The organism is Nocardiopsis sp. NPDC006139, from assembly GCF_040614155.1.
Taxonomy (GTDB): Bacteria; Actinomycetota; Actinomycetes; order Streptosporangiales; family Streptosporangiaceae; genus Nocardiopsis; species Nocardiopsis changdeensis.
In genome coordinates, this window is record NZ_JBEXTT010000003.1 from 225494 (window position 1) to 283164 (window position 57671).

General features: G+C 74.2%; 44 protein-coding genes and 1 pseudogene (2 of these 45 running past the window's edge). 30 read left to right on the forward strand and 15 right to left on the reverse strand.

The window, feature by feature from the left end; all coding sequences use genetic code 11:
- The 7 genes from ABZ249_RS05420 to ABZ249_RS05450 all read left to right on the forward strand — a co-directional run.
- Positions 1-306 carry the 3' end of a hypothetical protein gene (locus ABZ249_RS05420; protein ID WP_355257627.1) on the forward strand. 831 nt of this gene lie to the left of the window's left edge, so only the last 306 of its 1137 coding nucleotides appear in the window; the start codon falls outside the window, past its left edge; it ends in the stop codon at positions 304-306.
- Positions 299-1897: a hypothetical protein gene (locus ABZ249_RS05425; RefSeq protein ID WP_355257630.1), complete on the forward strand. Its 1599-nt coding sequence runs from the start codon at positions 299-301 to the stop codon at positions 1895-1897. The genes ABZ249_RS05420 and ABZ249_RS05425 overlap by 8 nt, the downstream gene beginning before the upstream one ends.
- The gene (locus ABZ249_RS05430; protein WP_355257633.1) at positions 1888-3675 is read left to right on the forward strand and encodes a TOMM precursor leader peptide-binding protein; all 1788 of its coding nucleotides are present in this window, start codon (positions 1888-1890) and stop codon (positions 3673-3675) included. The genes ABZ249_RS05425 and ABZ249_RS05430 overlap by 10 nt, the downstream gene beginning before the upstream one ends.
- The gene (locus ABZ249_RS05435; protein ID WP_355257636.1) at positions 3672-5096 is read left to right on the forward strand and encodes a hypothetical protein; all 1425 of its coding nucleotides are present in this window, start codon (positions 3672-3674) and stop codon (positions 5094-5096) included. The genes ABZ249_RS05430 and ABZ249_RS05435 overlap by 4 nt, the downstream gene beginning before the upstream one ends.
- Before the next feature lie 42 nt (positions 5097-5138).
- Positions 5139-6890 (forward strand): thiopeptide-type bacteriocin biosynthesis protein, encoded by a 1752-nt coding sequence (locus tag ABZ249_RS05440; RefSeq protein WP_355257639.1) that lies wholly within the window; start codon positions 5139-5141, stop codon positions 6888-6890.
- Positions 6891-7100: 210 nt separating this feature from the next.
- Positions 7101-8918: an acyl-CoA dehydrogenase gene (locus ABZ249_RS05445; RefSeq protein WP_355257642.1), complete on the forward strand. Its 1818-nt coding sequence runs from the start codon at positions 7101-7103 to the stop codon at positions 8916-8918.
- 94 nt (positions 8919-9012) lie between these two features.
- Positions 9013-9624, forward strand: coding sequence for a hypothetical protein (locus ABZ249_RS05450; protein WP_355257644.1), 612 nt, complete (start codon positions 9013-9015; stop codon positions 9622-9624).
- Between the two features lie 233 nt (positions 9625-9857).
- On the opposite strand, the gene ABZ249_RS05455 is transcribed toward ABZ249_RS05450, so the two are convergent.
- The 3 genes from ABZ249_RS05455 to ABZ249_RS05465 form a co-directional block, all read right to left on the reverse strand.
- Positions 9858-10217 (reverse strand): VOC family protein, encoded by a 360-nt coding sequence (locus tag ABZ249_RS05455; protein WP_220564343.1) that lies wholly within the window; start codon positions 10215-10217, stop codon positions 9858-9860.
- A 65-nt stretch (positions 10218-10282) separates the two neighbouring features.
- On the reverse strand, positions 10283-11065 hold the full coding sequence (locus ABZ249_RS05460) for a GNAT family N-acetyltransferase (protein ID WP_355257647.1): 783 nt from the start codon (positions 11063-11065) through the stop codon (positions 10283-10285).
- A gap of 64 nt (positions 11066-11129) precedes the next feature.
- The gene (locus tag ABZ249_RS05465) at positions 11130-12404 is read right to left on the reverse strand and encodes an MFS transporter (protein WP_355257650.1); all 1275 of its coding nucleotides are present in this window, start codon (positions 12402-12404) and stop codon (positions 11130-11132) included.
- A 596-nt stretch (positions 12405-13000) separates the two neighbouring features.
- On the opposite strand from ABZ249_RS05465, the gene ABZ249_RS05470 reads away from it, so the two are divergent.
- The 6 genes from ABZ249_RS05470 (at position 13001) to ABZ249_RS05495 (ending at position 23038) form a co-directional block, all read left to right on the forward strand.
- Positions 13001-13363, forward strand: a complete 363-nt coding sequence (locus tag ABZ249_RS05470) for a hypothetical protein (RefSeq protein ID WP_220564341.1) — start codon at positions 13001-13003, stop codon at positions 13361-13363.
- Positions 13364-13930: 567 nt separating this feature from the next.
- On the forward strand, positions 13931-15988 hold the full coding sequence (locus ABZ249_RS05475) for a serine/threonine-protein kinase (protein ID WP_355257654.1): 2058 nt from the start codon (positions 13931-13933) through the stop codon (positions 15986-15988).
- Between the two features lie 112 nt (positions 15989-16100).
- Complete coding sequence (locus ABZ249_RS05480; RefSeq protein WP_355257657.1) at positions 16101-18230, forward strand: serine/threonine-protein kinase; 2130 nt, start codon at positions 16101-16103, stop codon at positions 18228-18230.
- A gap of 10 nt (positions 18231-18240) precedes the next feature.
- A complete protein-coding gene (locus ABZ249_RS05485) occupies positions 18241-20298 on the forward strand; it encodes a serine/threonine-protein kinase (RefSeq protein ID WP_355257660.1) in 2058 nt (685 codons plus the stop codon).
- Between the two features lie 47 nt (positions 20299-20345).
- The gene (locus ABZ249_RS05490; RefSeq protein WP_355257663.1) at positions 20346-22361 is read left to right on the forward strand and encodes an acyl-ACP thioesterase; all 2016 of its coding nucleotides are present in this window, start codon (positions 20346-20348) and stop codon (positions 22359-22361) included.
- Positions 22362-22519: 158 nt separating this feature from the next.
- Entirely contained in the window at positions 22520-23038 is a 519-nt protein-coding gene (locus ABZ249_RS05495; protein ID WP_355257666.1) for a hypothetical protein, read from the forward strand.
- On the opposite strand, the gene eccD is transcribed toward ABZ249_RS05495, so the two are convergent.
- A complete protein-coding gene (gene eccD, locus ABZ249_RS05500) occupies positions 23035-24369 on the reverse strand; it encodes a type VII secretion integral membrane protein EccD (protein WP_355257942.1) in 1335 nt (444 codons plus the stop codon). The two genes, ABZ249_RS05495 and eccD, sit on opposite strands and share 4 nt — an antisense overlap.
- 288 nt (positions 24370-24657) lie before the next feature.
- Between eccD and eccCa the strand changes: the two genes are divergently transcribed.
- Positions 24658-28611: a type VII secretion protein EccCa gene (gene eccCa / locus ABZ249_RS05505; RefSeq protein ID WP_355257945.1), complete on the forward strand. Its 3954-nt coding sequence runs from the start codon at positions 24658-24660 to the stop codon at positions 28609-28611.
- A 333-nt stretch (positions 28612-28944) separates the two neighbouring features.
- Here eccCa and ABZ249_RS05510 read toward each other — a convergent pair whose 3' ends face one another.
- Entirely contained in the window at positions 28945-29985 is a 1041-nt protein-coding gene (locus ABZ249_RS05510; RefSeq protein ID WP_355257669.1) for a PQQ-binding-like beta-propeller repeat protein, read from the reverse strand.
- 275 nt (positions 29986-30260) lie between these two features.
- Complete coding sequence (locus tag ABZ249_RS05515) at positions 30261-30839, reverse strand: hypothetical protein (protein WP_355257672.1); 579 nt, start codon at positions 30837-30839, stop codon at positions 30261-30263.
- A gap of 755 nt (positions 30840-31594) precedes the next feature.
- Between ABZ249_RS05515 and ABZ249_RS05520 the strand changes: the two genes are divergently transcribed.
- The 6 genes and pseudogenes from ABZ249_RS05520 to ABZ249_RS05545 all read left to right on the forward strand — a co-directional run bounded on the left by ABZ249_RS05520 (position 31595) and on the right by ABZ249_RS05545 (position 36809).
- On the forward strand, positions 31595-32719 hold the full coding sequence (locus ABZ249_RS05520; RefSeq protein WP_355257675.1) for a hypothetical protein: 1125 nt from the start codon (positions 31595-31597) through the stop codon (positions 32717-32719).
- Positions 32720-32941: 222 nt separating this feature from the next.
- The gene (locus tag ABZ249_RS05525) at positions 32942-33190 is read left to right on the forward strand and encodes a hypothetical protein (protein WP_255646960.1); all 249 of its coding nucleotides are present in this window, start codon (positions 32942-32944) and stop codon (positions 33188-33190) included.
- A gap of 36 nt (positions 33191-33226) precedes the next feature.
- Positions 33227-33523 (forward strand): WXG100 family type VII secretion target, encoded by a 297-nt coding sequence (locus tag ABZ249_RS05530; protein ID WP_220564331.1) that lies wholly within the window; start codon positions 33227-33229, stop codon positions 33521-33523.
- A 14-nt stretch (positions 33524-33537) separates the two neighbouring features.
- Complete coding sequence (locus ABZ249_RS05535) at positions 33538-33849, forward strand: hypothetical protein (protein ID WP_220564330.1); 312 nt, start codon at positions 33538-33540, stop codon at positions 33847-33849.
- Between the two features lie 41 nt (positions 33850-33890).
- A pseudogene (locus ABZ249_RS05540) lies at positions 33891-34577 on the forward strand (protein kinase); the annotation flags it as partial.
- Between the two features lie 1500 nt (positions 34578-36077).
- The gene (locus tag ABZ249_RS05545; RefSeq protein ID WP_355257961.1) at positions 36078-36809 is read left to right on the forward strand and encodes a hypothetical protein; all 732 of its coding nucleotides are present in this window, start codon (positions 36078-36080) and stop codon (positions 36807-36809) included.
- A 64-nt stretch (positions 36810-36873) separates the two neighbouring features.
- On the opposite strand, the gene ABZ249_RS05550 is transcribed toward ABZ249_RS05545, so the two are convergent.
- Positions 36874-38211 (reverse strand): PQQ-binding-like beta-propeller repeat protein, encoded by a 1338-nt coding sequence (locus ABZ249_RS05550; RefSeq protein WP_355257680.1) that lies wholly within the window; start codon positions 38209-38211, stop codon positions 36874-36876.
- Between the two features lie 120 nt (positions 38212-38331).
- Here ABZ249_RS05550 and ABZ249_RS05555 point away from each other — a divergent pair, with 120 nt between their 5' ends.
- The 4 genes from ABZ249_RS05555 to ABZ249_RS05570 all read left to right on the forward strand — a co-directional run bounded on the left by ABZ249_RS05555 (position 38332) and on the right by ABZ249_RS05570 (position 43119).
- Positions 38332-39261, forward strand: coding sequence for an AEC family transporter (locus ABZ249_RS05555; RefSeq protein ID WP_355257683.1), 930 nt, complete (start codon positions 38332-38334; stop codon positions 39259-39261).
- A 120-nt stretch (positions 39262-39381) separates the two neighbouring features.
- On the forward strand, positions 39382-39936 hold the full coding sequence (locus tag ABZ249_RS05560) for an RNA polymerase sigma factor (protein ID WP_220564327.1): 555 nt from the start codon (positions 39382-39384) through the stop codon (positions 39934-39936).
- Positions 39924-41000, forward strand: a complete 1077-nt coding sequence (locus tag ABZ249_RS05565; protein WP_355257686.1) for a CU044_5270 family protein — start codon at positions 39924-39926, stop codon at positions 40998-41000. The genes ABZ249_RS05560 and ABZ249_RS05565 overlap by 13 nt, the downstream gene beginning before the upstream one ends.
- A 223-nt stretch (positions 41001-41223) precedes the next feature.
- A complete protein-coding gene (locus tag ABZ249_RS05570; protein WP_355257689.1) occupies positions 41224-43119 on the forward strand; it encodes a serine hydrolase domain-containing protein in 1896 nt (631 codons plus the stop codon).
- A 267-nt stretch (positions 43120-43386) separates the two neighbouring features.
- On the opposite strand, the gene ABZ249_RS05575 is transcribed toward ABZ249_RS05570, so the two are convergent.
- From ABZ249_RS05575 to ABZ249_RS05600, 6 genes are all read right to left on the reverse strand, one after another.
- A complete protein-coding gene (locus tag ABZ249_RS05575; protein ID WP_355257692.1) occupies positions 43387-44532 on the reverse strand; it encodes a DUF6596 domain-containing protein in 1146 nt (381 codons plus the stop codon).
- 7 nt (positions 44533-44539) lie between these two features.
- A complete protein-coding gene (locus ABZ249_RS05580; protein ID WP_220564323.1) occupies positions 44540-44947 on the reverse strand; it encodes a YciI family protein in 408 nt (135 codons plus the stop codon).
- A gap of 241 nt (positions 44948-45188) precedes the next feature.
- On the reverse strand, positions 45189-46583 hold the full coding sequence (locus ABZ249_RS05585; RefSeq protein WP_355257696.1) for a dihydrolipoamide acetyltransferase family protein: 1395 nt from the start codon (positions 46581-46583) through the stop codon (positions 45189-45191).
- Positions 46584-46597: 14 nt separating this feature from the next.
- Positions 46598-47575, reverse strand: coding sequence for an alpha-ketoacid dehydrogenase subunit beta (locus ABZ249_RS05590; RefSeq protein WP_355257699.1), 978 nt, complete (start codon positions 47573-47575; stop codon positions 46598-46600).
- Between the two features lie 3 nt (positions 47576-47578).
- Positions 47579-48685 carry a pyruvate dehydrogenase (acetyl-transferring) E1 component subunit alpha gene (gene pdhA, locus ABZ249_RS05595; protein ID WP_220564320.1) on the reverse strand — a complete coding sequence of 369 codons (1107 nt, stop codon included), beginning with the start codon at positions 48683-48685 and terminating at the stop codon, positions 47579-47581.
- Positions 48686-49095: 410 nt separating this feature from the next.
- Complete coding sequence (locus ABZ249_RS05600) at positions 49096-49701, reverse strand: sigma-70 family RNA polymerase sigma factor (protein WP_220565453.1); 606 nt, start codon at positions 49699-49701, stop codon at positions 49096-49098.
- Positions 49702-50077: 376 nt separating this feature from the next.
- Between ABZ249_RS05600 and purS the strand changes: the two genes are divergently transcribed.
- The 6 genes from purS (at position 50078) to ABZ249_RS05630 (ending at position 55337) form a co-directional block, all read left to right on the forward strand.
- Complete coding sequence (purS, locus tag ABZ249_RS05605) at positions 50078-50323, forward strand: phosphoribosylformylglycinamidine synthase subunit PurS (protein ID WP_220564319.1); 246 nt, start codon at positions 50078-50080, stop codon at positions 50321-50323.
- Between the two features lie 222 nt (positions 50324-50545).
- Positions 50546-51040, forward strand: a complete 495-nt coding sequence (locus tag ABZ249_RS05610) for an ATP-binding protein (RefSeq protein ID WP_355257703.1) — start codon at positions 50546-50548, stop codon at positions 51038-51040.
- A gap of 287 nt (positions 51041-51327) precedes the next feature.
- Positions 51328-52023: a phosphoribosylformylglycinamidine synthase subunit PurQ gene (purQ, locus tag ABZ249_RS05615; RefSeq protein WP_355257706.1), complete on the forward strand. Its 696-nt coding sequence runs from the start codon at positions 51328-51330 to the stop codon at positions 52021-52023.
- Between the two features lie 46 nt (positions 52024-52069).
- Positions 52070-52588, forward strand: a complete 519-nt coding sequence (locus tag ABZ249_RS05620; protein ID WP_355257709.1) for a hypothetical protein — start codon at positions 52070-52072, stop codon at positions 52586-52588.
- A 78-nt stretch (positions 52589-52666) separates the two neighbouring features.
- On the forward strand, positions 52667-54961 hold the full coding sequence (gene purL, locus ABZ249_RS05625) for a phosphoribosylformylglycinamidine synthase subunit PurL (RefSeq protein WP_355257712.1): 2295 nt from the start codon (positions 52667-52669) through the stop codon (positions 54959-54961).
- A gap of 121 nt (positions 54962-55082) precedes the next feature.
- Positions 55083-55337: a hypothetical protein gene (locus tag ABZ249_RS05630; protein ID WP_255646957.1), complete on the forward strand. Its 255-nt coding sequence runs from the start codon at positions 55083-55085 to the stop codon at positions 55335-55337.
- Here ABZ249_RS05630 and ABZ249_RS05635 read toward each other — a convergent pair whose 3' ends face one another.
- Positions 55338-57239: an endonuclease/exonuclease/phosphatase family protein gene (locus ABZ249_RS05635; RefSeq protein ID WP_355257715.1), complete on the reverse strand. Its 1902-nt coding sequence runs from the start codon at positions 57237-57239 to the stop codon at positions 55338-55340.
- 163 nt (positions 57240-57402) lie between these two features.
- Positions 57403-57671, reverse strand: the 3' portion of a protein-coding gene (locus ABZ249_RS05640; protein WP_355257717.1) for an ABC transporter substrate-binding protein. It continues 691 nt past the right edge of the window; only the last 269 of its 960 coding nucleotides appear in the window; its start codon lies beyond the right edge, outside the window; its stop codon occupies positions 57403-57405.

Below are 57671 nucleotides of genomic sequence, written 5' to 3' on the forward strand. Positions count from 1 at the left end.
CGGTGGAGCGGGTCGGACGAGCGGTCCTACAGCGACTTCCACCGGGAGTTCCGCAAGCTGGACTTCACGCGGCTGGGGGACGGGTACGGGTTCGCGGCGTTCCGGTTCCTCATCAACTGCTTCTTCGACCTGCTGCCGCTGATGGGGGTGACCCCGATCCAGCGGTACTCGATCGCGTACCTGTTCACCGAGGCCGCCCAGGAGGTGGTGGGCGAGACCTGGGAGGAGACGGTGCGCCGGGTGGTGGAGCACCAACAGGGCGACCCGGGGCTGAAGCCGACCCTGCCGTGGAGGGGCGGTGCCTGAGCCGATGCTGCGGTTGAAGAGGGCCGTGCGGGCCCGGTCGCTGGCCGCCGAGGGGGTCGCCGTCAGCATGGGCGCGACCGCGGTGGTGCTGCGCGGCGCCCCGGCGGACGCGGTTTGGCGGGCGCTGGAGCCGGTGCTGCGCTCGGGGTTCACCCGGGAGGCGCTGGTCGGCGGGTTCCCCGAGAAGGGGCGGCCGGTGCTGACCGGCGTCCTCGACCAGCTGGAGGAGCACGGGTTCCTGCGCGAGGCCGAGGAGGAGCATGAGCTGGAGGGGACGGAGCAGGCCGTCTACCCGCACCTGGAGGCGCTGACCTCGCGGCCGTTCGCGGCGCTGCGGGCGCTGGGAGGCACGGCGGTGCGGGTGCGCGCGGAGTCGGTCCCGGTGGAGGCCGCGGTGCGCCGCGCCCTGGGCCGGGCGGGGTTCCGCGACGTGTCCGCCGACACCGGGCCGCCGGAACCGGGGGTGCTGGCCGCCGTCCGGTCCGCGGTGCCGGGGCACCCGGAGGCCCTGCACGTGATCGTCGCCGAACGCGGGGTGTGGGCGGCGGGGCCGCGCGACGCCCCGGCCTCCCCGGAGGCGCTCGCCGCGCTGCGCGCCTGGGCCGCGGCGCTGGACGAGCCCGCGGGGGCCGACCCGGGCGCACCGGGCTCGGAGGCGGCGCGCACGCTGGTGGCGGCGCAGCTGGCGCTGGCCGTGGTGGCGCACGTGGCCCGGGTGACGGAGGGCGCGGCGGGGGCGGCGAGCCCGGAGTTCCTGGTGACCACCGACGAACTGGTCTCCGAGCCCCACCGGCTGCCGCTGCTGCCGCCGCTGGACGCCGGGCGCACCGAGGACTTCCCGGCGGCGCCGGAGCCCGCGCCGCCGACCACCGACCGGCTGGACGCGCTCGCGCCCCTGTGGGACCGGGTGTTCGGCCCGGTGGGCGAGCCCGCGCCGGGCGACCTGCCCCAGCTCCCGGTGGGACTGGCCCGCACCGGGCGCCGGGGGGCGAGCGGCTGCGGCACCACCACCGCCCAGGCCCGGCTGGACGCGCTGATCGGCTCGCTGCACGCGGTGGCCTGGGGGTCCGCCCCCGGGGACGCGGGCCGCGGCCTGGGGTCGACGCGCGCCGAGGCGGTCGGCGACGCGGTCGGCGACCTGGTGCTGCGCGCGGGAGTGCCGTGGAAGGAGGTCGACCCGCCGGGTCCGATGTCCGCGGCCGCCCGCCGCCTGTGGGCGGCGCTCACGCTGCGGGCGGGTGTGGCCGCGACCGTCCGCTTCCACGAACTGGAGGGCGCCGGGCTGTGGCGGGCCGAGGTCCGCGCCGCCGGCACCGCCGCCCCGGACGCGCCCGCCGAGCCCGCGGTGCTCGCCTCCGGTGCGGCGGCCGACCCGGACGCGGCGCTGCGCGAGGCGCTGCTCCGCGCCGTCGCCGCCGTCCAGGGCGAGGACCTGCCCGGCCTGGCGGCCCACGCCGCCCGCACCCCCGACGCGGCCGCCTCCCTGGCCGCCTGGGCCGCCCACAGCGGCCGCGTCCAGGTGGCCGCCCCCGGCGGCGCGGCCCCCTGGGCCGCCCACGGCGTGCACTCGGCGGTGGCCGTATGGACGTGACCACCGAAATCCCCTCACCGGCGGGGGCGACCCTGGCGGAGCCCCTCACCCTGGCGGCCGGGGACGGGGTGCTGCACCTGGGGATGAGCGGCGGACTGGCCGTCGTCGGGCCGTGGGTCGGCGACGGGACCGGGTGCTCCCGGTGCGCGGGGCTGTGGCGGCGCGACCTGGAGGGCGACTCCTGCCCCGAGGGCGGCGAGCCCGAACTCCTCCCCCTGTGGGAGGACGCCTGGGCCGCCCTGGTCCGGTCGGCGGCCGCCGACCCCGGCGCCCTGCGGCGGGCGCTGTGGGCGCTGGACTGCCGCACCGGCGAGGTCACCCGGCACACCTTCGTCCCCCACCCGCGGTGCGCCCGCTGCTTCCCGGGCGGGGAGGGCCTGGGCGTGCCCGGCGGACTGGACCTCGACGCCCCGCGCCCGGTCCCCGGGCACGCGCTGAGGGTGCGGCGGATGGACCGCGAGGCGCTGCGCGAGCGGCTGCTGGACTTCCGCTTCGGCCCCGCCGCCCACCTGTACCGGGACGAGGAGTCCCCGCTGTCCCTGGTCACCTGCGAGACCGTCGCCCCCGGCCACACCCGGCGCGAGGGCGGCTACGGCCGCTCCACCCGGTTCACCGACAGCGAGGTCCCCGCGCTGCTGGAGGGCGTCGAGCGCGTCACCGGCGGCCACCGCCACACCGGCGCGCCCCGCGTGTGGGGCTCCTACGCCGCGCTGGCCGGGGACGCCGTCGACCCCGCCCGGCTCGGGCTCCACGAACCCGAGTGGTACGGCCACCCCGCCTTCGACCCGGTCCCCTACACCCCCCACACCCCCACCCACTGGGTCTGGGGGTGGTCCACCCGGGAGCGCCGCCCGGTGCTGGTCCCCGAGCACGTGGCGTTCTGGCACGCGGGCACCGCCGACACCCGCTTCCTGTACGAGTCGTCCAACGGCTGCGCCGTCGGCGGCGACCTCGCCGAGGCCGTCCTGTACGGGCTGTACGAGGTGATCGAGCGCGATGCCTTCCTGCTGGCCTGGTACTCGCGGACCCGGCTGCGCGAGGTCGACACCGCGGACCACCCCGGCCTGGTGCACCTGCTGGACCTGCTCGCCGAGCGGGGCCTGCGGCTGCGGGTCCTGGACGCCACCTCCGACCTGGGGGTGCCCACCGCGCTCGCGACGGTGACCGCCCCCGAGGAGGCGGTGCGCTCCGGGCTGGCGCCCGCGATGAGCCTGGCCACCGGCACCCATGCCGACCCGCACCGGGCGCTGATGGCGGCGGTGGAGGAGACCGCCACCAACGCGCTCATGTACCCCAAGTGGGTGCGCATGCGGGAGTCGGTGAGCGTGGAGCGGTGCCGCCCGATGCTGGACGACTTCACCCTGGTCAGGACTTTGGAGGACCACACCGGCATGCACGGGCTGTGGGAGGCCCGTCCGCACTGGGAGTTCCTGGAGCACCCGTCCGGGACGGTGCCGGCGGAGGAGTTCGCGGCCCGCGGGCCGTCCTCGTTCGCCGGGGCCGACCTGGGCGCGGTGCTGCGCGAACACCTGGCGGCGCTGCACGGCCTGGGCCTGGACGTGGTCGTCGTGGACCAGAGCAGCGCCCCGTACACGGAGGCCGCCGGGGTGCGGTCGGTCAAGGTGATCGTGCCGGGGGCGCTGCCGATGACGTTCGGCCACACCCACCGCAGGACGCGCGGCCTGGAACGGCTGGCCCGGGCGTCCGACCTGTTCGAGGGAGGTGTCCCGTGGGAGCGACCCGGCGAGGTGTACCCGGTCCCGCACCCGTTCCCGTGACGGCCGCGCAGGAGGCGCGGGCGCTGGCGGCGTTCCACGCGCAGTCGCACGACAAGGACGTGGAACCGGTGCGGACCCTGTTCTTCGGCCGGACGCTGGGCGATCCGGCGCTGCGGACGGCGGCCGGTGCGCCGCTGCCGGAGCCGACGCGGGGAGCGCTGGCCGCGCTGCGCGCGGCGGACGCCGCGGGGCCCGCGATCGGGGGCGGCTGGTCCCCGGGGGCGCGCCTGGCGGCGGCCTGCGCGGAGGCGGTGCGGGTGCGCCGGGTCTCCCCGGCCGACCGCTACCCGGTGCACCGCGCCTACCCGTCGCCGCGCGGGCTGTTCGGCGCCGACGTCTTCCTGCTGCCCGCCGAGGGCGGGGGCTGGTGCCTGCGGATGGACCCGCGCACCTGCGCACTGCACCCCTGGGCCGGGTCCCCGGTGCCCGACGACCTGGAGGCCGCCCTGGCCGGGGCGCGGGTCGCGGTGGCGGTGGACCACCGCCGTTACCCGCCCGAGTACGGACGGCTGCGGCCGTCGCTGGCGCTGCTGGAGGGCGGCCACCTGGCCGCGACCCTGGGCCTGGCGCTGACCCGGGCCGGGCTGGCCCCCCGCACCCTGTTCGCCCCCGCGGGGGTCCCGGTGCCCGAGGGCTTCGCCCCCTGCGCCCTGCTCACCACCGAGCCCGGTGCGGAGGCCGGAGGAACGGCCGGCGCCGACGACGCGGCGGCCGAACCGGCGGGTGCCACCGGAGCGGTGGAGGTCGGCGCCGGGGCCCTCGCCCGGGCCGCGGCGGTGGCGGCGCGCGCCGCGGCGGGGACGGGCCTGCGGGACTGGCTCGACGCGCGGACCAGCGGGGTGTCCACCGCCAACCTGGTCACCAGCGCGTACGTGTCCCCCGGGGACGGTGCCGGCGTCACCGCGGCCCTGGCGGCGGCACTGGCCGCCGCGGTCCCGGCCGCCCCCGCGGACACCCTGCGGCTGGACCGGGTCGTGCTCGCCGGGGACCGGGTCGACGACCGGGTCGCCGCCGAGCTGTACCCCGGCGGCGGCACCGGACCCGACCGCCCGGTGCCGCGCACCGGGGACACCAACGCCTCCTCCTCGCTGGGGTACACCCTGTCCGCGGACTTCGGGCCGTGGGCGCGGGCGTTCGGCGACCGCGCCCAGACCGCCCTGCACCCCCTGCTCGGCTGGATCGCCCAGTGGGGCTGCCTGGCCGCCGCGGGGAGCGGGCTGTGCGCCCGGCCCATGCGCAACTACACGGAGTCCGAATGGGCGGCCGTGCTCGGGCTGGGACCCGACACGACCCCCGCCTACCAGCTGTGGGTGCGCGCCGAGCGCGGCGCCTACCTGGACCTGCCCGTGGACGCCGTCCTGCCCGACCCGTCGCCCTCCACCACCCCCAACGGAAGCGCTACGCGCGCCCTCCTGCTCTGACCCGGCCCCCTCCCCCGTTCGCCGCGAGCCCGAAGGACCCCGATGAGCCGCACCTGGTCCGCCGTGTACGTCCACCTCCACCGCAGCCGCGAGGACATCGACGCGTTCCTGCTCGAACACCTGGCCCCGGCCGCCGACGCCCTGGTCTCGGACGGGGGCGCCAAGGCGTGGTTCTTCATCCGCTACTGGGCGGGCGGCCCGCACCTGCGGGTGCGGTTCCTGGACGCCGACCCCGACACCGTGCGCGGGTTCGCCGCCCGGATGCGAACGGCGGCCGCCCGCACCTCCGCCGCGGCCCTGGACCTGGCCCCGGACACCTACTACCGGGGGCTGCCGCAGGCCGACCACTCCGACTGGCACGCCGACGGCGAGGTCGCCGACGCGGTCTACGAGCCGGAGACCGAGCGCTACGGAGGCCCGGACGCGCTGGAGGTGTGCGAGGACTTCTTCTGCGCGAGCACCGCCGTCGCCCTGGCGGTGCTGCGGGCCGCGCCCCGGGCCGGGCAGCGGCAGGCGGTCGCCGCCGACATGGTGTCGCTGGCGTTCGGGGTGCTGGGGCTGGGCGACGTGGAGGCGGTGCGCCAGGCCCGCGGCTACCACGCCGCCTGGGACTTCTCGGCGGAGGTGGCGCGGGGCGGCGACACCCCCCGGCTGGAGGCGGAGCGGCTGTTCCACTCCGCCCCGGCCAAGTGGCTGCAACGGCGTTCGGTGCTGGAGCGGCTGGTGTCGCAGGAGGGCGGCAGCACCCACCACCTGTGGACGCGGGCGCTCGGGGAGACCGTGGACCGGCTGCGGGCGCTGCACGCCGGGCGGCCGCTGGCCAACGACCTCACCCGGATCGTGTGGTCGCTGCTGCACATGCACCACAACCGGCTGGGGCTGGACATCGACGACGAACGGCGGATCGTCTGGCTGGTGTCGCTGGCGTACCCGCGCTGGGAGGCGGCCCCGGACTACTTCGCGGACGGGGCGGCCGCCCCGGACCGGGTCTACGCGGAGGCCTCCAAGTACCGGGCCGAGGGCATCGCCACGGCGCAGCTGCCCCGGCCGGTCCCGCCCCCGGCAGAGCCGGCGGAGGCCCGCCCGTCGTCCGCCACCCCCGACGGACGGCCCGCGGCCGACGACCCCTTCCCCTGGGCGCCCGTCACGGAGCTGCCTCCCCCGCCGCCGCTCACCGCCCCGCTGAGCGAGGTGCTGGCCCGCAGGTCCAGCGCGCACGGCGCCTACGGGCCCGGGCCGACCCTGGCGGAGCTGTCGTCACTGCTGGGGCACGCCGCCGGGATCAGCGCCGAACGCGCCGGGGAGCCGGGGCGGCACCGGCCGCCGCGCAACCACCCCAGCCCGGGCGGGGCGTACGCGACCGAGGTGTGGGCGGTGGTGCGGGACGTGGCTGGCCTGGAGCCGGGCACCTACCGCTACCGGCCGCAGGGGCACGCGCTGGTGCGGGCGGACGGGCCGGTGCCGGTGGAGCGGCTGACGGCGCTGTCCCCCTTCCTGCGCCCGTCGGCGGACGGGATGCCCGGCATGGTGACGGCGAGCGCGGGCGCGTTCGTGTTCCTGGTCGGCGATGTCGGCCGGCTGCGGGCGGGGTACGGGCAGCGGGCGCTGCGGCTGCTGTTCCAGGAGGCGGGGCACATCGCGCAGAACGTGACGCTGTGCGCGACCGCCCTGGGGCTGCGCAGCCTGGTGATCTCGGGGTTCGCCGACGACGCGGCGCACACGCTGCTGCACCTGGACGGGATCGACCGGGTGGTGCTGACCCTGGTCCCGGTGGGCGGAGGGGGCGCCGTCTGAGGGCCGCGCGCCGGCGCGGGCGCCCGACCGCTCCCCGGCCGTCCGGTCCGCCCCGTTCCACCAGGCGTTTCGCCACATCCCCCTGTCCGACGGGACACAGCCTCCTCCCCCTACTGGCGCAGAGCGCTACTCGGTAGTAACATTGACTTGTTACTAGTCGGTAGATCCGCGTGTACAGACACCGCGGCCAGGGACACAGCGGAGCTGTCCATGACGCATTACAAGAGCAACCTGCGCGACATCCAGTTCAACCTCTTCGAGCTGTTCAACCGCCAGGACATCCTGGGCCAGGGCCCGTTCGAGGAGCTGGACGAGGAGACCGCGCGGACGATCCTGGACGAGGTCAACCGCCTCGCGACCGGCGTCGTCGCCGAGTCGTTCGAGGACGCGGACCGCAACCCCCCGGTCTTCGACCCCAAGACCAACACCGTCCGGATCCCCGAGAGCCTGAAGAAGTCGTACCAGGCCTACATGGACGCCGGCTGGTACAACCTCGACCTCCCGCAGGAGCTCGACGGCCTCGGCGCGCCCCGTTCCCTCGTGTGGGCCGCGGCCGAGCTGATCCTGGGCGCCAACCCGTCCATCCACATGTACTCCGCCGGTCCGGGCTTCGCGAGCATCCTCTACTCCGAGGGCAACGAGAAGCAGAAGGAGTTCGCCCGGCTCGCCATCGAGCGCGGCTGGGGCGCCACCATGGTGCTGACCGAGCCCGACGCGGGCTCCGACGTCGGCGCCGGCCGCACCAAGGCCACCGACCAGGGCGACGGCACCTGGCACATCGAGGGTGTGAAGCGCTTCATCACCTCGGCCGAGCAGGACATGACCGAGAACATCTTCCACCTGGTGCTGGCGCGCCCCGAGGGCGCGGGCCCCGGCACCAAGGGCCTCTCGCTCTTCCTCGTCCCCAAGTACCTGGTCAACGAGGACGGCTCCCTCGGTGAGCGCAACGGCGCCTACGTGACCAACGTCGAGCACAAGATGGGCCTGAAGGCCTCCACCACCTGCGAGCTGACCTTCGGCGACAAGCACCCCGCCATCGGCTACCTCGTCGGCGACAAGCACGACGGCATCCGCCAGATGTTCCTCATCATCGAGTACGCGCGCATGATGGTCGGGACGAAGGCGATCGCCACCCTGTCCACCGGCTACCTCAACGCCCTGGAGTACGCCAAGGAGCGCGTGCAGGGCAACGACCTCGCCGGCGCCAAGGACTCCCCGAAGGTCACCATCACCCACCACCCGGACGTGCGCCGCAGCCTCATGACGCAGAAGTCCTACGTGGAGGCCATGCGCGCCCTGGTCACGCTGACGGCCACGCAGCAGGACGCCATCCAGATCGCCAAGGCCAAGGGCGAGGACCACTCCGCGCTGGAGGCCATGAACGACCTCCTGCTCCCGATCGTCAAGGGTGTCGGCTCCGAGCGCTCCTACGCGCTGCTGGCCGAGTCGCTGCAGACCCTGGGCGGCTCCGGCTTCCTGCAGGAGTACCCGATCGAGCAGTACATCCGCGACGCCAAGATCGACACCCTCTACGAGGGCACCACCGCCATCCAGGCCCAGGACTTCTTCTTCCGCAAGATCCTGAAGAACGGCGGCCAGGCGCTGGGCACCCTCGCGGGCGAGATCAAGGCCTTCGCCAACAGCGAAGCGGGCAACGGGCAGCTCAAGGAGGAGCGCAAGCTGCTCCTCGAGGCGACCGAGAACGTCGAGAAGATCGTCGAGGTCATGGTCGGCCACGCGATGGGCGCCGCCGAGAACCCGCGCGAGCTGTACAAGGTGGGCCTCAACTCGGTCCGCCTGCTCATGGCCTTCGGCGACGTGGTCCTGGGCTGGCTGCTGCTGCGCCAGGCCGAGGTCGCGCTGAACAAGATCGACGGCGCCCAGGGCGACGACAAGGACTTCTACACCGGCAAGATCGCCGCCGCGCGCTTCTTCGCCGACCAGTTCCTGCCGCGCATCGCCGCCGAGCGCCGCATCGCGGAGAACGTCACCAACGACCTCATGGAGGTCCCCGAGTCCGCCTTCTAGGTCCGGACCCGGAACCGAAACCGCCACCGCGAAGGGGGCGGGGCCGCACGGCCCCGCCCCCTTCCGCGTCGTCGGTACCCGCTAGAGTCCCGGCATGCACCGACCGAGCCTGCCCGAGGACCTCCTGCCGGCCGACCGCCTGTGGGCGCGCGCCGTGCTGCTGCACCTGTTCGACGCGGACATCACCTTCGACGGGAGCGAGGTGTCGTGCCCGGACGGGGGCGGGGGCTCCTGGTGGTGGTCTTTGGGCCGCCGGCCGGGCGGGCGCGCGTTCTTCTGGGGCCAGGACGCCGACGGCAGCCACGGACACCTGCGGGACGACCCGGTGGACTTCCTCGCCGGGGGCCCGGAGTGGCTGCCGTGGGACGAGCTGAGGCACGAGGCGGCCGGGATGACCATCGGCTACCTGTACTGGTGGCAGGACGGCGCCTGGGCGCGGGCGCCCTACCCGGACGACCTCGAGGACGACGGGCTGGCCATGTCGGTGCCCTGGGCGGGCGGCGGCCCCGAGGGGGTGCTCGCGCAGACGCCGGTCGAGGGCCGGGAGACCGAGGAGGCCGTCCTGGCCTTCCTCGACCGCCTGGAGCGGGGGACCGCGGACGAGGCGGCCGTGCGGGCGCTGGCCGGGGCCCTGCGGGGCGGGGACGACCCCGCCCTGGACCCCGACCGCGCCCTGGCGTCGCTGCGCGCCGCCGGCCTGGTCTAGGCTGTGCTCTTTTGAACCTCCGCTCCGCTTCGGCCCGCCCGTCGCCCGCCACCGCCCTCAACGGACGGCCTGCGGCCGCAGCCCGGCCACCTTGTTCGGCGCCCCCCGAGGGCGGGAACCTTCGGCCCTACGTCGACATCCTCGTTCCTCGGACGTCTCCTCCGGGCCTCCAGAACCCCGCCGGGCGCCTCACAAACCCCCAGCAGCACAAGCGAACGTTCAAAGAACCGTCCCTAGGACTCGGCCCAGACGCCGAGTTCGTTGCCCGCGGGGTCGGCGAAGTGGAAGCGCCGCCCGCCGGGGAAGGCGTAGGGGCCCGCCAGGATGCGGCCTCCCGCGCGCTCGACCGCCGCGGCCGTGGCGTCCAGGTCGTCGGAGAACAGCAGCACCAGGGGGCCGCCGCCGCGGTGTCCGCTCCCCTGCGGGTTGAGCCCGCCGACCTCCCGGTCGCCGGGCCCCCGGATGCCCGCGTAGTTCGGGCCGTAGTCGTTGAACCCCCACCCGAACGCCTCGGCGTAGAAGCGCTTGGAGGCCTCCAGGTCGTCGGCGGGGAGCTCGATGTAGTCGATGCGGTGGTGCTGTGGTGACGTCATGCGCCCATCCTCCGCCATCCCGCCGACCTTCCCGCGCCCCCGCCACGCCCCGGCGCCGGGCCCTCCTACCGGCCGTCGGCGGCCGGGGGCGTCCAGACGTAGGGGGTCGTGGTGGTGACGGCGGTGAAGCCCAGGCGGCGCAGGATGGGGGCGCTGTCGGGGGAGGCGTCGACCTGGAGGTAGCGGACGCCCATGGCGACCGCCAGGCGGGCGCGCTCGGCGACGGTCGCCCGGTAGATCCCCCGGCCGCGCCACTCCGGGAGCGTGGAGCCGCCCCACAGGCCCGCGTGCCCCTCCTCCGGGCGGGCCTCCAGGCGCGCGGCGCACACGACCTCCTCCCCGGCCTCCGCCACCAGGACGACGGTGCCCCGTGGGTTCGCGGCGAGCTGCGCGGCGAGGTCGTCCGCCACCCAGGACCGGTCGTCCCCCCACACGCGGCCCTGGAAGGCGGCGATGCGCTCCAGGTCGGCCCGCTCCTCCACCCGGCGCAGCACGACCCCCTCGGGCGGCACGGGCTCGGCGGCGACGTCCTCCGCCGGGGCGATCATGACCGTCTCCTCTTCCTCCGGCTCGAACCCCGCGGCGCGCAGCCGGTCGGTCAGGTCGGCGGGCAGGTCGTGGCCGTGGGTCTTCCACTCCACCGCCTGCCCGAGCCCGGCGAAGCGGTCCCGCTGGCGGGCGATGAGCCGGTCCAGGTCGGCCCCGCCCACCCGGAGGTCGGCGGGAGCGGCGACGAACCCCCGGTGGCCGCCGAGGAGCCGCACCAGCGGCCCGTCGTGTTCGGCGGTGACACCGGCGGGCAGGGGGTCGGGCAGGGCGCGCACGTGCGCGTCGTAGAAGGCGAGCATGACGGACATCCTCTCCGCCCCCGGCGTCCCGCGCACGCGCTTTCCCCGCGCGCCCCGGCCGCCCTCAGCGGCGGCGCAGGACGAGGGCGGCGAGCACGCCGCCCGACAGCAGCGTCGTCGCGCAGATCGGCAGGAACGCCAGTCGGAACGCGTCCGGCCCCGGCGGCAGCGCCTGGAGGATCGCCCCGGCCGCCACGGTGCACGCCACCGCCGTGGTGAACCCGCTCATGTTGACCAGTCCGGAGGCGACCCCGGTGCGCCCCGCGGGGATCCCGTCGCGCGCGTAGTCGAAGGAGATGGTGGGCGCCAGCGTCTGCCCGACCGCGCACACCGCCATGACCGCCAGTCCGACCCCCGTGGGCACCCCGCCGGGCCAGGCGACCAGCAGCACGAGGCCCAGGCCGATGACGGAGACCAGGGTGAGGGCCAGCCCTCCGCGCAGCGCCGGCCTGCGGCCGACCAGCGCGCCCACCAGCGGGGCCGTCCACAGCGCCCCGGCGGCCAGCGCGGTGAGGGTGAGGGCGGCGGTGCCCTCGGCCAGCCCCAGCCCGGTGACGAGGAAGGGGTAGCCCCACAGCACCATCATCATCGTGAAGGGCGCCATGATCGCCGCGTGGTGCGCCATGCCGATGCGCGGCCCGCGCGCGGACAGGGCCTCCTTGAGCGCCGCCCACACGGGGATGGGGTCGATGACGGTGGAGTGCCCGGCCGCGCCCTCCGGACGGTCGCGCACGACCGCCAGCACGAGCAGCGCGACCAGCAGGGTGAGCCCGGTGGTGGTGAGGAACGCCGCGACCCAGCCGACCCCGCCCAGCGCCCAGGCCAGGGGCGCGGCGCTGGCGACCTGGCCGGTGCCGCCGACCACGCCCGTCAGCCCGCTGACGAGGGCGTAGCGGGAGCGCGGGAACCACAGCGCGGCCAGGCGGATGACGTTGAGGAAGACCAGGGCGTCGCCCAGTCCGATGAGGAAGCGCCCGGCGATCGCGGCCTCGATGCCCGGGGCCAGCGCGAACAGGCAGGAGCCGCCCGCCATCGCGACCATGCCGATGACTAGGGTGAAGCGGGGGCCGAGGCGGTCCGCGAGCAGACCCGTGGGCACCTGGAGCAGGACGTAGACGAGGAGCTGGAGCATCGGCAGCAGCGAGAGCACCGCGGGCCCGACGTCGAAGCGCGTCTGCGCCTCCAGGGCGGCGACGCCCAGGCCGTTGCGGTGGACCATCGCCAGGAAGTAACCGATCACGGCGACGCCCCAAACCACCCAGGCGCGGGCGCCGCCCGAGGGCTCTGCGGGAACGGCCGTCTCCTTCGTCCTGTCACCGGATGTCTGAGTCTGGGTCACGGGCACTTCTCTCGTAGAGGTCTGACCATTCCAGTCTCCTCCAGTGCGGCGACCCGTCCCCACACCGGGGGTGCGGACGGCCCCGGAACACCGCGCCGTCGGCGGTCGGCCCTCATCCCGGCGAAAGGCACCGCATCCCCCCGGACGGGGCAAAGGCGACCGCTCCAAGGGTCAAGGACATGCAAGCCGGGCAAAGTGACACAGAGCAATGGTCGACCCACCAGGAGTCCCGGAACCGGGTGACTCTCCCGACAGGCGACCCGGGATTACCGATGAGTAATCGTCATCCAGTGCCTCGGAGACTTGTTCGAAAAACATGGCCTGACCTGCATGTCTCATACGACACGTGGTCGAGACCCTTTCGTTAAATGTGACATTGGTCACTCTCAGAACTCTCGACTGCCGGGGGTGAGGTGCTGCTAGCATCCGGAACGCAAAGAATAACTACGAGGTAACGACAACCTCTGAACCTCACCAACTTTGTGGAGGGAAGCCGTCAACGCCCCAGGACGGGACGGCGGACCTCGAACCGCGGCGACGTGGCCGCAACCGCCACACAGGCCATGACCGCGGCAACCGAGACACTGGAGACGACCTTGAGTCACTGGCGACTGAACAACCCCCGGGCCTCCCGGGTGAAGTCGGCACTTGCCAGACGGGTCAAGCACAAGCCCCGCCACGCCTTCTGCGCACAGCGCGCGATCACGGCCCTGCTGGGCGAACTCTCCGCCTCCACCTCCCGCCAGTTCTACTGGTCCGGGACCTCGGACATGGCCGTCATGTCGGTGAAGCACGACGTCAACGTGTGGTGCCGCGACGGCCGTTTCTTCTGGAACGACCTCTTCCAGGGCGGCACCATGTCGCACCCGGCCAGCGACCCGGTCGGCGCCGCCGAGAAGCTCAACCCGGTCGCCCTCCCCCCTGAGCCGTCGTACCGCTCCCAGCCGGTCGCCGCCTGACCGCCGCCCCGCACCCGGGCCCGCGCCCGGCGGACACGGGGTGAGCCACGACAGGGCGCACCGCGTCCCCTAGGACTTCCACGGCCGACCCACCGCACGGTGGGTCGGCCGTCGTGCTGTTCCCCCCGCCCCGGCTCCCGCCCACACGGCCGCCCGTCCGCCCTTTCGGGCCCGGCCTCCCCGGCATGGGCGCACCGCCGCCCCGGCCCGGCCCCCGGACCACCCCGAGGGTCCACCGGCCCCGGGCCCACCTGCCCGGGCCGACGGCGGGCACACCTCCGGCCCGACCCGGCCCCCGAGCCACCCCGAGGGTCCACCGTCCCGGGGTCCGCGGCGTCGCGATACCGGGGCGGTCCACTCATTCAAGGACTTTCTTCTCTTCCGCCCCAGAGCACCCAGGAGATCGGCGACGATCAGCCGCATAGGCGGACGAGGTACGGGAAACAGCATCAAGGGCGACCTTGGTCCCGAATCGTGCCCTAACGACGCCGACAACGGACTAAGGTGTCCCCTACCCCTCTCGCCCCGACCGCGTCCTCACCCACCCCTGGACCCCCCAGAGGACCCATGCGCCCCCTCACCCCCGACGAGCCCGACCGCCTCGGTGGTTTCCGCCTGATCGCCCATCTCGGTTCCGGCGATCTGGGCGCCGTGTACCTGGGCGTCTCCCCCGACGGCCGCCCCGCCGCGGTGCGCGCCGTACGCCGGGACTTCGCCGCTGACCCCGGGTTCCGCACCGGTTTCGCCCGCGACGCCGCCGAGGCCGCCCTCGTGCGCGGCCGCTTCACCCCTCCCCTGCTGGGCCACGACCTGTCCGCGGAACACCCCTGGGTGGCCACCGGCTTCGTCGCCGGCCCCTGCCTGCGCGACCTCGTCCGCGGCGGCGGGCCCCTGCCCGAGCCCTCCCTGCTCCTCCTGGCCCGGGGCCTGGCCGAGGCCCTGGAACGGCTGCACGGCCAGGGGTGCGTCCACCGCGACCTGTCCCCGGCGCACGTGCTCGTGGACGCCGCCGGACCGCGGCTGATCGGCCTGGGCATCGGCCGCGCCCTGGCGGACTCCGCCGCGCTCCGGGAGGCCCGACCGCCCGCCTACACCGCGCCCGAATACCTGGCCGGGCGCACCGTGCTGCCGGCCGGGGACCTGTTCTCGCTGGGCTCGGTCCTGTTGTTCGCCGCTACCGGCCGCGCCCCCTTCGACGCGGGGCCCGTGTCCGGGGCCGACGACCCGGCCGCGGTGGTCCGCCGGGTGCTGCGCGAGCCCCCGGACCTGTCCGGCCTCCCGGACTCGCTGCGAGACCTGGTCGGAGCCTGCCTGGACAAGCTCCCGGAGAACCGGCCGACGGCGGCGCGGCTGCTGGACGAGCTGGGCGGGCCGCTGCCCGAGGAGCCCCCGGAACCCGGCTGGCTGCCGCCCCGGAGCCGCGCGGCGGTCACCCGGGCGGAGGAGTCCTACCGCTCCGTGGCCGCCCCCGTCCTGGGGCCGCTGCCCCGGCCCGGGTTCGACCCCTTCCCCGTGACCGCCGCCCCCGGGCCCCGGCGGCGCGGTCGCGTCCTGCTGCGGCTGTGCGCGGTGCTCGCGGTCCTGCTGCTGATCGGGGTGGCGGGCGTGTACACGCTCTCCGGCCCGCGGGGCGGCTCCGGGCCCGCGGCCTCGTCCTGCCCCCTGCGCGACGGCGTCGCGGAGAGCCTGCCCCCGCCCGAGGACCCGCAGGTGGACTTCTCCGCCGACACCCTGGTGGAGCTGTCGTTCTCCCCGGACGGCGCGACCCTGGCCGTGGCCACCAACGACGGGGTCACCCTGTGGGACTGGCGCTCCTCCCTGGCCGTGGCGCACCTGCCCAACGACCGCGCGCTGCTGCCGCCCGCCCCGGCGGCCTTCAGCCCGGACGGCTGCCTGGTGGCCCAGGCCTCCCGGCAGGGCGCCCTGGTCACCGACCTGGCCACCGGGCGGAACCGGACGGTGGCCGCGGAGCGGCAGGTGCTGGCGGCGGCGTTCAGCCCCGACGGCGGGGAGCTGGCCCTGGCCACGGACGGCGGCCCCGGGCACGGCTACCTGCACCTGTACGACACCGTGTCCTGGGAGGAGACCGGTTCGCTCTCCGGATCGGGCGCCCTGGCCGACGTGCGGTACACACGCGACGGGCGGACCGTCGCGGCCGGGGAGTCCGGCGGCGGGGTCGTCGCCTGGCGCACCTCCGGGGAGCACCGGATCGGCGTCGTGCGGGACCGCAGCGGCGCGGGGGCGGGCGCGTTCGACGTGGTCCCCGGGGACGGGGGGGTACTGGTGCCCCGCGGCGACCGGGTGCTGCTGGTGGACCCGAGCACGGACCGGGAGGTGCGCGAGTTCGTCCCGGACCAGGGCCACGGCGTCCCCGTCGACGTGGTCTACAGCGCCTCCTCGGACCTGGTCATCGCCGCCCTGCTGGGCCCGGGGACCGACGAGGCGGGCATGGCGGTGTGGGACTTCGCGAGCGGCGCGCCGGAGGACACCCAGTGGACGCCGCCCGCGCTGTTCCCCGTCGCGATCTCGCCGGACGGGTCGCGGGTGGCGGGCGTGCGCCAGGAGACCGGTGATATCGCCGTGTACGACATGGAAATGACGCTCATGGGCCTGCTGGCCGGGTGATCACCCGGGGTCCCGGTTCGGGCACTCCTCGAACGGTTCATCACGGGACCGCTACATTGACGGAGGACCCTCTCCGCCCCCGTACCCCGCACCCGTGAGGAACGTGTCCGCCGTGCGACCACTGTCCCCCGACGATCCGCAGCGCATCGGGCCCCACCGCCTGCTCGCCCGCCTGGGCGAGGGCGGCATGGGCAGGGTCTACCTGGCCCGGACCCCGGACGGCCATCTGTCCGCGCTCAAGGTGGTCCGCGAGGAACTGGCCCACGACCTGCTGTTCCGCAAGCGGTTCTCCCGCGAGGTGCGCACCGCGGGCCGGGTGCGCGGGCCGTTCACCCCCGCCGTGGTGGACGCCGACACCGAGACGGACGTGCCGTGGATGGCCACCGAGTACGTCCCGGGGCCGACCCTCAAGGAGGCGGTGCTGTCCGGTGCGCCGTTCCCCCCGGAGTCGCTGCTGGTCCTCACCCTGGGCCTGGCCCGGGCGCTGGGGACCATCCACGAGGCGGGGCTGATGCACCGCGACCTCAAGCCGAGCAACGTACTGCTGTCCCCGCGCGGACCGCAGGTGATCGACTTCGGCATCGCCCGCGCGGTGGAGGGCACGGTGCTGACCCGCACCGGGCAGACCTTCGGCACCCCCGCCTACACCTCGCCCGAGCAGGTGGTGGGCGAGGGCGTCTCCCCCAAGAGCGACGTGTTCTCCCTGGCCGGGACGGTGCTGTTCGCGGCGAGCGGCGAACCGCCCTTCGGCGGGGGCCCGGTCGGCGGGGTGCTGCGGCGCGTGATGACCGGGGTGCCGAACCTGGCGGCCGCCCCCGAGGGGCCGCTGCGCGACATGCTCGCCCGCTGCCTGGCCAAGGACCCGGACGCGCGCCCGGAGGCCGCCGACATCCTCGCCGGGCTGGCGGAGCTGCCGCTGCCCTCCGCCGAGCACGGCTGGCTGCCCTCGCCGGTGACCGAGCAGATCGACCTCCGGAAGGACCGGGCCCGGTCCGTGGAGGAGGCCGAGCGCACCACCGAGGAGATGGCGCCGCCCCCTCCGTCCGTGCCCGGGCCGGAGGCGGTCCTGCCCGGCACCGGGCCCGGGTCCCCGCCCGGGCCCGGCGGCCGGGACCGCACACGCCGCCAGATCACCGCGGTGTCGGCGGCGGCCGCGGCGGCGGTCCTGCTGGGCGGCACCGCGCTGGCCCTGACCCTGCCCGAACGCGGGTCGCCGGCCGGGGGACCGGGGGCGGACCCCTCCGCCACGGCCGCCGCCGAACCGTCGGGGAGCCCGTCCGCCGAACCGTCGGAGGGCGGGGAGTCCCCGCTGGCCGGCTGGATCTACGACATGGTGTTCTCCGAGGACGGGGACACCCTGTACGTCTTCGGGATCTCCGGGGTCTCGGTCTGGGACTGGCGCGGCCAGGAGCTGGTCCGGACCCTGGCCTCCCCCGCCCCCGAGGCCGCGGACCTGCGCCCCGACGGCCTGACCGCCGTCGGCTTCGGCCTCAACGACGAGTACGTCATGCTGTGGGACGCCGAGACCGGCGAGGAGATCACCCGGATCGGCTACGACAACCAGGACCGGGGCTTCTACGACATGCCGGCCTTCACCGCCGACGGGTCCCGGGTGGCCGTGCTGGCCGCCGAGGGCGGGAACCCGGACAACGACCGGCTCATCCAGATCTGGGACGTGGAGACCGGGGACCCCGGCGACCTGGAGATCCCGGTGGACGGGGCGCTCAGCGAACTGGAGTTCGCCGTCGGCGACGCGTACCTGGTGGGCCTCGTCACGGACTGGGGCGACGACCCCTCCGACGTGACCGTCTGGGACGCGGAGACCGGCGAGGTCGTCCACACCCTGCCGGGGGAGCAGGGGGTGCTCGGCTACACGGCCCTGTCACCCGACGGCCGGACCATGGCGGTCCACAACCGGGAGGGGGAGGTCAGGACCGTCGACATCGCCACCGGGGCGGTGCTGCGCACCATGGACCCCCCGTCCGAGGAGCACGACTCCATCACCGGGCTCGGCTACTCCCACGACGGCGGCCTGCTGTACGGCGCCGCCTTCGGGTGGGCCGAGGACCGGGGCAGCGCCTGGGACCCGGCCACAGGGGAGCTGGTGCGCGATACCGACGTGCCGGTGTACGCGCCGCTGGCGGCCCACCCCGACGGGGAGCACCTGGCGGTCGTCGCGGACGGCGGGGGCCGGATCCTGATCCTCGACGGCGAGTACGCCACCGTGGCCGAGCTGACCTGAGGAGCCCGTCATGCGACCACTGACCCTCGGCGACCCGCGCGATGTCGGCCCCTACCGGATCCGGGCGCTGCTCGGGGTGGGCGGCATGGGCCGTGTCTACCTGGGCACCGGCCCCGACGGCACCGTCGCCGCCGTCAAGGCGGTGCGCGCCGAGTACGCCTACGACCCCGACTTCCGAGGCCGGTTCGCACGCGAACTGGACCTGGCCCGCCGCGTGCACGGCCCCTACACCCCCCGGGTGCTGGACGCCGATCCGGCCGGGCAGACGCCGTGGATGGCCACCGAGTACGTCATGGGGCCCTCCCTGCACGACCTGGTGCAGCTCACCGGCCCGCTCACCGAGGAGGCGGTCCGGTTCCTGGGCCGGGGGATCGCCGAGGCGCTGGGCCGGGTGCACGCCGACGGGACGGTGCACCGCGACCTCAAGCCCGGCAACGTGATGGTGTCCGCGTCCGGCCCGCAGGTGATCGACTTCGGCATCGCGGGCGCGCTGGGGGACGCCCACGGCGAGGACGGCCGGATCATCGGCACCCCCGGGTACATGGCGCCGGAGAACGTGCGGAACGAGCCCGGCGGGACCGTGTCCGACGTGTTCGCGCTGGGCGGCGTACTGGTCTACGCCCTCACCGGCAGCGGCCCCTTCGGCGAGGGCCACCCGTCGGCGGTGCTGTACCGGATCACCCACCACGACCCGGTGCTGACCGGGGTGCCCGACTCCCTGCGGCCGCTGGTCACCGCCTGCCTGGAGAAGGACCCGGCCCTGCGGCCCACCACGGGCGAGGTCCTGGAGGTGCTGGGCGGCCCGGCCCCGCCCGCGGCCTCCGCCGCGGACTGGCTGCCGCCGCCCGCCGCGGCGCTCCTGGAGGCCACGGCCCGCGAGTACCGGGAGGCCGTGGAGTCGTCCGTGTACGCCCACCCGCTGGACAGGAGCGCGCTGGAGCGGTCCCGGCGGCGCCGCCGGCTCCTGGCCGCGGGCGCGGCCGCCACCGCGCTGGCCCTGGCCGGCGGGGTCGGCACCTGGGCCGCCGTGTCGTCCCCTGGCGGGGAGGACGGGGGGCCCGAGGAGCGCCCCGGCTCCCGCGAGCGGTGCGACCTGGCCGAGCACATCGCCCCCGAGTACGCCGACGCCGCCCGGGAGCACCCCCGGGCCCCCGGTTCGCAGATGCTCACCCCGGTGTTCTCCCCCGACGGCGACGTCATGGTGGCCGGGGGCGACAGCGGCATCGCCCTGTGGGACTGGCGGGAGAAGACCGAGCTGGGCCTCATCGGCATCGAGACGGACGGCTTCGGGGCCGTCCCGGTGGTGTCCCCCGACGGCTGCCGCATCGCCTACGCCGACTCCGACGGGGTCCACGTCATCACGGTCGAGACCGGGGAGCACCGGGTCCTCCAGGAGGGCACCGACGCCGAGACGGTGGCGTTCGCCGCCGACGGCGGGTCCCTGCTGTACTCGGACTGGGGGTCGGACGCCGCCGTGATCGAGCTGGACCTGGAGACCGGCGAGGCCACCGGCCTCTACAAGGGGCCGGGCCCCGCCGACGAGATACGGACGACCCCCGACGGCGGACACGTCGTCGGCGTGGACCACAACGGGGTGCTGATCCTGTGGGAGGCCGGCACCCGCGAGGAGGTCCTGCGCCTGGAGGGGGTGCGGTCCACGCTGGGCTCCAACATCGCGTTCTCCGGATCGGAGATGTTCCACGTCACCCAGGACGGGCGGATCGTCCGCACCTCCCTGCCCGACGGGGAGCGGCTCGGGGAGTTCACCGCGGAGGTCCCCGAGGGCGGCTCTCTGGAAGAGGTCGCCGTGAACCCGACGGCCGACCGGGTGTACGCCAACTACAAGGGGTCGGACTTCTTCATCACCGAGGACGACCTGCCGCTGTTCGGGACCAAGGTGTGGGAGCTGTCCACCGGGCGGGAGATCACCGAGGACGGCGACGAGGGGTTCATCGAGTGGCTCACCGTGCACCCCGACGACGAGGTGCTCGCCGCCGTCCCCATCGGCAACGCGCCCGTCTGGGTGATCGACCCCGCCCGCATGAGGCTGATCGACCGCATCGGCTGATCCCCGCCGGCCGCCCCGCCCCGCTCCCGGAGACCCTCTGAAGGACCATGCAGCCCCTGCACCCGCACGACCCGCCCTCCGTCGGCCCCTACCGGCTCCACTCCCGGCTGGGCGAGGACGCCTACGCGCGCGTCTACCTGGCCTCCGCCCCGGGCGGGCCGCCCGCGGCCGTGCGCGTGGTGCGCTCCGAACACGCCACCGACGCCCGGTTCCGCGCGGCGTTCGGCGAGCTGGTGGAGGCCGGGTACCGGCTGGAGAGCGACCGTGTGTGCACGGTGCTGGCCGCCGACCTGCGCGGCGCGGTGCCGTGGGCGGCGGTGGAGCACCCCTACGGCATGGGGCTCCCCGACCTGGTGGCCGAGGTCGGGCCGCTGTCCACGGACGCTCTGCACGCGCTCGCCCTGCACCTGGCGCTGGCGCTCGACGACGTGCACGCGGCGGGCCGGGCGCACGGGTCGCTGTGGCCGGCCGGGGTGCTGGTCACCACCGAACGGGCCCTGCTGGCCGACCCCGGCCTGGAGTGGGCGGTCGCCGGTGTGGACCTGCGGGCGCCGCACCCCTCCTTCGCCGCCCCCGAGGGCGGGACCGGCCCGGGCACCGACGTGTTCTCATGGGCGGCCACGGTGTCGTACGCCGCGAGCGGCCTGGAGGGCCCCGCCGGGCTGCCCCGGGTACCGCTGCAACTGCGCGGCCTGGTGGAGGCGTGCCTGCGCAACAGCCCGGTGCTGCGGCCCGGCACCGCCGACCTGGTGCGGATGCTCGGCGGGCCGCGCGCGGCCGACCCCTGGCCGCGGGAGGTGCTGGCGGCGGTGCGCGCCCGGGCCGGGGAGCAGCGGGCGCTGGTCGAGGCCGCCGGGGACGCCCCTGCCGCCACGGACCCGCGGCCGCGCCCCCGCCCGCGGCGGGCCGTCGCGCTGGCGGCCGGCGCGGTGGCGCTGGCCGCCGTCGCGTCCGCCGGCGTGTGGGCCTGGCGGGACGCGGGCCGGGAGGAGGAGCCCGCGGCCCCGGTGATGTCCGAGGGCTCCCCCTGTTCGGAGGGGGTCGCCTACCCCGCCCCGGAGGACCGGCTGTCCGGGGAGCGGGCCCCGGCCTGGGCGCTGTCCTTCGACCCCTCCGGGGAGCTGCTGGCGGTGCTCACCACCGAGGGGCTGAGCATCTGGGACTGGGACACCCGGGAGGAGGTGGCCCGGCTGGCCGGGGTGTCCGGGCCGACGGCCCCGGTGTTCTCCCCGACGGGCTGCCTGGTGGCGGCCGGGGTGGAGCGCGAACTCGACGGCGTGGACACGCCGGTGACCATGGCGACCTCGTTCGACCTGCCGTCCGGGACGACCGTCGAGCACCTGGGCCCGCAGCGCGGCCCCAGCGGCCCCGACGGGGTGTGGGTGGACGAGCCGGAGTCGGTCCGGGAGGTCGGGTTCAGCCCCGACGGCTCGCTGATGACGGTCTTCGTCGACGCCCGCATGCAGGAGCCCCACGTGGGCCTGGTGGACACCGCCACCGGGGAGCCGGTGGGTCAGGCGGTCGAGGACTCCGTCATCACGGCGTCCATGCCCGACTCGGAGCGGATCATCACGGCCGACGCCTCGCAGCTGACGGTGTGGGACGTGCGCAGCGGCGAGGAGCTGCACACCGTCCGGGACCTGACCGAGCCGGACTTCCTCGTGGTCCCCGGCACCGACGAGGTGGTGTTCGTCTCCGGGGACCGGCTGGTGTGGTGGGACTACGCGCGGCGCCGCGAGGTGCGGTCGTTCACGATGGGCGGGTTCGCCGACGCCGGGACGAGGGCCGAGCTGGGGCACCTGGGGTTCTCCCCCGACGGGGAGCGGCTCTACGCGGACTGGTACGTCTTCACCGGGGCGGAGGGGGACCAGACCGCCGAGCACACCTCGTACGTGTGGGACGTCCGCAGCGGCGAGGACCTGCTGGCCGGCGCCGAGGACCCGCTCCGGTTCCGGCGCGCGGCGGAGCACCCGGACGGGGAGGCCCTGGTGGTCATCACCCCCGAGGACCGGGTGGTCCCGGTGGACCCGGACACCTTCGAGCCCGGCGAGCCGCTCTTCTGACCGGGGCCGGCGGGCCGGCGACGGGGGTCCGGGCGTGGCGGGCCGGGCGCGGCGGCTCCGGTTGGCCGGAACGCGCCAGGGGCCGGGGATTCCGCCCGGCGCGGCGATGGGCGTTATAGCGTGAAAGACCGCTTTCACTCCCGGGGGGACGAACGAACATGTCGGAATCCGCAGCGGCGCGCCGTGCCGCACGCCACCCGGCCGTGGCCGCCCTGTCCGGCCTGATCGAGCGCACCGGCGGCTCGGCGCGCGTCGAGACCGTGTTCGGCGCGCCGGTCTCCGACGGGGCGACGACGGTCGTCCCGGTGGCCCGGGTGGCGTCGCTGACGCTCATGGGCGGCGGCTCGGGGCGGTTCCTGGCCACCGGGGGCGACGGTGCGGGCGGGGTCGGCGCCGTACGGGCGCGCCCGGCCGGGTTCCTGGTGCTGGACGGCTCCGGCGCCCGCTACGAGGGGATCCGGCAGCCGGTGACGGCGCTGGTCCTGCCGCTGGCGGTGATCGGCGCGGTGGTGGCCACCCGCATCGTCGGGGTGTCCCTGCGCGAGGTGCGGCGGCGCCGCCGGATCGCCGCCCTCACCGAGGGCGCCGCCGCGGGGGCGGCCGCCCGGGAGCACGGGGAGGAGCCTCCGGCCCGGGACCGGTCCGAAGCGGCGGCACCGCCCCGGGTCACGGACTAGCCGGTCATGCGGGCGACCAGGCCGAACAGCCCCATCGCCCAGGCGAAGACCCCGGACATCGCGATGACCACCAGGATCTCCGTCCAGTTCAGGAGGCGGCGCAGCGACGCGCGCGGCACGTCGGTCAGACGCACCCAGCTCAGCGAGGCCAGGATCACGCCCGCGAGCAGCGCGGCCCCCGGCAGCCAGGCGGCGAGGAACCCGTACTCCCCGGCCACCGCGAACCCGGTCGCGCCGAACCCGACCAGGCCGGCCAGGCGCAGCGGCAGCACGTGCCGGATCCGGTCGAACAGGCGCGAGCGCAGCACCAGCAGCGTCGACAGCAGACCGCACAGCAGCAGGTCCGGCAGCCCTTCGGCGAGCACCCCCAGCAGGACCACGACCGCGCCCCCCGACACCGCCGCGCCCGTCACGATGCCCAGCAGCAGCCGGTCGCTGTTGGTGAAGGTGTCCTCGAACCGCTCGGTGGCGACCTGCCCCGAACGGCCCACCTCGTAGTCGAGTCCCGACAGCCCGCCCATCACCATCGCCACCCGCGGCAGCACGCCCACGCACAGCGCCAGCAGGATCCCCATCGACCGCGCCCCGTACACGGGCGACACGAAGATGCCCACCACGACCAGCACCGCGGCCGCCAGCGCCACGACGCCCAGTCCGGCGATGTAGGGCAGGCCCGTCTCGTGCAGCGCCCAGCCCACCGCCGCCACCAGCAGCGCGCCGACCAGCGCGAACGCCAGTGTCACCAGGGGCTCGGAGCGGGTGACCAGCCCGGCGGCGGTCGCCGCCGCCACCCCGCCCCACACGCAGGAGGCGGCGAGCAGCACGTGCGCGACGGCGGGCAGCGGCCGCCGGGCGGCCATCACCATCGCGCCGATCGCGAACAGGGTGCCCAGCACCGCCACGGCCAGGTGCCAGGGCGACGGGTACAGGCGCATCGCCGGCCCGAGCACCGCCAGCGGCCCGATCACGGCGGCCAGCAGGCCGAACGCGAAGGTCGTGGTGGGGTTCCAGATCCGCGCCGTCGCGTCGATCCGGTCCTCGACCGCCCCGCGCACGTCGTCCACGTGCGCGGGTCTCCCCAGAGCGGTGCGCCGTTCCAGCAGCAGCACGTCGCCGTCGTGCACCCCCGCCCCCTCCAGGGGCTCGTCCGGGTGGACGGGGGCGCCGTCAACGGTGGTGAGCGTCCAGGCCGCGGGTTCCAGTGACCCGTCGTCGGGGGCGCAGACCTCGACGATGCGCGGCATCAGCGCGGCCACGGGCACCGTCCCGGGCAGGGCCAGATCCGCCCAGCGTTCCGGACCGGTGACGGTCACCCGGCAGTATCCACTCACACCCATCGTTCCTTCGTCGTCTCGGCTCGGACGCCTTGTGCGGCGTCATGACCGGTCGGGGGCTGGACTGAAGTGAAATTAGGCGATTCGCGGCGTTCGCGAGATCATGCCTAGCGTAGTCACCCAGACACCAGCCCCCTGTAGGTGGACGGAAGAGAGGTGCCCGTGGCGACGAGGACGGTCCCCCGGCCTGCCCGCAGCGTTCCCCCCGCCCCCGGGACGTCCCCGCTGGTCATCGCAGCCCCTCCGCAGATGCCCGAGAACGCGCCCGCGTCGAGTTCCGGTGCCATGATCATCATGCCGATCATCACCGGTTCGGGGTCGCTGCTGATGTCGATCACCATGGGTCACCGCCCGCTGATGGCCGTCGCCGGGGTCATGATCATGCTCGCCAGCGTGGTCGTGGGCATCATCATGTTCGTCGCCCAGCACAACGGCCCCCGCAAGCGCATCCGCGAGCAGCGCGAACGCTACCTCGACTACCTGGACCAGCTGCGCGAGATCGTCCGGGACGTCGCCTCGACCCAGCGGGCCGACAACGCGTTCCGCCACCCCGCCCCCGACCTGCTCACCGAGCCGGCGCGGTCGCGCGCCCGGCGCTGGGAGCGGCGCGCCACCGACCCCGACTTCCTCGACGCGCGCCTGGGCACGGGCACCCGGCCGCTGGCCCGGCGGCTCAAGCTGAAGGTCGACACCTCCTCCCCGCTCATCGTCTACGACCCCGTCTGCCAGGGCGCCGCCGACCAGCTCATCGACCTCTACGCGGACGTGCCCGAGATGCCGCTGGTGCTGCCGCTGCGCGAGTACGGCGTGGTCTCGGTGATCGGCGACCGGGCCGCCGGGCGCTCCCTGGTCCGGGCGCTCCTCGCCCAGCTCGCGGTGTTCCACTCCCCGCACGACCTGCGGGTGGGCGTGGTCCGCGACCAGCGGCTGCGCGACCGGTGGGAGTGGCTCAAGTGGCTGCCGCACAACACGTTCGAGGACGCCAAGGACGGGCCCATGCCCGCCCGGTTCGTCGCCGGGAACACGGTGCAGGCCGCCGAACTCCTCGCCGACGAGATCGAACGCCGCACCGTGGACCTGCAACGGCGGCGCGGACGCCCGCCGGGCCCGGGCACGCAGCGGCTGGTGGTGGTCCTCGACGGAGAGCACCAGTCCACCCTGTCCGGGCTGGCCGCCGAACCCCCGGTGGCCTCCCTGGCCGACCTGGGCATCCACGTCATCGCCCTGGTCTCCGACAAGCGCGAGGAGCCCGAGGCGGTCGACCTGCGCCTGCGCATCGACGCCGACGGGGTCCTGACCCAGGACGGCGACGGGCTCGCCACCGAGGACGGGGACCCCCTCCACCCGCCCCTGGAGGGCAGGGCGGACCGGGCCGGCGTCGCCCACCTCACCACCCTGTCCCGCCTCCTGGCGCCCTACGGCATCGCCGCCTCCGACGGCGACGACGCCATGCACTCCACCGTCGGCCTGCCCGAGATCCTCGGCGTGCCCGACGTCGCCCACCTCGACACCCGCCGCACCTGGGCGCGCCGCAGCACCGGCGACTACCTGCGGGTGCCCATCGGGATCGGGCCCGGCGGCAACACGGTGCTGCTGGACCTGAAGGAGGCGGCGTTCGGCGGCATGGGCCCGCACGGGCTGGTGGTCGGTGCCACCGGCTCCGGCAAGTCCGAGATGCTGCGGACCATGGTGGCGTCGCTGGTCATCAACCATTCGCCGGAGAACCTGGCACTGCTGCTGGTGGACTTCAAGGGCGGCGCGACCTTCGCCGACACCGACCGGCTGCCGCACAGCTCCGGGCTCATCACCAACCTGGCCGACGACGACTCGCTGGTGGCCCGGTTCCGCGAGGCCACCTTCGGCGAGCTGGTGCGCCGCCAGCAGATCCTCAAGGACGCCGGGAACCTGCCCAACCTGCACGCCTACGAGGCGGCCAGGGAGGGCGACCCCTCGCTGGAGCCGCTGCCGCACCTGCTCATCATCATCGACGAGTTCTCCGAGCTGCTCACCGCCCACCCGGACTTCGCCGAGCTGTTCGTGGCGATCGGACGCATCGGCCGGTCGATCGGCGTGCACCTGCTGCTGGCCACCCAGCGCCTGGAGTCCGGGAAGATCAAGGGGCTGGAGTCGCACCTGTCCTACCGGATCGGCCTGCGCACGTTCTCCGAGGCGGAGAGCCGCGAGGCGATCGGGGTGGGCGACGCCTACCACCTGCCGCCCGAGCCCGGCTCCGGGTACCTGAAGGTGGACACCTCGGTGTTCGAGCGGTTCAAGGCCGCCATGGTGTCGGGGCCCTACGAGCCGCCCGCGCAGGAGGAGAAGGACGAGCACGAGCCGGTGCTGCCGCTGCTGTCCTACAACGGCCTGGACAAGGTCACCGGCGCCGGGTCCCTGGTGGACTCCCTGATCGGCTCGCTCAAGGGCCGCCAGGAGGCGCCCAAGGCGGAGAAGCGGACCATCCTCCAGGTCATCGTGGACCGGCTGGTCGCCTCCGGGGCGGCGCCGGTGCGGCCGGTGTGGCTGCCGCCGCTGCCCGAGCTGCTCACCCTCGACACCGTGCTCGCCGCACTGGGCGAGGGCGGCGAGAACGGTGAGGACGGCGTGGAAGGCGCGGACGGCGGGAGCAGGGTCCCGGCGGGGCCGGGCACCGAGCCGCCGGCCGAGGAGATGCGCGCCGTGTTCGGGCTCACCGACATCCCGCGCGAGCAGCGCACCGTGCCCGCGGAGCTGGACTTCACCGGCGGCGAGGGCAACGTGGTGATCCTGGGCGGGCCCCAGTCCGGCAAGTCGACGATGCTGCGCACCCTGGTCGCCTCCCTCGCCTGGCGGTACCCGCCGGGCCGGGTCGTCGTGTACGCCATCGACTTCGGCGGCGGCGGGCTCCAGTCGCTCGACGGGCTGCCGCACGTGGCGGGCGTGGCCGGTCGCGCCGACCCCGAGAAGGTGCAGCGGGTGCTGGTGGACGTGCGCGCCCAGCTCGACCGGCGCCAGCGGGCGTTCCGCAAGTACAAGCTGGACTCCCCCGCGGCGCTGCGCCGGGCGCGCGCCGAGGGGAAGGTGCCCGAGAGCGTCTCGGGCGACGTGTTCCTGATGATCGACGGCTGGTCGTCGGTCCGGGACACCTTCGACGAGGCCGACGAGTTCCTCATGGACATCGCCACCCGGGGCCCCTCCCTGGGCGTGCACACCATCCTCACCGGGGCCGCGTCCTCCCAGGTGCGGTCCCGGCTCCAGGCGCTCTTCGGCGGCCGGTTCGAGCTGCGGCTCAGCGACCCCATGGACTCGGGGATCGGCCGCAAGGTCGCCGACGAGGTCCCCAAGGACACCCCGGGCCGCGGCCTGACCGCCGCCGAGCACCACACCCACGTGGCGCTGCCCCGGGTGGACGGGTCGGCGACCGACGCCGACCTGTCCGAGGGACTGGCCGACCTCGTCGCCCGCGTCGGCGAGCGCTGGCCCCAGGGCGCGGTGCAGGGCGTCAAGACCCTGCCCGCCCGGGTGGAGCTGGACGACCTGCTCAAGGGCCGCCGCGCCCCCCGGGGCCGCCGCCTGGAGCTGGTGCTGGGCATGGCCGAGAGCACCCTGGCCCCGGCCACCACCGACCTCACCCGCGACCCGCACCTGGTGGTGTTCGGCGACCCGCAGAGCGGCAAGAGCGCCCTGCTGCGCGGGCTGGTCAAGCAGATCATGCGGCGGCCGGCCAAGGAGATCGGCATCGTCATGGTGGACTTCCGGCGCAGCCACCTGGAGCTGGTGCCGGAGGAGTACCTGCTGGCGTACTGCACCACCACCGAGCAGACGAACGCGGTCGCCAGGAACCTCGCCGGTTCGCTCAAGGAGCGCCTGCCCGGCCCGGACGTCACCCCCAAGCAGCTGCGCGAGCGCAGCTGGTGGAAGGGCCTGGACCTGTACGTCGTCGTGGACGACATGGACATGACGGGGTCGCGGTCCAACCCGCTGGCGCCGCTGGCCCCGTTCATCCCCCAGGGCGCCGACCTCGGCCTGCACGTCATCGCGGCCCGCCGCACCGGCGGCGCGGCCCGCGCCCTGTTCGAACCGGTGCTCCAGGCGCTCAACGACATGGCCAGCCCGGGCGTGCTGTTCTCCGGCGACCGCATGGAGGGCCGCCTCTCCAACGGCACCGCCTCCCGCCAGCTCCCCCCGGGCCGCGCCCTGCTGGCCCGCCGCGGCCAGCGCCCGGACCTCCTCCAGGTCGGCTGGAGCGAACCCCCGGCCTGACCCCGCGCGGGGAGGCCCCGCCTCCCCGCGCCCGCCTGGCCGGAACCGGCCACCACCCCGGTCCGTCCGCTCCCGCAGGCCGGCATCCGGTGGCGTCCTCCCCGCGGCCTCCCCGGCTCCGAAGGGCTCTCAGGCCCTACCGGAACGGCCCCGGCGAAGTCGCGGCCGGGGCCGCGCCACGGCACACCGGAGCACCGTGTCCGTCCGCGCGAAGAGGTACAGGCCATCGCGTACCCGCATGCGCGGAGGTGCGGAGTCATCCGCCCCTCACCTCAGGCGACGGCCCGTTTTCATCCGCGGGCTCCACCGGAACCGGGGCTGTTCCGAACCGAGTCATTGGAGGGCGACGATGTGCTCGATCCCGTCGTCCCCCGTTGACGAGTCGACCGACGGGTACAGGAGCACGGCACCAGGCACCCTGAGCAGACGGCCCGGCTCACCCCTGTCCGCGGACTCCACGACCAGACCGGTCTCCACAAGAGCGCCGTCCCCGCCCTGCCAAGGCGTGACCTCGACATCGATCGTGTCTCCGTCCGGGCCGCGCTCCACGCGAACCCCCAGCAGGTCCTCGTCCACGACCGCCACCGCATCCCCGGGATCGGTGGGAATCGTGTGGAGGACCTGGCCGTCGAACCCCCGGAGCTCGAACACAGGGTCCTCGATCGTCCCCATGCGGGCCAGGTAGGCCTCGGCGGTCACATCGAGAACGTGCCCGGGAACCTCCTCGAGGAGATCGCCTGTGGCCGTGTCGAACAGCAGTTGTTCCGGGACCCCCGGCAGCTTCACCACCAATGTGTCCCCATACTGGGTCAGTCGGCTCTCCGGAAAGTAACCCTGGGTGTCGTCCACTGAGACCTCGTAGCACCACAGTTCCCGTCCGCTGCCGGGGTCCAGGGCTGCGAGGAGGTGGGTGGCCTGCTGCCCGGCCGAGTACATGGCCTCCTCTGACACATCCTCGGCGCAGTAGGCCAAAAGCACGACCGCGTCAACGTGGTAAGTGCCCCGGACCTGCCGGGAAGGCCCCTCGGAACACGCCACGGGTTCCTCCTGGCGCCACGCGGTCCGCCCGTCGTCCAGATCGGCGGCCTCCACTGAAAAGCCGTCCTCGTCGTAGTGGCGACGGATCTGGAGTTCCGCACCCGGCAAGCGGGAATCCCCGTCCCAGTGGGCGTCCTCCAACACGATCGAGCCGGTCGAGGTGTCGAGTAGGACCGCGACGGGTTCCCCCTCGTCATCGGTGTAGCGTACGGCCGCTCGAGTGCCGTCGGAGGAGACCTCGGTGTGAATCTCATCGACGCCGGGGACCGTATAGGTCCACAGTTCCTCACCGGTGTCGCCCCGAAGGCCGACGAAACCGCTGTCGAGTTCCACCACGGCCCCGACAGGAGTCGAATGGACATCACGGGCCCGAGTGTCCTCGGGCGGCTCCCACTCCCAGCCGACTCCGGAGACCGAAGTGACCGGATCCGGAGCCTGGAAGGTCTCGTCGCCAGTTCGGTGCAGCGGCCGTGAGGCCCCCTCGTGAACTCCACAGGCCGTGGTCAAAAGCGCGAGAACGATCCCCGCCGCCCACGCTTCACTTCGCAAGAACATTCGGTAGCGCATGGCATGCCTACATCCATTCCCGGGAGAACACGGTTCAGCGGGCTTCACAAGCGCCCGTCACCGCAGTCGACGTAGTCGGCAATGCTCTCGCGATACTCCTCCTGCGAATCGAAGGTGTCCACGAACCGGTCCTTGTAATCATCAACGAAGACTTCACCGGATACTTCGTCTCCGCACCAGCCCACGATGTTCTCACGCAGGAGGCGGTCAAGGGTGTCATCGATCAGGTTCAGGTCGTATGCGAACTCTTCCCAGGGAGCCCAACCGTCCTCGGGATCCTGCTCCACCCGAAAGCCTTCCTCCATAGATACAAGAATCCCGTTCTCCACCAGGGCATCGATGCCCTCTTCGCCGGCTCCGGACAGAATCTCTTCTGATCCGTACTCCTCCACCATCCGATCCAGGACCGCGATCCGCGCCGTCCGGGTCACCCACTCGGCATCATGCCACTCGTGCCATGGAGTCGGCTCCGACTCCACTTCAGGACCGGAACCGATCGAACACCCGACCACCCCGAACAGGGAGACCGAAAATCCAAGGAACAGAAACCGGGTTTTCAAAAGACCAATCGGCCAACCCTCCGAACCGCCCTTCTCCTCCAAAGAAATACGCATACCGATCACGCCTTTCAATAAAATCCGTCACACACCACTCAACATCCCCGCCCGCATCACCAGAAACATCGAAACAAAGAACTCTTCCGAGATCGTCACCCCAGAACGAACCACCCTCAAGCGATCTCTAATTCCACCCCGAAAAGAGTCGATGGTTTCACTACACGAACCCCTCTCCGTGATCGTTCCGGACGACGCTTTGCTCGGAAATCCCGGCCACAACCTCCCTCTGAACAGATTCGACAATAGATACCGCACCACCCTCCGCCCTGCACCCGCCCCACGGGCGGACCGGTCCCCCATCGACCCGGGATGGACTGCCGCCGGACTGCGGCGGTCGGCACATCCGGGCACCCACGGTCGACGCGGAGGCCGCTTCGGTGCCCCTTCGACCCGCCACCCCGGTCGTCCGCCGTCGATGCGCGGCGACGAACGGAAGCGGGAGGCCGCCTGACGGGGTACCGGGAGCGCTCTGGCGGCCGAAGGGGGGCGGCCGTTCCGACAGGAGGACGGGCCCGTGGAACACCTCGGCTGAAAGTCCCAGGACTCCGCCCCGGGCAGGGGACGCCGGCACCGACGGTGGCCGGAACCGGCCATCGGAGCGCACCGGAACCGGCCCGTCACCTCGTGCTCGCGGGTACCGCGTTCCATTCCGAGTCCCCCCGGTGAACGTTTTGTCACCGGTCGAACCGTAATCTTCCTAGGGGCATCCCACCCCCCGCACGCTCGGAACCCGGCACCGTTCCCCCGAAAGGCAGTCCCCCATGCGGCGCACCCTGGCTCTGACCGTGTGCCTGCTCGCGCTCACCGCCTGCACAGGCACAGCGGCGGACGAACCCGGCGAGGACACCCCCGAGACCGTCGAGGACCTCGCCGAGGAGGGACCCGTCGGCCTGGCCCTCGTGCACCGAGGCTACGAGGGCGGCGATCCCGAGGCCGACCAGGCCCTGGTCTTCCACGACGCGGAGACGGGGCGCCCCCTGCACCGGTTCGACCTGCCCGACGGCTCCGTCGACCCCATGGCCACCGCGCCGCCCGTGCACGCGCGCTTCTCCGAGGACTGGGCGTACTACGTGTACGCCACCCGCGAGCCCAACGCCGTCCACGTCGCCGTCCTCACGGACTCCGAGGAGACCCCGCCCACGGCCGAGCCCACCGAGGGGGAGGAGCCCTCCGCGTTCTTCTACCTGCCGGTGGAGAGCATCACCCCGCCCGCCGGGGAGGTGCTGTCCGCGCCGGCCGTGCACGGCGACCGCCTGTGGTTCGTCTCCGACAACCCCGCCGACGCCAACCCGCCCCGGGTGCTGTCGGTGCCCCTGGACGCCCCCGCGGGCACCCCCAACCAGGAGGGCAGCCTGCCGCTGGGCGAGAACCGGCGGCCCAGCGACTGGTCGCTCACCCCGGACGGGGCCCTGCACATCCGCGACAGCGTGCAGACCCGCACCGTGAGCGGCGGCGGGAACCTCGTGGTGCGCGAGACCTCCGGCAGCGTCGTCAACGCGACCCTGACCATCGACGGCGTCCCCTGGCAGAGCTTCGACGACGCGCCCGTCTGGGGTTCGGGGACCGCCCTGCTGCGGTCCGCCGCCACCGCCGGCGAGCCCGCCGCGGGCGCCTACCTGGTGTCCGTCGACGGACAGGCGCACACCGCCGCCCGGGTCCTGGAGGACGCCGACGGGCCCGTCGAGCAGTACGCGCTGCCGGCGGAGCGAGATGCGGCCCTGGTGCAGACGCCCGCCGCCTGGTTCCGGGTCGACCTGGGCGAGGACGGGGAGGTCGCCGGGACCGAGGAGCTGTTCCCCCGGTTCCACGACGCGTCCATGGACGGGTGGCCGCTGGCCGTGCGGTGGGTGCGCACTCCAGTCCCCGCAGAAAGCCCCACAGAATGAGACATTTCGGATGTCCGCCCCGCGTTGACCCTCAGGCCCGGAATTTACTATCGTCCGTATCGTCCCCTCCTTTCTCACGGTGGCCGAAAAGCCACCCGGAGGAACCCCCGCCCCCGAACAACCGGAAAGGTCACGATGTCACACGTCGGTATTGAGAATCACGACGCCCTCGCAAGCGGCGGAGAACAGCTCGGACAGGAATCCGACAATCTCCGGACCCAGATGGGGCAGCTCATCGACGACATGAGCCAGGACGCCAACGTCCTCCAGGGCCAGTCCCTCAAGGACTTCAACGACGCCAAGCAGGCCCTCTCCGAGCGCTTCGAAGAGCTCATGACCTGGTGCGGCCAGAACGGCATCAAGTTGAACGAGGGGCAGAGCCAGTTCAACCTCACCGACCAGGAATCGAGTGACGTCCTCGGACAGTCCGCCGCCGACCTCGGCGGACTTTCCCGGCCGATCAACGCCTGACCCCCGTTCCCTCTTTTCCGAGAAAGGGCGTACCCCATGGGAGCCTCCAACTTCGACGTCTACGGCGACGTCGCCGGTATCCAGGGCCTGGCCGAGGACCAGCAGGCGCACCTGGGCCGGTTCACCGCGATCATGAGCCAGATCCACGAGCAGTCCGAGTCCACCGTGAGCAAGTGGGAGGGGTCGGGCAGCCCGCAGTTCCAGAGCAAGGCGCAGGAGTTCGACACCCACTTCTCCGAGGTGAACGCGGCGTTCGCGACGCTGATCGCGGCCACCAGTGACACCGCGGACAACTACAGCAAGCTCACCCGGTACCTGGACGGTCTGTTCTAGTAGGCTCGGCGACGATGTCCACCCCTCCCCCGGCCGACCCGGAGCCGCAGCTCCCCGAGGCGTTCCACTACACGCCCGACGAGGAGAAGTACGTCCTCCAGGCGGACGCGCTGCGCCACCGCCAGCTGCGGTCGGCGCTGCTGTACGGGTCCAGCCGCTACTGGCGGCGGCGCCAGCAGGTGTGGCCCGCGGTGATCGGCGGACTCATCCTCGTCGCGCTGATCTGCGGCGTCATCGCCCTGGTGGGGGCCTTCGGCAGACAGCAGGAGGTCAACGAAGAACGCGGGTGGGGCGCGAACGCCCAGGAGACGTCCGCGCGGCCCTGACCCGCCGCCCGTCCACCCACACCTAGGGGGTCCTTCCTCTCATGTCCTCATGGGCGCCCGGGTACGAGACGCCGGTCCCGTTGACGCAGGGGCGTCGAGCCCGCATCGTGCGCGCGACCCGGTCCACCAGCGGGGCCGACGTCGTGCTCAAGGTGATGCCGTCGAACCGCGGGCGGACCGAGCTCGAACGGCTGCGCGACCTCAGCGGCGTGCCCGGCGTGGTGCCCCTGCTGGACGCGGGGAGCACCGCGGACGGGAACGTCTTCGTGGCGCTGCCGTTCTACCCGGACGGCTCGTTCGCGGAGCTGCTGGCGAGCAAGGGGCCGGCGCCAGTGCAGGAGGCGGCGGCAGTGGCGCGCCGGATCGCGGAGGCGCTGGAGGCGATGCACCGGCGGGGGATGCTGCACGGGGACGTGTGCCCGGGGAACGTGCTGCGCGCGGGGCGCACCCCGGTGCTGACGGGGTTCGGTGCGGTGCACCGCCCGGGGGAGGCCCCGCCGCCGCCCGACCCGCGGGCGGAGTCGTTCCTGCACGCCTCGCCGGAGGCGCTGCGCGGCGAGCCCCGCACCCCGGCGTCGGACGTGTACCAGCTGGCGTCCACGGTGTGGACGCTGCTGGTGGGGCGGCCGCCGTTCGCGGAGGGGTCGTTCGACCCGCGCACGTACGCGGAGCGCGTGCTCACCCACGAGGTGCGGCCGGTCCCTCGGAACGACGTGTCCCGCAAGCTGCGCGGAGTGCTCACCCGCGCGCTGGCCAAGGACCCCGGCGAGCGCTACCCGAGCGCGGCGGCCTTCGCCAACGCCTTCGAGCAGGCCCGATCCCCCCGCCCGACCCCCGAGCCCCAGCCGCACACCACCCCCTCCGGCGTGCAGCCCGCGGCTGCCTCGTGGAACCCCGAGACGCCCTCCACCGGTGCTCCCGCACCCGCGCCCGCGACCGCGCAGCCAACCGCACCTTCCGGCGCGCACCCCGCCGCGGCCACTTGGGACGCAACCGCCTCAGCACCCTCCGGGGTACAGCCCCCGGCGGCCGCTTGGAACCCTGAGCCCCCCTCCACCGGCGCTCCCGCACCGTCGGCACCACCAGCACCGGGCTCCTCTTCCGGCGCGCACCCCGCCTCAGCTGCTTGGGATACAAGCGCCCCAGCACCCTCCGGCGCACAGCCGACCACGGCCGCTTGGAACCCCGAAACATCCCCCACCGGCGCTCCCGCACCGGCACAGCCACCCGTACCACCAGCACCAGGCGCACCTTCCGGCGCACACCCCACAGCGGCCTCGTGGGTTCCGGGAGCACCGCCCACCGATCCCACGACACCCCCCGGTGCACGTCCCGCCGTGGCTGGCTGGGATGCGACCGCCTCGGCACCCTCCGGAGTACAGCCCCCGGCCGCCGCATGGAACCCCGAAACGCCCCCCACCGGCGCTCCCGCACCGGCACAGCCACCCGCACCACCAGCACCGGGCGCGCCCTCCGGCGCGCACCCCACTGCCGCCTCGTGGTTCTCGGAAGCACCCCACGCCACACCGGCCCCGGGCGGTACGCCCTCCGAGGCACAGCCACACACCGCCCCGTCCCCCGGCCCTTCTGGCGCGCAGCCCCCAGCGGCCACGTGGGACGCAACCGCCGCACCGGCCACAGGCCACACCGTGGAGCCTCCGGGGCCGGGCGCTCCCGGGGCGCACACGCCTTCGGGCGCGCATCCCGCGTACACGCCCTCCGGGGCGCAGCCCGCGGCGGCCGCGTGGGGGTCCGAGCCCCCCACCGCCCCGGGCGTGCCCGCGCCTCCCGTGTCCGGACCGCACTCCGCGACAGCCCCTTCCGGCCCGCATCCCGGGCACGGACCGGCTTCGGGAGGACGGCCGCCGGGCCCCTCCGGCGCGTCCCACACCCCGCCGTCCGCGCCCGCGGCGGCTCCCTCGGGTCCGCACCCGGCGGCCGCGTGGGACGCCGCGACACCCCCGCCTCCCGGCGTCCCGGGCGGCGGGTACCCCGTGCGGCCGCCCGAGAGCACGGCCCCGGGTACGGGCCCGCATCCGGCGTACGCGCCGCCGTCCGGCCCGCATCCGGCGGCGGCCGCGTGGAACCCCGCCCCGCCCGCCGCCCCCACCGCTCCCCCCTTCCGACCGCACGGCCCCGGCGGCCCCCCGCCGACCCCGCCCGCCGGGCCGACCGGCCTGGAGGGGAGCAGGCTGCCCGCGGTCGATGCCGGCGGGACCGCCGAGATCATGATGGCCAAGCTGCGCGGCGAGGAGATCTCACCGCTGCGCGCCTGGTCGCGGCTGGAGGGCTGGACGGGCGACGGCCGGGCCTCCTTCCTGCCCGTCGACACGATCGAGCAGGAGGAGGACACCGCCGGCCGGCTCCCCGCCGCCTTCGACGAGTCCCCCTCCCGGTGGCGCCGCCACCTGCACATCGCCGTCTCGGTCTGCGGCATCCTGCTGGTCACCGCCGTCTCCGGCGTGTTCGCGTCCGCGGCGCCGCGGCCCGCGGCGGAGACGACGGCCGCCGCGGAGCCCGCCGAGGAGCCGCAGCCGTCCGAGGAGCCCGCCGACGAGGCCGTCTCGCCCAGCGCCCCGCCGGAGGTGGCCGCCCCCACCGCCGTCGCCCTCCAGGACAACCTCGGCAACGTCATGCTCACCTGGACCGACAACAGCGGCGGCACCGCGTCCTTCTTCGTCCTGGGCGGCCCCCGGGGACACGACCCCGCGACCCTGGCCCGCACCGGCCCCGGGGTGGTGTCCGCACAGGTCCTCACCGAGGACACGGTGATGGAGTACTGCTTCACCGTCATCGCGGTGGACGGCTCCTCCGCCCCCGCCGCCGAGGTCTGCACCGCGCGCGAGGCGGCCCGGGAGGCCGCCCGCGAGGCGGAGGAGGAGGCCGAGCGCGAAGCCGAGGAGGAGGCACGGGAGGAAGAGGAGGCGGAGCCCTCGGCCCCGCCCTCGCCCCGCGGGTAGGCGTGCCCCGCGGACACGCACCGCCCCGGCGCACACCGCCCCGCCGCGCGGCGCCGCGTGCGGGTCAGCGCAGCGCGACGACCCGTCCGGGCCCGCGCCACCGCTCGGTGTCCTCCGTGACCAGGACGGCCCCCGGTACCCGGACGGCGACCGGGCCCGCGCGGTAGGCGTGGGGCCCGGGCTCCGGCCGGGTCCCGTCCGCTGCCGGGCCCAGCGGGATCCTGCGCACCCCGCCGTCCCAGGAGAGGACCTCCGCGGTCACCGGCCCGCGGACGGAGTCGGGCCCCTCCACGAAGTGCAGGCGCAGCACCCCGTCGGACAGCCGCCACCCCCGGTGGGTCTCCGATTCCCCCGGGCGGGCCGGTGCGGTGACCTCCTCCCGCACGGTGCCGTCGAAGCCCACGTACCGGTACTCGACCTCGTCCGTGTCGGTGTCCCAGGCGTGGTCCACGTACCCGTCCGCCCCGAAGGCGACCCGGCGGCGCTCCACGTCGTGCAGGAAGGTCCCCGGGACCTCCTCCCCCGTGGCCGGTTCCAGCAGCCGGTGGAGCAGCCGCCCGCCCGGGTCGGTGTACGGCAGCTCCCACATCAGCACCGCGCCGTCCGGCGAGGCGGTCAGCTCCGGGACGGCCGCCGTGTGGTCGGTGAACCCGTGCTCCCGCTCCCACAGGACCCGACCGGTATCCGGTTCCAGCGCGACCGCGACGGCCGTGTGGTCCCCGTCCCCGTCCGTGAAGGTGCCGGTGACGGCCACCGCCCCGGGGGTGACGGCGACGTCCCCGTGGTGGAAGGCCTCCGGGTCGGGGACCGGCGGGTCCACCCCGTGGGACCAGGCCCGCCCGCCGTCGAACAGGGAGCGCGCGGTCACCGTGACCGCCGCGCCCTCGCCCCGGACCGAGACCCGCAGACCGTCGGTGAGGTGTTCCTCCCCGAGGTCCCCCTCCTCGCGGCCCCCGTCCCCCCGGCCCCCGTCCTCCCGGTACGCGCCGACGATCTCTCCGGTCCCGGTGGACAGCGCCAGCACGTCCCGGAAGCCGTGGCCCGCGTAGGCCAGCAGCAGGGTCTCCCGGTCGGGGGTGACGGCGGCCCGCGCCACGCGCCGGCCCCGCTCCCGGTGGTGCCACAGTTCCGCACCGGTGTCCCCCGCCAGGGCGATGACGCCGTCGTCGAGCACCATCAGGGCGCCGGAGACCCCGGCCAGCACCCGGTGGAGCCCCCGGCCCTCGGGAGCGGACCACTCCCAGGCGACCTCCGACACCGTGCCGACCTCCCGGGGACGGTACACCGGCCCGCCAGGGGAGGCGCGGTCCACCGGGTCCGGGTGCGGAGAAGGGGCCGCGGCGCACACGATCGCCGCGGCGGCCGCGCACAGGGCCGCGGCACGGGTTCTCCGGATGACCACGGGGACCGCCTTCCGGACGGGTGGGGAGTGCGGTAGAGCGTAGCCGGTGTGACCCGCACCCTGGCAGCCCTCCCCGGTACGGGGGTACCGTCCAAAGGTCCCCGAGCCCTTGGAGGTGCCGTGTCCGGCGTGGTCACCGGTTTCGGCGTCATCACCACCGTCGTCGTCATCGGCTACATGCTGGGACGCCTCTCGCTCCTGGGCAACGGCGCCCGCGACGTGCTCAGCGCCCTGGCCTTCTACGTGGCCGGCCCCGCGCTGATGTTCACGATCCTGCTCGACACCGACCTGTCGGTGCTGTGGTCGGGCAAGGTCGTGGTGAGCGCCCTGAGCGTCGCGGCCGTGGTCCTCGTCGTGGTCGCGGCCGGCCTGCTGCGCCGCTGGGGCGTATCCCGCACCACCATGTCCGCACTGACCTCCTCCTACGTGAACGCCGGGAACCTGGGCCTGCCCATCGCCTCCTACGTCCTGGGCGACGCCTCCCTGGTGGCCCCGATCCTGCTGACGCAGATGCTGGTCATGGCCCCGGTCGCCGTGACCGTGCTGGACCTGTCCGGCGGCGACGTCCGCGGCGCGGGCCCGGTGCTGCGCCGCGCCCTGAGCACCCCCGTGCGCAACCCGCTGCTGCTGGCCTCCCTGGCCGGGGTGACGGTCTCGGCGGTGGGATGGTCGCCGCCCGCCCCGTTCCTGGAGCCGTTCGAGCTGATCGGCGGTATGGCGGTCCCGGCGATGCTGCTCGCGTTCGGCATCTCCCTGCACGGCTCCGGCATGCCCGGGCGCGGCCCACAGCGCGGCTCCGTGCTGTTCGCGGTGGCCCTGAAGTCCGTCGTGCAGCCCCTCGTGGCGTGGGCGCTGGGCGCCCTGGCCTTCGGCCTGTCCGGCCCGGACCTGTTCGCGGTGGTGGTGCTGGCGGCGCTGCCCACGGCCCAGAACGTGTTCACCTACTCCCTGCGCTTCGGCGTCGAGGTCGATACCGTCCGCGACACCGTGCTGATCTCCACGTTCGCGACGGTCCCGGTGCTCTTCGCGGTGACCTTCCTGCTGGGCTGACGCCGGGGCCCGCCCCTGCCGGACCGCCCCCGCCGGACCGGCCGGAAAAAAGTCCGCACCGCGCCCTAACACCCGCCCCCTCCCCCGACACATCCAGGTGAGAGGACGGGAGGTACGCCGATGAGACGCGGCACGGCCGGGGACGCATACTCCGGCCAGCGCGACTTCAACGCCATGTTCGAGGAGCACTACGACGCCGTCTACCGCTACGCACGGCGCCGGGTGGGCCCGGACCACGCCGACGATGTCGCCTCCGAGGCGTTCGCCGTGGCCTGGCGCCGCGCCGAGCGCCTGCCGCCCGGGCGCGAACTGCCCTGGCTGTACGCCTGCGCACGCCGGATCACCCTGGCTCACCTGCGCAAGGACCACCGGCAGGACCTGATCGCCGAGTCCCTGGGCCGGCAGCCCGGTTCGGCGGTCCACGCCGACGACGCCGACCGGGTGGTCGAACGCGCCGGGGCCCTGGCCGCCCTGGCCCGGCTGACGGAGCCGGAACGCGAACTCGTGATGCTCGTGACCTGGGAGGGGCTCGACTGCCGCCAGGCGGCCCGGGTCGTCGGCTGCACCCACGTCACCGCCCGCGCCCGGCTGCACCGGGCCCGTAAGAAACTCACCGCCCACATGAACGAACACCCCGCCGGCCACGCCCCGAAGGAGGCGGCATGGACGACCTGACCGCTCTGCGCTCCGCTCTGAACGGCGCCGACCCCGCAGCGGGCGCCGCCCCCGCCCCCGAGGCCCGCCACCGGGCCCGCGCCAACGCCATCGCCCGAATCGAGGAGTCCCCCGCCGTGTCCCGACCCCTGTGGCGCCGCATCCCCGTCCTGGCCGCCGGAGCCGCCGCCGCGGCCCTGGCCGTGGGCGCCGGAACCCTGCTCCTGCCCGCCGACGAGCCGGGCGGCATCCCCGCCGCCTACGCCGCCCCGCCCGAGCCGATCGAGGTCGTCGGCGGCGACCCGGTCGACGGGACCGACGCCCTGCTCGCCCTGGCCGAGGTCGCCGGGGAGCGCGGACCGGCCCCGGGCTCGGGGGACGTCGCCTTCGTCTCCACCACGGGGACACAGCTGATCCGTCTCACCGCCAACGCCGGGGACGACGACCCCGACGAGACCCACGGCTACCGGTACGTCCCCTACGAGTGGAACGAGTGGACGGGCCCGGGCGGGGAGCACCGGTCGGACGCCCACCCGCAGCCGCCGCTGGACAAGGGCGGAGAGGAGGCCGACCACGAGCGGTTCCTGGAGCAGGGGAGCGAGTCCTCCGAGGAGACCCTGCACCCCTCCCTGGTCTGGCCCGCCGAGCTGCCCACCGCCCCGGACGCCCTGGCGGACGTGCTCGCCGGGCTCGGGGAGGGCCCGGAGGACGGTTCCCCGGCCGGGATCGTGAACGCCGTGGAGTTCCTGTACGGGACCCGGCCGCTGGCCGGCCCGGAGGAGGCGGCCGTGCAGCGCGTGCTCGCCGGGCTGGACGGTCTGGAGCACCTGGGCACCGCCACCGACCAGCTGGGCCGTGAGGGAGAGCTGTTCTCCGTGGAGGTGGAGGACGGGGCGACCGTGTCGGAGTACCGCTTCCTCTACGACGCCGGGAACGGGGCGCTGCTGTACCGCGACACCACCCTGCTGGCGGAGGACCCCGCCCTCGGCTCCGCCGAGGACTACGGCCTGTCCTACCCGCTGACCGCCGAGCAGGTCGGCTACGTCTGGTCGGGCTGGGTCGGGGAGGTCGGCGCCCGCCCCTAGCGCCCGGCACCGCCCCGGACCGTGAGGCCCGCCCCCGCCGCGGGGGCGGGCCTCGGCCGCCGGTTCCGGCCCGGAACCGGCCCGTCGGGGGCGTTCCGGGCCCCGGCTCCCCCTCCGGTGGTGGAGCCCGCTCCACCCCGGTTCGGGTGGTCGGCGCCCGTGTGCCCGCAGGGGTCCGAACCCTAGTTTCGAGGGGAGAGGAACCCCCTGACGAGAGGTCACCATGCCCGGCCGAAGCGCCGCCGCACTCTGCGCGGCCGCCCTCCTGATCACCGCGCCCGCCATCACGGCAGCGGCCGCCCCGGCGGCCCGCGCCGCCGCCCCCGCGGCCCCGGCGGCCCCCGTCGAGGCCACTCCCCTGACCCCGGAGACCGCCCGCGAGTTCACCGACACCCGTGTGGCCGAACTCCTGGAGGAGTACGGCTCCCCCGGCGCGGCCGTGACCGTCGTCCTGGACGGCGAGCAGGTCGCCACCGCCGCCCACGGGTACGCCGACCTGGCAGAGGGCACCCCGCTGGACGCGGAGGAGCACCTGTTCCCCACCGCGTCCGTGGCCAAGTCGTTCACCGCGGCCGCCGTGCTCACCCTGGCCGGCGAGGGGCGCCTGGACCTGGCCGAGGACGTCAACGCGTACCTGCCCGAGGAGGCCCGCCTGACCGGCCCCACGGTGACCCTGCACGACCTGCTCACCCACACCGCGGGGTTCGCCGAGGTGGTCGAACGCCTCGGCGCGGAGGAGGGCACGCCCCTCGACGAGGTCGTGCGCACCGCCGTCCCGGAGCGGCTGTTCGCCCCGGGCGAGTACACCGGCTACTCCAACTACGGGATCGCGCTGGCGGGGTACGTCGTGCAGGAGGTGTCGGGGGTCCCGTTCGAGGAGTACGTCCGGCGGACCGTGTTCACACCGCTGGGCATGGAGGACACCTCCTTCGAGCAGCTCGCCGACGTCCGCGCCGACCGGCCGCTGGTGACCTCGCACCTGGCGGACGGGACCCCGGCCGGGGACGCCTTCATCGGGGACGTCCCGGCGGGGGCGGCGGTGACCACCGTCGGCGACATGGCCCGCTTCATGGAGGCGCTGCTGGACGGCGGGCGGATCGACGGGGAGCAGGCCCTGGCCCCGGGCGTGGCCGAGGCGATGCTGGAACGGCACGCCGAGATGCACCCGGAGACCACCGGGATGGGCTACGGCACCTACCAGTGGCGGGCGGGAGAGGTCCCGCTCATCGGCCACGGGGGCGACCTGGCGGGGGTCCACACGGGGTACGCGGTGGTGCCCGGTCTCGACGCGGGTGTGTTCGTCGCGGTCAACGGCGACGACGCGGCGGGGGCGAACCCGCTGGTCGACCTGCGCATGGCGGTGGTCGGCGCGTTCGCCGACACCTTCGCGCCCCAGTCCCTCCCCGAGGGGCGGCCCGACCCGGACGCCGACCTGGGCGCCTACGAGGGCTCTTACATCACCTCCCGCCTGGCGGCCTCGGGCCCGGCCCGGCTGGTGGCGCTGTTCGACAACGTGACGGTCCGCGACGCGGGCGACGGGACGCTGTCGGTGAGCGGGGCCCTGGCCGTGGACGACCGCTGGCTGCCGGTGTCCGAGGGGGTGTTCGCCGCCGAGAACGGCGAGGACCTCCTGGCGTTCGTCGAACGCGACGGCGAGGTGGCGGCGATCGCCACCGACATGAACCCGACCAGCGTGTACACCCGCACCGGCCCCCTGGGCTCCCCCTCCCTGCACCTGGTCGTCGCCGGAGTGGCGCTGCTGGTGCTGGCCACGGTCCTGGTCCCGGTCCAGCGGTCCGGGAACGGGTTCACGCTGGCCACGCGTATGCTGCTGACCTCGACCGCGCTGGCCGCCGCCACGGCGGCGGGGCTGCTGGTCTACGGGGTGACGGACCTGAACCGGGCCCAGGTCTGGCTGTCCGAGGGCTCCCCGGCCCTCACGCTGCCGATGACGGTGACGGCGGTGCTGGCGCTGGTGTCCGCGGTGTCCGTGGGCGTCTGCCTGGTGCGCGGGTGGCTGCGGCCGTTCTCCCGGGTGCACCTGCCGCTGGCGGCCCTGGCCGGGCTCGCGCTGGCCGCGACCGGTGCGGTGTACGGGATGGTGGCCCTCCCGTTCTGAGCCGATCCGGACACCGCGGAAACCGAAGGTGTCCGGGCCGACACGCCGGGGAACAACAGCAGTAGTGGATCCGCCCCCCTCCCCCTTGGGGGGCGGATCCCGCCTCGCGGGCGGGGCCGGTGCGCACGGCGCACCGGCCCCCCGCGCGTCCCGCCCCCGCGTCCGGCCTGCCCATGGGACCACCGCGCCACCACACGACGCCACGGGGACCGGAGCCCCCTGCGCCCCGCACGACCACCCGGACCACCGCGCCCCGGCACCGGCCCGTCAGCCGCGCAGGCGGGTGTTGATCCGGGCCGCGCAGCGCGTCAGGTGGTCCCGCTCGGCCAGATCGGTCGCCCGCCGCGCCGCCTCCGCGTACAGGCGGGCCGCCTCCGCCAGGTCCCCGTCGCGTTCGCGGAGGTACGCCGCCACGGCGGTGTGGCGGGGCAGCGAGTCGTCCAGTTCCGCGAGCGCCGCCAGCCCGGCGCGCGGCCCGTCGGCCTCGCCGACGGCCACCGCCCGGTTGAGGCGGACGACCGGGCTGTCGGTCAGGCGCACGAGCTCGTCGTACCACTCGACGATCTGCACCCAGTCGGTCTCCTCGGCGGTGGGCGCGTCGGCGTGGAGCGCCGCGACGGCCGCCTGGGCCTGGAACCCGCCCAGCCGGTCCCGGGCCAGGGCCGCCTGGAGGATCCCCACCCCCTCGGCGATCAGCGCGGTGTCCCACCGGCCCCGGTCCTGCTCGGCGAGCGGCACCAGGGCGCCGTCGGCGTCCGTCCGGGCGGCGCGCCGGGCGTGGTGGAGCAGCATGAGCGCGAGCAGCCCGGACACCTCGGGGTGGTCCACCGCGGCCGCGAGCCCCCGGGTGAGCCGGATCGCCTCCGCGGCGAGGTCGACGTCGCCGGAGTAGCCCTCGTTGAAGACCAGGTAGAGGACGCGCAGCACCGTGGCGACATCGCCGGGCCGGTCGAACCGCGCGCCGGCGACGGTGCGCTTGGCACGGCTGATGCGCTGCGCCATGGTCGCCTCGGGCACCAGGTAGGCCCGGGCGATCTGGCGGGTGGTCAGCCCGCCGACGGCCCGCAGCGTGAGCGCGACCGCGGACGACGGCGTCAGCGACGGGTGGGCGCACAGGAAGTACAGCCAGAGCGTGTCGTCCACTCCGGACACGGGCCCGGGCTCCGGCTCCCCGTCGACGAGGTCCTCCCTCCGGCGGCGGGAGGTGTCCGCCCGGGCCGCGTCGAGGAACCTGCGCCAGGCCACGGTGACCAGCCAGCCCTTCGGGTCCCGCGGCGGGTCGTCCGGCCAGGCCCGGACCGCTTCGACCAGGGCGTCCTGCACGGCGTCCTCGGCCGCCGCGAAGTCGGCTCCGCGGCGGACGAGGATGCCGATCACGCCCGGGGTGAGGCTCCGGAGCAGTGTCCCGTCCACTCCGGCGTCACTCCGTGACGGTGGGCGCCGCGCCCAGGAACGGGCGCAGCTCGAGCCACTCGTGGATCGGCCGCCCGCCCGCGCCGGGGGCGGCCGACAGCTCCCCGGCCAGCTCGACGGCGCGCTCGTGGCTGTCGACGTCGATCACCATCCAGCCGGCGATGAGGTCCTTGGTCTCGGCGAACGGCCCGTCGGTGACCGGCGGCCGGCCCTCGCCGTCGTAGCGGACGAACACGCCCTCGGGGGAGAGCGCCTGGCTGTCGACGTACTCCCCGGTCTCCTCCAGCCGGGCGGCGAAGTCGTCCATGTACCGCACGTGGGCCGCGATCTCCTCCGGGGTCCACCGGTCCATGGGCACGTCGTTGACCGCCGCCGGGGCGCCCCGGTAGTGCTTGAGCAGCAGGTACTTGGCCATGGTCTCTCTCCTCTGTTCCGGTGCGGCCCCTCCGGCCGCCTCCGCCCCGGGGACGGAGCCGCCCGCGGATCCTCGACATCCCGTGCGGACCGTTCCCGAAAAAAAATCCCCGGACCCGCCCGCCCCCGCCGCCGTGCGCCGCGATGCCCCGGGAAGAGGCCCCGGAGAACAGTGCGGCCCCCGGGGTCTCCCCCGGGGGCCACGTCGCACCGTCAGCCCCGACGGTGCGGTTCACAGGAGACTACCCCCAGGCGAGCGAGGTCAACTCCGGGTCCTCCAACGCGGCGCCGACATCGCGCAGCACCTTCGAGCCGAGCTCCCCGTCGACCAGCCGGTGGTCGAAGGACAGCGACAGCGTCGTGACCTTGCGGATCTTCAGCTTGCCCTTGTGCACCCACGGCATGTCGCGGATCTGGCCGAAGGCCAGGATCGCCGCCTCGCCCGGGTTGAGGATCGGGGTGCCCGCGTCCACTCCGAACACGCCCACGTTGGTGATCGTGACCGTGCCGCCGGACATGTCCGCCGGGGTCACCTTGCCCGCGCGGGCGGTCTCGGTGAGCTCCTTGAGCGCGACCGCCAGCTGCGGCAGCGTCTTGGCCCCGGCGTCCTTGATGTTGGGCACCACCAGTCCGCGCTCGGTGGCGGCCGCGATCCCCAGGTTCACGTAGTCCTTGACCACGATCTCCTGGTTCGCCTCGTCCCAGGACGCGTTGACGTCCGGGTTGCGCCTGATCGCCAGCAGCAGCGCCTTGGCGACCATGAGCAGCGGCGACACCCGCACACCCGCGAAGTCGGGGTGCTCGCGCAGCCGCGCGACCGCCTTCATGGTGCGGGTGACGTCCACCTGGAGGAACTCGGTGACGTGCGGCGCGGTGAACGCGCTGCCCACCATCGCCGCCGCGGTCGCCTTGCGCACGCCCTTGATCGGGACCCGCCGCTCCCGCGCGGACCGGTCCACCGACCCGGCGGGCGCCGCGGCGGCCGCGGGCGCCTCCTGGGGCGCGGCGGCCGGTTCCGGGGCGGCCTGCACGCCCTGGGCCGCCGCGTGGACGTCGTCGCGGGTGATGATCCCGCCCGCGCCGCTGGGGACGACCGTCGCCAGGTTCACCCCCAGGTCCTTGGCGAGCTTGCGCACCGGCGGCTTGGCCAGCGGGCGGCCCTGCGAGGCCACGGGAGCGGGGGCCACCGCGACCGGCGGGGCCGGGGCGGCGGCCGGCCTGGCCGCCGGGGCCGGGGAGACCGGGCCGGAGGAGGCCGGGCGGCGGCGGGCGCGGCGCTGGGTGGCGGCGGCCTTCTCGCCGTAGCCCACCAGCGGCTTCTCCCGCTCCTCCTCGGCCGGGGCCGCGGCGTCGTCACCGCCGCCGGTGCCGTCGTCCACGGTGATGATCACCGTGCCGACGTCCACCGTCTGCCCCTCCTCGACCAGCAGCTCCTTGACCGTGCCCGCGAAGGGGCTCGGCAGCTCGACGACCGCCTTGGCCGTCTCGATCTCGCAGATGTTCTGGTTGACCTCGATCACGTCACCGGGCTTGACGAACCAGGTGAGGATCTCCGCGTCGACCAGGCCTTCGCCCACGTCGGGCAGTTTGAACGAGTGCACGCCGCCCACCGCGGGGGCGTTCTTCTGAATCGCCATGTGTCCCTGATCCCCTAGTACGCGAACGCCCGGTCGACCCCGTCCAGGACCCGGTCCAGGTCCGGCAGGTAGTACTCCTCCAGCCGCGACTGCGGGTAGGGGGTGTCGAACGCGGCGACGCGGATGACCGGGGACTCCAGGTGGTAGAAGCACTCCTCGGTGATCCGGGCGGCGATCTCCGCGCCCGGCCCGCCGGTGAGCGTGGCCTCGTGGGCGACCACCAGGCGGCCCGTCTTCTTGACGGACTCGACGACGGTCGGGTAGTCCACGGGGGCCAGCGACCGCAGGTCGATGACCTCGATGGAGTGGTCGGTGTCGGCCTCGGCCGCCTGGAGGGCGGTCTTGACCATGGGCCCGTAGGCGAGCAGGGTGACGTCGGTGCCGGGGCGGGCGACCCGGGCCGCCCCCATGGGGGCGGCCTCGGCGATGGACGCCTCGGTGTCCACCTCGGCCTTCTCGTAGTAGCGCCGCTTGGGCTCCAGGAAGATCACCGGGTCCTCGCTGCGGATCGCCTGCTGGATCATCCAGTAGGCGTCCACGGCGTTGGCGACGCTGATCACGCGCAGGCCCGCAGTGTGCAGGAAGTACGACTCGGGCGACTCGCTGTGGTGCTCCACGGCGCCGATGCCGCCGCCGTAGGGGATGCGCATGACCAGGGGCACGCTGAGGGCGCCCGCGGAGCGGCGGCGCATCTTGGCGAGCTGGGTGAAGGTCTGGTTGGCCGCCGGGAAGAAGAACCCGTCGAACTGGATCTCCACCACGGGGCGGTAGCCGCGCAGCGCCATGCCGATGGCGGTGCCGACGATGCCCGACTCCGCGAGGGGGGTGTCGATGACCCGGTCGGCGCCGAAGTCCTTGTGCAGGCCGTCGGTCACCCGGAAGACGCCGCCGAGCCGGCCGACGTCCTCGCCCATGACGAGGACCTTGGGGTCGTGCTCCATGGCCGCGCGCAGGCCGGCGTTGATGGCCTTGCCGATGGTGAGGTTGGTCATGGCCTATCGGACCCCTTCCGCCTCGAAGGAGGCCAGGTAATCGGCGTACTCCGCGCGCTGGCGGTCGATGTGGACGTTGGGCTCGGCGTACACCTCGTGGAAGATGTCCAGCGGCTCGGGGTCGGGCAGGCTCCGGCACTGGGTGCGGACCTTCTCGCCCAGGGCGTCGGCCTCGGCGTCGACCGAGGCGAAGAACTCCTCGTCGGCCAGCCCGTTGTTCTCCAGGTACCGGCGCACCCGCAGGATCGGGTCCTTGGCCTTCCACTCGTCCAGCTCGGCTGCGTTGCGGTATCGGGTCGGGTCGTCGTTGGTGGTGTGGGCGCCCATGCGGTAGGTGAACGCCTCGACCAGGGTGGGCCCGTTGCCCTCGCGGGCGTTGTCCAGCGCGGCCCGGGTGACGGCCAGGACCGCCAGCACGTCGTTGCCGTCCACGCGCAGGCCGGGGAAGCCGAAGCCGGAGGCGCGCTTGTAGATGGGCACGCGGGCCTGGCGCTCCAGCGGCTCGGAGATGGCCCACTGGTTGTTCTGGCAGAAGAAGACCACGGGGGCGTTGTTCACCGAGGCGAAGTTGAACGCCTCGTTGGTGTCGCCCTGGCTGGTGGCCCCGTCGCCGAAGTAGGTGATGACGGCGGTGCCGTCCTCGCCGACGGCGCCGTCGCGCTGCACGCCCATGGCATAGCCGGTGGCGTGCAGGGCCTGGCTGCCGATGACGATCGTGTAGAGGTGGAACCCGTGCTCGTGGGGGTCCCAGCCGCCGTTGGTGACGCCCCGGAACATGCCGAGCAGTTCCTTGGGCTCCACGCCGCGGCACCAGGCGACGCCGTGCTCGCGGTAGGAGGGGAAGGCCATGTCGGTCCCGCGCAGGGCGCGGCCGGAGCCGATCTGGGCGGCCTCCTGGCCCAGGAGCGAGGCCCACAGGCCCAGCTCCCCCTGGCGCTGCAGGGAGACGGCCTCGCCGTCGAAGCGGCGCACCAGGACCAGGTCCCGGTACAGGTCGCGGATCTCGTCCGCGGTGATCTCCAGGGGGTAGTCGGGGTGCCCCGTCAGTTCCCCTTCCGGTGTCAGGAGCTGGATGAGCTCCGGTTCCTCGTGCACGGTGGTGTCCGACACGTCGCTCCTCGGTACTCGGGGCCGGTTTCGCGCGGGTGGGCGCTGATCGGCCGGATCGCCGCACGTGCACCCGGGGTGATGGGTGTACGGCGGACCTCACCATATGGTGACAGAACTCACCCTGGCGAGCGCAAGACCCGGCCATCACCTTTTACGCCGCGGATCCATGTTCCCCGATGCCGGACCAGCCCGATTAGCAGGGCTTCCTAGCATGTACAAGGTCTTCCGACGACTTTGTCGTCGGCTTGCGCAACGTCCGGCCGCGGAGCGACGGGCGGCCGGGTCCGGCCACGGAGCGTGGCGGAGCGGTCGGTCCGAAAACCCTCCGGGGGGGCGGGGTCGCGGACCTCGGCGCCGGGCGGGGGCGGGGTTCCAGCCCTCCCGCGCGGTGCCGTTCCGAAGAGGCGCGGTCAGCGGGCGGCGGGGACCCGCATGCCGCGGTCGCGCGCGTAGTCGGCCAGCATCTCGCGGAGCTGGCGCCGGGCGCGGTGCAGCCGGGACATCACGGTCCCCAGCGGGGTGCCCATGCGCTCGGCCACCTCCTTGTAGGCGTAGCCCTCGATGTCGACGAGGTAGATGACCTCCTGGAACTCCTCCGGCAGCCGCGCGAGCGCCTGCTTGATGTCGGAGTCGGGCAGGTGGTCCAGGACCTCGTTCTCGGCCGACCGCATGCCCGAGGACGTGTGCGCCTCGGCGGCGGCGAGCTGCCAGTCCTTGATCTCGTCGGTGGTCTCCTGGCGCGGCTCGCGCTGCTTCTTGCGGTAGCTGTTGATGAAGGTGTTGGTCAAGATCCGGTAGAGCCAGGCACGCAGATTGGTGCCGGCGCGGAACTGGTGGAAATTGGCGAAGGCCTTGGCGAACGTCTCTTGGACGAGGTCTTCTGCGTCGGCCGGATTGCGGGTCATCCGCAGGGCCGTGGGATAGAGCTGGTCCGCGAACGGCGTGACGGCGGTGGCGAAGTCCAAAGCCTCTTCGGGCTCCTGCCCGTCACTGTTCCGCGCGGCGATCGGTTCCATTTCGATAGTCGTCAAGATTCCCCCTCAGGACGACCGGACGATCACTTCCACCCTGTTAGACGCCACCTTGTGCTCTCAATGATGACATCAATCGTGGTGATCCGAGTCACGAACGTACCGAAACACTCGCTTGCGGGGTTCAGGTTGCGGTAAACATCCCCGGATCCCACTACCCGCAGGCGCTCCGGGTATTCCCCGGCCGGTTCCGGCCACGCGGCGGGCCGGGGTGACGAAGGACTCACCCGCACCGGCGGCCCCCGCGCGTGCCGTACTCTGGCGTCGCCCGCTCCGAGCAGTACGGAGAGGCGTCCGCCCGGCCGGGGAGCCGGGAGCGGACGAGGAGGGCGGCACACCCATTTCTCTTGTGGAGGACCCTGTGGCCCGCGTCGTTGTTGACGTCATGCTCAAGCCCGAGATCCTGGACCCGCAGGGCCAGGCGATCGCCGGCGCCTGCTCGCGCCTGGGTTTCGAGGGGATCGAACAGGTCCGCCAGGGCAAGCGCTTCGAGGTCGAGGTCGAGGGGGAGGTCGACGAGGCCAAGCTGGCCGACGTCCGCCGCCTGGCCGAGACCCTGCTCGCCAACACCGTGATCGAGGACTTCCGGGTCCACGTGGCCTCCTGACCCTCCCGGCCCCGCGCCGCGCTTCACGGCAGCGGACGGAGATGCCGGATTAACGGCCTTCGCCCAAAAGCGCGAGAAGTGCCCTTAGCGCCGGATGTGCAATGTAAAGACCGGCGGCGTCCCATGAGGGCGCCGCCGGTCGTTTTACGTCCGCCGCCCTCGGGAAGGTTCCTTGACGTGCCGGGCCCATGACCGACGACGGAGCACGAGAGGTGTTATTTCATGGACGCCGTCTTCTCGATCTCCCTGCCGCGGCGGGCGTACACGGTCGCGGTCGTACGCGACATCCTCGGAACACTCCTGTTCCGGGCCGGAATGTGCCGGGACTGTGTCGACGACTTCCTGCTGGCCTCCTCCGAGGCCTGCGCCAACGCCGTGGAGCACGGGGGTCCCTCCTCCGATTACCGGGTGGACGCCGAGATCGACCGGCATTGGTGCGAGGTCCGCATCTCCCATACCGGGAGAGCGCCGGACCCCGAAGCGCTCGCCGCCCGTTTCGCCTCGGAACGCCCGCCGCCCCTACCCGGACTGGACTCAGAATCGGGTAGGGGCATTCTGTTGATGCGCCGCCTCATGGACGAGGTGTCCTTCGAGGGGGAGCCGCGGATCACCGTGCTCCTGCGCAAACGCCGGGCGAACTGCGACGCGGACCCCGAGAGCGCCGCGGCCGGGGGCGTCCCCGCACAGTTCGGCGCCCTGGCCCTGGACCGGGTCTGAGGGGTCCCGGGAGGACCCGCCGGCATCCCCGCCGCCACTGTGTCGCACACCACGGCACCTGTCGGGTCGTACACCCGCGGGCCCTCCCGAGCCGCTGGAATCGGGAGAATCGTACGAACGGGAGTCGCGGAACAGGGGTGAGGGTCGTACCCGAGCACAGGTGAGCGGGTACGCTGCCAAGTGCGGACGCGGTGCCCCCCTCGGGGCCGGACAGGCGCCGCCAGCCTCCTCGCCGAAACTCCCCGCAGCCGCGGGGAGGGACCCGACCAACGACTCGGAGTGTGCTCATGACAGCCCGTGTGGGCGTCGTCACCTTCCCCGGTTCCCTCGACGACAAGGACGCCGCGCGCGCCGTCGCGCTGGCGGGCGCCGAGCCCGTCGCCCTGTGGCACGCGGACGCCGACCTCAGGGGAGTCGACGCGGTCGTCCTCCCCGGGGGTTTCTCCTACGGCGACTACCTGCGCTGCGGCGCCATCGCCCGCTTCGCGCCGCTGATGTCCGAGCTCGTCCCGGCCGCCCGCTCCGGGGCCCTGCCGGTCCTGGGCATCTGCAACGGCTTCCAGATCCTGTGCGAGAGCCACCTGCTGCCGGGCGCGCTCACCCGCAACTCCACCCTGCGCTTCGTCAACCGCGAGCAGAGGCTGCGCGTGGAGAACACCGCCACCGCCTGGACCGGCGACTACGCCGGGGGGCAGGAGATCCTGGTCGTCCTCAAGAGCGGCGAGGGCAGCTACGTCGCCGACGAGGCCACCCTCGACGCCCTGGAGGCGGAGAACCGGGTCGTGGTCCGGTACGCCGGATCCAACCCCAACGGCTCCCGCCGCGGCATCGCCGGGATCACCAACGAGCACGGCAACGTCGTCGGCCTCATGCCGCACCCGGAGCACGCCGTGGAGGCGCTGACCGGCCCCTCCACCGAGGGCCTGGGCTTCTTCACCTCGATCCTCGCCCACCTGGGCGCCAAGAGCCCGGCCGGCGTCTGAGCCCGGCCCGGTCCCACCGCACACCGACAAGGGGACGATCCTCGCGATGATGGCGCTCCTGCGCTCCCGGACCACGATGTACGTACTCGCCTCCATCGTCGTCGTGGGCCTGGTGGTGTCGGCCGCCGTCGGCCTGTTCAACTCGCTGGGCGCCGTACCGCCCGGTGCGCAGCAGACCGGGCAGGAGGGCACGGCCCCGCCCGCCCAGGCGCCGGACGTGCCCGAGGCCTCGTCGCTCGGCGACCCTCCTCCCGGCCTGGCCTACGTCTCCGACCCGGAGACCGACGTGTACTGCCGGCAGGAGGGCTGCGCCCGGCTGGTCACCGTGCTCACCGAGGACGAGGAGGTCACCGAGGACGCCCGGGCCACCGTCCAGGAGGTCTACGACCACCTGCTGGACCGGGACTGGAAGATCATGCTCCCCGAGGGCGCCGAGTCGCCCGAGGACGTGCCGCCGGAGCAGACCGTGCTGACCGACGAGACCGTCATGATCGCCGACTCCTCCACGGGCAACGCGGGGGACCCCGCGGTGCTGATGCTCCGCTACGCGGACCTCACCCGATGACCCCGCCCACGACCTTCCGCGCCGGTCGGCGGACGCCGCGGCCCGGCTCACACCAGCACATCCCGAACGGAACCACGCATGTCTGAAGTACCTCGTCTCGACACCGTCGCCGTGGCGCAGAGCAGCCCGGACACGCCTCAGCCGTACGCCGAACTGGGCATGGCGAAGGATGAGTACGAGCGGGTCCGCGAGATCCTGGGCCGCCGCCCCACCTCCTCCGAGCTGGCCATCTACTCGGTCATGTGGAGCGAGCACTGCTCGTACAAGTCGTCCAAGGTGCACCTGCGCCAGTTCGGCGAGAAGGCCCCCCAGAGCGACGCCCTGCTGGTCGGCATGGGCGAGAACGCCGGTGTGGTCGACGTCGGCGACGGCCGCGCGGTGACCTTCAAGATCGAATCGCACAACCACCCCTCCTACGTGGAGCCGCACCAGGGCGCGGCCACCGGCGTGGGCGGCATCGTCCGCGACATCCTCACCATGGGCGCCCGCCCGGTGGCGGTCATGGACGCCCTGCGGTTCGGCCCGGCCGACGCCGACGACACCAAGCGGGTGCTGCCGGGCGTGGTCTCGGGCATCTCCTTCTACGGCAACTGCCTGGGCCTGCCCAACATCGGCGGCGAGATCGGCTTCGGCCCCGGCTACATCGGCAACCCGCTGGTCAACGCCCTGTGCGTGGGCGTGATGAAGCACGAGGACATCAAGCTGGCGCAGGCGCCCGGCCCCGGCAACAAGGTGGTGCTGTTCGGCTCCACCACCGGCCCCGACGGCATCGGCGGCGCGTCGGTGCTGGCCAGCGCCACCTTCGACGACGAGTCGCACGCCAAGCGGCCCAGCGTCCAGGTCGGCGACCCGTTCATGGAGAAGCTGCTCATCGAGTGCAGCCTGGAGCTGTTCGCCAAGGACCTGGTCGTGGGCATCCAGGACCTGGGCGCGGCGGGCGTCTCCTGCGCCACCACCGAACTGGCGGCGGGCGGCACCGGCGGCATGAACATCCGGCTGGACCGGGTGCCGCTGCGCGACCCGCGGCTCACTCCCGAGGAGATCCTCATGAGCGAGTCGCAGGAGCGCATGATGGCCATCGTCGAGCCGGCCAAGATGGACGAGTTCCTGGCCATCTGCGACAAGTGGCAGATCCTGGCCACCGAGATCGGCGAGGTCACCGACGTCACCGACGAGGAGGCCGAGCGCGGCGGGCGCCTGGTCATGACCTGGCACGGGGAGACCGTGGTGGACATGCCGCCGCGGACCGCCTCCGACGAGGGCCCGGTCTACGAGCGCCCCTACTCCCGTCCGGAGTCGCAGGACGCGCTCCAGGCCGACGACGCCGGGGCCCTGCCCCGCCCCGCGACCGACGCGGAGCTGCGCGAGCAGCTGCTGCGGGTGCTCGGCGCCCCGGGCGTGGGCGACCCGAGCTGGGTGACGCAGCAGTACGACAGCTACGTGCGCGGCGACACCGTGGTGTCGACCCCGCACGACGCCGGGATGATCCGCATCGCCGACGACTCGCACCGGGGCGTGGCGCTGTCGACCGACGGCAACGGCCGCTACACCCGCCTGGACCCGTACACGGGCACCCAGCTGGCGTACGCGGAGGCGTACCGCAACGTGGCGGCCACCGGCGCCCGGCCGCTCGCGGTGACCAACTGCCTCAACTTCGGCTCGCCGGAGGACCCGGGCGTCATGTGGCAGTTCGCCGAGTCCACCCGCGGCCTGGCCGACGCCTGCAAGGCGCTGGGCACCCCGGTGACCGGCGGCAACGTGAGCTTCTACAACCAGACCGGCGACGTGGCGATCAACCCGACCCCGGTCATCGGCGTGCTGGGCGTCATCGACGACGTGCGGACCCGCCTGAAGTCGGCGTTCGACTCCGAGGGCGCGCGGGTGTTCCTGCTCGGCGAGACCCGGCCGGAGTTCGGCGGCTCGGCGTGGGCCGACACGGTCCACGGCCACCTGGGCGGGCTGCCGCCGCGGGTGGACCTGACCGCCGAGGCGGCGCTGGGCGAGGTGCTGGCCGAGGCCGCCGAGCGCGGGCTGGCCCGGGCCGCCCACGACCTGTCCGACGGCGGCCTGGGCGTGGCCCTGGCCGAGTCGGCGCTGCGCGGCGGCACGGGCGTGCGGGTGACGGTGTCCGAGGACGTGTTCACCGCCCTGTTCAGCGAGTCCGGCGCCCGCGCGGTCGTGGCAGTGGCCCCGGGCGACGAGGAGGAGTTCGTGGCGCTGGCGGCCCGGCACGGGGTCCCGGTGGAGCAGATCGGCACCGTGGGCGGCGACGCCCTGGTGGTGTCGCACGCGGGCGGCGCCGTGGAGGTGCCGCTGGCCGAGCTGCGCGGGGCCTACGAGTCCGCCCTCCCCGCCCTCCTGGGCGACCTGTAGGAACGCTTCGCCCCGCGGGGGCGGGACACCGTCACGGTGTCCCGCCCCCGCGGCGTTGTGCGGGGGCCGGGTGTGGGGCCGGCGGGGGTAGGGGTAGTGGTAAGGACCGGAGGTGGTCGCCGTGGGACGCGAGAAGTTGCGCCGGGGACGGTTGAAGGGACCGCTGGGCAGTCCGGAGCGCCCGGCGAGCGCGTTGGGGTTCCGGCTGGTGCTGGCGGTGTTCGGCTGCCTGGTGCTGGCGGCGGGCACGGCGGCGTCGGTGGTCATGGACGCGCCCGTGTGGCTGGTGGTGGTGCTGGCCGCCGGGTTCGCGGCGTCCTGCGTGAACGTGTACTGGGTGGCCCGGCGGCTGCGGTACGAGCGCCCCGGCCGCTGATCACTCCAGCGCGAGGTCGACCGAGACCATCCGGTGGTCGGAGTACGGCACGTCCGGGTTGTCCGGGTTCGCCGCGGCGAACTCCTCGGTGACGAGGATGTGGTCGATCTCGGCGGGCTCCCCCGCCAGGGTCGGGATGGTGTTGAAGGGCCGGTCGAAGGGGTCGTGCAGGCCCGCGTCGGTGAGGATCGACCACGCCGGGTCCCCCGGCTCGATGTTGAGGTCCCCGGCCAGGACCACCGGCCGCCCCTCGGCCCGGGCCCCCTCGACGATCGCCGCGAGGTCGTGCAGCTGGGCGCGGGCGCTCTCGGCGGTGAAGTCGTAGGTCCGCGGCTGCACATGGGTGGCGATCACGCTGACCTCGGTGCCGCCGTCCCACCGCACGACGGCCTCCAGCGCCTGGGCGCCGGTCGGCCCGCTGGGGGTGAGGGCGTGCCCGCGCACCTCGGTGACCTCGCGGGAGGTGAGCAGGGCGTCGCCCCACAGCGGCCCGTCGGCGGGCGCCCAGTAGGCCGTCATGCCCAGCTGCTCGGCGGTGAGGGACAGCGCGTCGTGGCCGCCGTTGAGCAGCCACCCGCGGTCGACCTCGCTGAGCACGACGATGTCGGGGACGTCCTGGCGGAGCAGCGCGATCTGCTCGTGCAGGGCGTAGCGCCCGTCCATGCCGAAGCCCATGCGGACGTTGTAGGCGGCCAGCCGCAGCCCCGACACGGGTTCGTGGGCCCGCTCCGCCCCGCTGCGGAAGGACGCGTGCCAGGACGGCACGGCGACGGTCAGCACCAGGGCCAGCGCGGCCGCCCCCGCGGTCAGCCAGGGGCGCCCGGCGCGGGCCGGGACGGGGCCGCGGCCGCTCATGGCGATCGCGAGGGGCACCAGGGCCAGGAACGGCACCGCGGTGTTGTCGTAGTACAGGTCGTAGGCGGCGTAGAACCCGAAGACCGCGACCGCCAGCAGGAACAGCCCGCCGAACGCCGCCCACCCGGTGGCCGCGCGCGTCGGCCGGCCGGTGCGGTGGACCGCCCACCCGGCGCAGCCCGCCAGGGCGAGCTGGCCGATCGGCAGGGCGGCGAGCGCCCAGGCGGGCCACACTCCGGGGACGCCGCCGAACTCGGTGGGCGACGCCGCCAGGACGGCGAGCGCCCCGGCCAGGACGGCGAACGGGGCAGCCGGGTGCCCGGTGGACCAGCGCGGGTCGGCCGCGACCATCACGGACAGGACGGCGGTGGTGGCCACGAGCGCGGCGGCCACCGGTGTCTGGCCGATGACCTCGCCCACGGCCGGGTTGGCGGTGTACAGGCCGGAGAGGAACAGCAGCGGGCCCAGGGCGAGCCAGGCCCGGGCGGGTGCGGGCCGGGGCTCGGTGTGGCCCGACCCGTGCCGGTGCGTCCCGGCGGCGGCCCAGGCGAACAGGGCGACCTCGACGAGCACCCCGGCCCAGGCCCAGGGGCCGTCGCGCCAAGCGAGGTCGACGGTGTTGAGGAGGGTGTGGATCACGGCGGTGGCGGCGACGCCGGTGACGACGCCGACCATCACCCCGTGCCCGGTGGTCCGGGGCCGGTCGACGGCGGTCATGGCGGACGCGGTCAGCCACACGGTGCCGGTGCCCACCAGGAACGACGCCAGGTACAGCTGCGGCGCTCCGCCGTCGGTGGCCTGGAGGGCCAGGCGCCCGGCCGCGAGCACGGCGCCCGCGGCCAGGGCGGTACGCCAGGGGTCCAGGTACCGGGCCGCGGCGACGAAGGGGACGGGGGCCAGGAACCAGGCGAGGGCGTACAGGCCCATCAGCTCGGCCGGGGTCTCCCCCGCCCGCCCGAAGAGGGTGGTGAGCGAGGGCAGGAACACCCGCAGGGCGTCCAGGAACAGCACCGTTCCCACCGCGACGGCGAATCGGTCCCAGCGCATGGTCCTCCCGGGGGTCGGCGCCCGCACCAGCGAACATGAATGATTCTCATGTGCTGCGCTCGCACGGGCAAGGGGCACGAATACCCCGATTCCCCCGAAACCCCTCGTCATGCCTGCCGTGACCGGGCCGCGTCGCAACCGCGACCCGCCCCTCACACCGCGGTCAGCGGTTCCCGAAGCCCTCCGGGAGCCACGGCCGCCACACGTCCGGGTTCTCCCGGACCCAGATCTCGGCCGCCTCGGTGGGGTCCAGGCCCTCGTCGGCGATCATCCGGGCCACCTCGTTCTGGTCCGCGTTGGTCCACGTCCAGTTGTCGAGGAACCGGTAGGCGGGGTCGTTCTCCTCAACGAACCCGGCCCGGAAGATCTTGTTCAGGTCGTAGGCCGGGTAGTCGCAGGGCACCGAGTCCGGGTCGGCGTCGCAGCCCTCCT

Bases quoted from the DNA above. Each gene is read 5' to 3' on its own strand.
- ABZ249_RS05430 (WP_355257633.1), top strand. From the start codon at position 1,888: ATGGACGTGACCACCGAAATCCCCTCACCGGCGGGGGCGACCCTGGCG.
- ABZ249_RS05440 (WP_355257639.1), top strand. From the start codon at position 5,139: ATGAGCCGCACCTGGTCCGCCGTGTACGTCCACCTCCACCGCAGCCGC.
- ABZ249_RS05445 (WP_355257642.1), top strand. From the start codon at position 7,101: ATGACGCATTACAAGAGCAACCTGCGCGACATCCAGTTCAACCTCTTC.
- ABZ249_RS05450 (WP_355257644.1), top strand. From the start codon at position 9,013: ATGCACCGACCGAGCCTGCCCGAGGACCTCCTGCCGGCCGACCGCCTG.
- ABZ249_RS05455 (WP_220564343.1), bottom strand. From the start codon at position 10,217: ATGACGTCACCACAGCACCACCGCATCGACTACATCGAGCTCCCCGCC.
- ABZ249_RS05460 (WP_355257647.1), bottom strand. From the start codon at position 11,065: ATGCTCGCCTTCTACGACGCGCACGTGCGCGCCCTGCCCGACCCCCTG.
- ABZ249_RS05475 (WP_355257654.1), top strand. From the start codon at position 13,931: ATGCGCCCCCTCACCCCCGACGAGCCCGACCGCCTCGGTGGTTTCCGC.
- ABZ249_RS05485 (WP_355257660.1), top strand. From the start codon at position 18,241: ATGCGACCACTGACCCTCGGCGACCCGCGCGATGTCGGCCCCTACCGG.
- ABZ249_RS05490 (WP_355257663.1), top strand. From the start codon at position 20,346: ATGCAGCCCCTGCACCCGCACGACCCGCCCTCCGTCGGCCCCTACCGG.
- ABZ249_RS05495 (WP_355257666.1), top strand. From the start codon at position 22,520: ATGTCGGAATCCGCAGCGGCGCGCCGTGCCGCACGCCACCCGGCCGTG.
- eccCa (WP_355257945.1), top strand. From the start codon at position 24,658: ATGATCATCATGCCGATCATCACCGGTTCGGGGTCGCTGCTGATGTCG.
- ABZ249_RS05520 (WP_355257675.1), top strand. From the start codon at position 31,595: ATGCGGCGCACCCTGGCTCTGACCGTGTGCCTGCTCGCGCTCACCGCC.
- ABZ249_RS05525 (WP_255646960.1), top strand. From the start codon at position 32,942: ATGGGGCAGCTCATCGACGACATGAGCCAGGACGCCAACGTCCTCCAG.
- ABZ249_RS05530 (WP_220564331.1), top strand. From the start codon at position 33,227: ATGGGAGCCTCCAACTTCGACGTCTACGGCGACGTCGCCGGTATCCAG.
- ABZ249_RS05535 (WP_220564330.1), top strand. From the start codon at position 33,538: ATGTCCACCCCTCCCCCGGCCGACCCGGAGCCGCAGCTCCCCGAGGCG.
- ABZ249_RS05545 (WP_355257961.1), top strand. From the start codon at position 36,078: ATGATGGCCAAGCTGCGCGGCGAGGAGATCTCACCGCTGCGCGCCTGG.
- ABZ249_RS05560 (WP_220564327.1), top strand. From the start codon at position 39,382: ATGAGACGCGGCACGGCCGGGGACGCATACTCCGGCCAGCGCGACTTC.
- ABZ249_RS05565 (WP_355257686.1), top strand. From the start codon at position 39,924: ATGGACGACCTGACCGCTCTGCGCTCCGCTCTGAACGGCGCCGACCCC.
- ABZ249_RS05570 (WP_355257689.1), top strand. From the start codon at position 41,224: ATGCCCGGCCGAAGCGCCGCCGCACTCTGCGCGGCCGCCCTCCTGATC.
- ABZ249_RS05580 (WP_220564323.1), bottom strand. From the start codon at position 44,947: ATGGCCAAGTACCTGCTGCTCAAGCACTACCGGGGCGCCCCGGCGGCG.
- ABZ249_RS05585 (WP_355257696.1), bottom strand. From the start codon at position 46,583: ATGGCGATTCAGAAGAACGCCCCCGCGGTGGGCGGCGTGCACTCGTTC.
- ABZ249_RS05590 (WP_355257699.1), bottom strand. From the start codon at position 47,575: ATGACCAACCTCACCATCGGCAAGGCCATCAACGCCGGCCTGCGCGCG.
- ABZ249_RS05600 (WP_220565453.1), bottom strand. From the start codon at position 49,701: ATGGAACCGATCGCCGCGCGGAACAGTGACGGGCAGGAGCCCGAAGAG.
- ABZ249_RS05610 (WP_355257703.1), top strand. From the start codon at position 50,546: ATGGACGCCGTCTTCTCGATCTCCCTGCCGCGGCGGGCGTACACGGTC.
- purQ (WP_355257706.1), top strand. From the start codon at position 51,328: ATGACAGCCCGTGTGGGCGTCGTCACCTTCCCCGGTTCCCTCGACGAC.
- ABZ249_RS05620 (WP_355257709.1), top strand. From the start codon at position 52,070: ATGATGGCGCTCCTGCGCTCCCGGACCACGATGTACGTACTCGCCTCC.
- purL (WP_355257712.1), top strand. From the start codon at position 52,667: ATGTCTGAAGTACCTCGTCTCGACACCGTCGCCGTGGCGCAGAGCAGC.
- ABZ249_RS05635 (WP_355257715.1), bottom strand. From the start codon at position 57,239: ATGCGCTGGGACCGATTCGCCGTCGCGGTGGGAACGGTGCTGTTCCTG.